Annotated in this window: 57 protein-coding genes (1 of these 57 running past the window's edge); 20 read left to right on the forward strand and 37 right to left on the reverse strand. The window is 41.3% G+C overall.

Annotated features, from left to right (window positions below):
• Positions 1-139 precede the first annotated feature (139 nt).
• Together VM932_RS10645 and VM932_RS10650 are read left to right on the forward strand one after the other, a co-directional pair.
• On the forward strand, positions 140-1,678 hold the full coding sequence (locus tag VM932_RS10645; protein WP_326278793.1) for a glycogen synthase: 1,539 nt from the start codon (positions 140-142) through the stop codon (positions 1,676-1,678).
• 118 nt (positions 1,679-1,796) lie between these two features.
• Complete coding sequence (locus tag VM932_RS10650) at positions 1,797-3,080, forward strand: citrate synthase (protein ID WP_326278794.1); 1,284 nt, start codon at positions 1,797-1,799, stop codon at positions 3,078-3,080.
• Between the two features lie 57 nt (positions 3,081-3,137).
• Here VM932_RS10650 and VM932_RS10655 read toward each other — a convergent pair whose 3' ends face one another.
• Positions 3,138-3,512, reverse strand: a complete 375-nt coding sequence (locus tag VM932_RS10655; RefSeq protein WP_326278795.1) for a hypothetical protein — start codon at positions 3,510-3,512, stop codon at positions 3,138-3,140.
• Positions 3,513-3,871: 359 nt separating this feature from the next.
• Here VM932_RS10655 and VM932_RS10660 point away from each other — a divergent pair, with 359 nt between their 5' ends.
• Together VM932_RS10660 and ctlX are read left to right on the forward strand one after the other, a co-directional pair.
• Positions 3,872-4,786: a dimethylarginine dimethylaminohydrolase family protein gene (locus VM932_RS10660; RefSeq protein ID WP_326278796.1), complete on the forward strand. Its 915-nt coding sequence runs from the start codon at positions 3,872-3,874 to the stop codon at positions 4,784-4,786.
• Between the two features lie 78 nt (positions 4,787-4,864).
• A complete protein-coding gene (gene ctlX, locus VM932_RS10665) occupies positions 4,865-5,770 on the forward strand; it encodes a citrulline utilization hydrolase CtlX (RefSeq protein WP_326278914.1) in 906 nt (301 codons plus the stop codon).
• 220 nt (positions 5,771-5,990) lie between these two features.
• Here ctlX and VM932_RS10670 read toward each other — a convergent pair whose 3' ends face one another.
• Both VM932_RS10670 and VM932_RS10675 read right to left on the reverse strand, forming a co-directional pair.
• Positions 5,991-6,770 (reverse strand): zinc ribbon domain-containing protein, encoded by a 780-nt coding sequence (locus tag VM932_RS10670; RefSeq protein WP_293168727.1) that lies wholly within the window; start codon positions 6,768-6,770, stop codon positions 5,991-5,993.
• Between the two features lie 4 nt (positions 6,771-6,774).
• Entirely contained in the window at positions 6,775-7,869 is a 1,095-nt protein-coding gene (locus tag VM932_RS10675; protein WP_326278797.1) for a Nif3-like dinuclear metal center hexameric protein, read from the reverse strand.
• Between the two features lie 48 nt (positions 7,870-7,917).
• Here VM932_RS10675 and lpxK point away from each other — a divergent pair, with 48 nt between their 5' ends.
• Complete coding sequence (gene lpxK, locus VM932_RS10680) at positions 7,918-8,916, forward strand: tetraacyldisaccharide 4'-kinase (protein ID WP_326278798.1); 999 nt, start codon at positions 7,918-7,920, stop codon at positions 8,914-8,916.
• Here lpxK and VM932_RS10685 read toward each other — a convergent pair.
• From VM932_RS10685 to VM932_RS10725, 9 genes are all read right to left on the reverse strand, one after another.
• Entirely contained in the window at positions 8,913-11,093 is a 2,181-nt protein-coding gene (locus VM932_RS10685) for a response regulator (protein WP_428979741.1), read from the reverse strand. The two genes, lpxK and VM932_RS10685, sit on opposite strands and share 4 nt — an antisense overlap.
• 38 nt (positions 11,094-11,131) lie before the next feature.
• Positions 11,132-12,142 (reverse strand): type I glyceraldehyde-3-phosphate dehydrogenase, encoded by a 1,011-nt coding sequence (gene gap / locus VM932_RS10690; protein WP_326278799.1) that lies wholly within the window; start codon positions 12,140-12,142, stop codon positions 11,132-11,134.
• 17 nt (positions 12,143-12,159) lie between these two features.
• Positions 12,160-13,035: a lipoyl synthase gene (lipA, locus tag VM932_RS10695; protein WP_326278800.1), complete on the reverse strand. Its 876-nt coding sequence runs from the start codon at positions 13,033-13,035 to the stop codon at positions 12,160-12,162.
• A 63-nt stretch (positions 13,036-13,098) separates the two neighbouring features.
• Positions 13,099-13,659: an RNA polymerase sigma factor gene (locus VM932_RS10700; protein WP_293168715.1), complete on the reverse strand. Its 561-nt coding sequence runs from the start codon at positions 13,657-13,659 to the stop codon at positions 13,099-13,101.
• Positions 13,660-13,688: 29 nt separating this feature from the next.
• Positions 13,689-13,898: a membrane or secreted protein gene (locus VM932_RS10705; protein WP_293168713.1), complete on the reverse strand. Its 210-nt coding sequence runs from the start codon at positions 13,896-13,898 to the stop codon at positions 13,689-13,691.
• A gap of 75 nt (positions 13,899-13,973) precedes the next feature.
• A complete protein-coding gene (locus tag VM932_RS10710; RefSeq protein ID WP_293168711.1) occupies positions 13,974-14,732 on the reverse strand; it encodes an anti-sigma factor in 759 nt (252 codons plus the stop codon).
• Positions 14,729-15,295: an RNA polymerase sigma factor gene (locus tag VM932_RS10715; protein WP_326278801.1), complete on the reverse strand. Its 567-nt coding sequence runs from the start codon at positions 15,293-15,295 to the stop codon at positions 14,729-14,731. Before VM932_RS10715 ends, VM932_RS10710 begins: the two co-directional genes overlap by 4 nt.
• A 203-nt stretch (positions 15,296-15,498) precedes the next feature.
• Positions 15,499-16,515: a UDP-N-acetylmuramate dehydrogenase gene (murB, locus tag VM932_RS10720; protein ID WP_326278802.1), complete on the reverse strand. Its 1,017-nt coding sequence runs from the start codon at positions 16,513-16,515 to the stop codon at positions 15,499-15,501.
• Positions 16,512-17,705, reverse strand: a complete 1,194-nt coding sequence (locus VM932_RS10725; RefSeq protein WP_326278803.1) for a pyridoxal phosphate-dependent aminotransferase — start codon at positions 17,703-17,705, stop codon at positions 16,512-16,514. Before VM932_RS10725 ends, murB begins: the two co-directional genes overlap by 4 nt.
• A gap of 147 nt (positions 17,706-17,852) precedes the next feature.
• On the opposite strand from VM932_RS10725, the gene VM932_RS10730 reads away from it, so the two are divergent.
• Positions 17,853-19,196: an aspartyl protease family protein gene (locus tag VM932_RS10730; RefSeq protein WP_326278804.1), complete on the forward strand. Its 1,344-nt coding sequence runs from the start codon at positions 17,853-17,855 to the stop codon at positions 19,194-19,196.
• 65 nt (positions 19,197-19,261) lie between these two features.
• On the opposite strand, the gene VM932_RS10735 is transcribed toward VM932_RS10730, so the two are convergent.
• On the reverse strand, positions 19,262-19,648 hold the full coding sequence (locus VM932_RS10735; protein WP_428979740.1) for a DUF1573 domain-containing protein: 387 nt from the start codon (positions 19,646-19,648) through the stop codon (positions 19,262-19,264).
• Between the two features lie 198 nt (positions 19,649-19,846).
• On the opposite strand from VM932_RS10735, the gene VM932_RS10740 reads away from it, so the two are divergent.
• The 5 genes from VM932_RS10740 to VM932_RS10760 all read left to right on the forward strand — a co-directional run bounded on the left by VM932_RS10740 (position 19,847) and on the right by VM932_RS10760 (position 27,350).
• On the forward strand, positions 19,847-22,471 hold the full coding sequence (locus VM932_RS10740; protein WP_326278805.1) for a valine--tRNA ligase: 2,625 nt from the start codon (positions 19,847-19,849) through the stop codon (positions 22,469-22,471).
• Between the two features lie 264 nt (positions 22,472-22,735).
• Positions 22,736-24,124, forward strand: coding sequence for a Gfo/Idh/MocA family protein (locus VM932_RS10745; RefSeq protein WP_326278806.1), 1,389 nt, complete (start codon positions 22,736-22,738; stop codon positions 24,122-24,124).
• Between the two features lie 13 nt (positions 24,125-24,137).
• A complete protein-coding gene (locus VM932_RS10750; RefSeq protein ID WP_326278807.1) occupies positions 24,138-25,190 on the forward strand; it encodes a GHMP family kinase ATP-binding protein in 1,053 nt (350 codons plus the stop codon).
• A gap of 5 nt (positions 25,191-25,195) precedes the next feature.
• The gene (locus tag VM932_RS10755) at positions 25,196-26,029 is read left to right on the forward strand and encodes a sugar phosphate nucleotidyltransferase (RefSeq protein WP_326278808.1); all 834 of its coding nucleotides are present in this window, start codon (positions 25,196-25,198) and stop codon (positions 26,027-26,029) included.
• A gap of 52 nt (positions 26,030-26,081) precedes the next feature.
• Complete coding sequence (locus VM932_RS10760; protein ID WP_326278809.1) at positions 26,082-27,350, forward strand: sterol desaturase family protein; 1,269 nt, start codon at positions 26,082-26,084, stop codon at positions 27,348-27,350.
• Here VM932_RS10760 and VM932_RS10765 read toward each other — a convergent pair.
• The 6 genes from VM932_RS10765 to rsfS form a co-directional block, all read right to left on the reverse strand.
• Positions 27,347-27,610: an acyl-CoA-binding protein gene (locus VM932_RS10765; RefSeq protein ID WP_326278810.1), complete on the reverse strand. Its 264-nt coding sequence runs from the start codon at positions 27,608-27,610 to the stop codon at positions 27,347-27,349. The two genes, VM932_RS10760 and VM932_RS10765, sit on opposite strands and share 4 nt — an antisense overlap.
• Positions 27,603-28,268, reverse strand: a complete 666-nt coding sequence (locus VM932_RS10770) for a phosphatidylserine decarboxylase family protein (RefSeq protein WP_293168691.1) — start codon at positions 28,266-28,268, stop codon at positions 27,603-27,605. Before VM932_RS10770 ends, VM932_RS10765 begins: the two co-directional genes overlap by 8 nt.
• On the reverse strand, positions 28,258-29,061 hold the full coding sequence (locus tag VM932_RS10775; protein ID WP_326278811.1) for a phosphatidate cytidylyltransferase: 804 nt from the start codon (positions 29,059-29,061) through the stop codon (positions 28,258-28,260). Before VM932_RS10775 ends, VM932_RS10770 begins: the two co-directional genes overlap by 11 nt.
• A 4-nt stretch (positions 29,062-29,065) precedes the next feature.
• The gene (locus VM932_RS10780; RefSeq protein ID WP_326278812.1) at positions 29,066-29,674 is read right to left on the reverse strand and encodes an LUD domain-containing protein; all 609 of its coding nucleotides are present in this window, start codon (positions 29,672-29,674) and stop codon (positions 29,066-29,068) included.
• Between the two features lie 68 nt (positions 29,675-29,742).
• A complete protein-coding gene (ftsH, locus tag VM932_RS10785; protein WP_326278813.1) occupies positions 29,743-31,695 on the reverse strand; it encodes an ATP-dependent zinc metalloprotease FtsH in 1,953 nt (650 codons plus the stop codon).
• Positions 31,696-31,701: 6 nt separating this feature from the next.
• On the reverse strand, positions 31,702-32,079 hold the full coding sequence (gene rsfS / locus VM932_RS10790; protein WP_100817468.1) for a ribosome silencing factor: 378 nt from the start codon (positions 32,077-32,079) through the stop codon (positions 31,702-31,704).
• Positions 32,080-32,162: 83 nt separating this feature from the next.
• On the opposite strand from rsfS, the gene VM932_RS10795 reads away from it, so the two are divergent.
• Positions 32,163-32,906 (forward strand): biotin--[acetyl-CoA-carboxylase] ligase, encoded by a 744-nt coding sequence (locus VM932_RS10795; RefSeq protein ID WP_326278814.1) that lies wholly within the window; start codon positions 32,163-32,165, stop codon positions 32,904-32,906.
• Here the strand turns inward: VM932_RS10795 and VM932_RS10800 are convergent.
• Together VM932_RS10800 and pyrE are read right to left on the reverse strand one after the other, a co-directional pair.
• The gene (locus tag VM932_RS10800; protein ID WP_326278815.1) at positions 32,900-33,298 is read right to left on the reverse strand and encodes an SRPBCC family protein; all 399 of its coding nucleotides are present in this window, start codon (positions 33,296-33,298) and stop codon (positions 32,900-32,902) included. The two genes, VM932_RS10795 and VM932_RS10800, sit on opposite strands and share 7 nt — an antisense overlap.
• Before the next feature lie 9 nt (positions 33,299-33,307).
• Entirely contained in the window at positions 33,308-33,946 is a 639-nt protein-coding gene (pyrE, locus tag VM932_RS10805) for an orotate phosphoribosyltransferase (protein ID WP_326278816.1), read from the reverse strand.
• 7 nt (positions 33,947-33,953) lie between these two features.
• Here pyrE and VM932_RS10810 point away from each other — a divergent pair, with 7 nt between their 5' ends.
• Complete coding sequence (locus VM932_RS10810; protein ID WP_326278817.1) at positions 33,954-34,556, forward strand: NUDIX hydrolase; 603 nt, start codon at positions 33,954-33,956, stop codon at positions 34,554-34,556.
• Here VM932_RS10810 and VM932_RS10815 read toward each other — a convergent pair.
• From VM932_RS10815 to VM932_RS10835, 5 genes are all read right to left on the reverse strand, one after another.
• Positions 34,549-36,321: a M14 family metallopeptidase gene (locus VM932_RS10815; protein ID WP_326278818.1), complete on the reverse strand. Its 1,773-nt coding sequence runs from the start codon at positions 36,319-36,321 to the stop codon at positions 34,549-34,551. The two genes, VM932_RS10810 and VM932_RS10815, sit on opposite strands and share 8 nt — an antisense overlap.
• 70 nt (positions 36,322-36,391) lie before the next feature.
• Positions 36,392-36,805: a response regulator gene (locus VM932_RS10820; RefSeq protein WP_326278819.1), complete on the reverse strand. Its 414-nt coding sequence runs from the start codon at positions 36,803-36,805 to the stop codon at positions 36,392-36,394.
• Complete coding sequence (locus tag VM932_RS10825) at positions 36,792-38,618, reverse strand: PAS domain-containing protein (protein WP_326278820.1); 1,827 nt, start codon at positions 38,616-38,618, stop codon at positions 36,792-36,794. Before VM932_RS10825 ends, VM932_RS10820 begins: the two co-directional genes overlap by 14 nt.
• Positions 38,619-38,810: 192 nt before the next feature.
• Entirely contained in the window at positions 38,811-39,269 is a 459-nt protein-coding gene (gene coaD, locus VM932_RS10830) for a pantetheine-phosphate adenylyltransferase (protein ID WP_326278821.1), read from the reverse strand.
• Positions 39,270-39,302: 33 nt separating this feature from the next.
• Positions 39,303-40,277 carry a D-alanine--D-alanine ligase gene (locus tag VM932_RS10835; protein ID WP_326278822.1) on the reverse strand — a complete coding sequence of 325 codons (975 nt, stop codon included), beginning with the start codon at positions 40,275-40,277 and terminating at the stop codon, positions 39,303-39,305.
• Between the two features lie 79 nt (positions 40,278-40,356).
• Between VM932_RS10835 and VM932_RS10840 the strand changes: the two genes are divergently transcribed.
• From VM932_RS10840 to VM932_RS10860, 5 genes are all read left to right on the forward strand, one after another.
• Positions 40,357-40,944 (forward strand): PASTA domain-containing protein, encoded by a 588-nt coding sequence (locus tag VM932_RS10840; protein ID WP_326278823.1) that lies wholly within the window; start codon positions 40,357-40,359, stop codon positions 40,942-40,944.
• A gap of 2 nt (positions 40,945-40,946) precedes the next feature.
• Positions 40,947-41,978, forward strand: coding sequence for an RluA family pseudouridine synthase (locus tag VM932_RS10845; RefSeq protein ID WP_326278824.1), 1,032 nt, complete (start codon positions 40,947-40,949; stop codon positions 41,976-41,978).
• 89 nt (positions 41,979-42,067) lie between these two features.
• Positions 42,068-42,829 carry a peroxide stress protein YaaA gene (yaaA, locus tag VM932_RS10850; protein WP_326278825.1) on the forward strand — a complete coding sequence of 254 codons (762 nt, stop codon included), beginning with the start codon at positions 42,068-42,070 and terminating at the stop codon, positions 42,827-42,829.
• Positions 42,830-43,004: 175 nt separating this feature from the next.
• Positions 43,005-45,551 (forward strand): phosphoenolpyruvate carboxylase, encoded by a 2,547-nt coding sequence (locus VM932_RS10855; RefSeq protein WP_326278826.1) that lies wholly within the window; start codon positions 43,005-43,007, stop codon positions 45,549-45,551.
• Between the two features lie 105 nt (positions 45,552-45,656).
• Entirely contained in the window at positions 45,657-46,355 is a 699-nt protein-coding gene (locus tag VM932_RS10860) for a uracil-DNA glycosylase family protein (RefSeq protein ID WP_326278827.1), read from the forward strand.
• Here the strand turns inward: VM932_RS10860 and VM932_RS10865 are convergent.
• The 11 genes from VM932_RS10865 to VM932_RS10915 form a co-directional block, all read right to left on the reverse strand.
• Positions 46,352-47,848, reverse strand: a complete 1,497-nt coding sequence (locus VM932_RS10865) for a M20/M25/M40 family metallo-hydrolase (protein ID WP_326278828.1) — start codon at positions 47,846-47,848, stop codon at positions 46,352-46,354. The two genes, VM932_RS10860 and VM932_RS10865, sit on opposite strands and share 4 nt — an antisense overlap.
• Positions 47,849-47,882: 34 nt before the next feature.
• A complete protein-coding gene (gene trpA, locus VM932_RS10870; RefSeq protein WP_326278829.1) occupies positions 47,883-48,644 on the reverse strand; it encodes a tryptophan synthase subunit alpha in 762 nt (253 codons plus the stop codon).
• Positions 48,645-48,690: 46 nt separating this feature from the next.
• Complete coding sequence (trpB, locus tag VM932_RS10875; protein ID WP_326278830.1) at positions 48,691-49,875, reverse strand: tryptophan synthase subunit beta; 1,185 nt, start codon at positions 49,873-49,875, stop codon at positions 48,691-48,693.
• A 12-nt stretch (positions 49,876-49,887) separates the two neighbouring features.
• The gene (locus VM932_RS10880; protein ID WP_326278831.1) at positions 49,888-50,589 is read right to left on the reverse strand and encodes a phosphoribosylanthranilate isomerase; all 702 of its coding nucleotides are present in this window, start codon (positions 50,587-50,589) and stop codon (positions 49,888-49,890) included.
• Positions 50,590-50,643: 54 nt separating this feature from the next.
• Positions 50,644-51,429 carry an indole-3-glycerol phosphate synthase TrpC gene (trpC, locus tag VM932_RS10885; RefSeq protein ID WP_326278832.1) on the reverse strand — a complete coding sequence of 262 codons (786 nt, stop codon included), beginning with the start codon at positions 51,427-51,429 and terminating at the stop codon, positions 50,644-50,646.
• An 83-nt stretch (positions 51,430-51,512) separates the two neighbouring features.
• A complete protein-coding gene (gene trpD, locus VM932_RS10890; protein ID WP_326278833.1) occupies positions 51,513-52,508 on the reverse strand; it encodes an anthranilate phosphoribosyltransferase in 996 nt (331 codons plus the stop codon).
• A gap of 194 nt (positions 52,509-52,702) precedes the next feature.
• A complete protein-coding gene (locus VM932_RS10895; protein ID WP_326278834.1) occupies positions 52,703-53,269 on the reverse strand; it encodes an anthranilate synthase component II in 567 nt (188 codons plus the stop codon).
• 2 nt (positions 53,270-53,271) lie between these two features.
• On the reverse strand, positions 53,272-54,669 hold the full coding sequence (locus VM932_RS10900) for an anthranilate synthase component I family protein (protein ID WP_326278835.1): 1,398 nt from the start codon (positions 54,667-54,669) through the stop codon (positions 53,272-53,274).
• Positions 54,670-54,909: 240 nt separating this feature from the next.
• Positions 54,910-55,482 (reverse strand): YceI family protein, encoded by a 573-nt coding sequence (locus VM932_RS10905; protein WP_326278836.1) that lies wholly within the window; start codon positions 55,480-55,482, stop codon positions 54,910-54,912.
• Between the two features lie 41 nt (positions 55,483-55,523).
• Positions 55,524-56,156: an NAD(P)H-dependent oxidoreductase gene (locus VM932_RS10910; RefSeq protein WP_326278837.1), complete on the reverse strand. Its 633-nt coding sequence runs from the start codon at positions 56,154-56,156 to the stop codon at positions 55,524-55,526.
• Positions 56,157-56,161: 5 nt separating this feature from the next.
• Positions 56,162-56,608 carry a MarR family winged helix-turn-helix transcriptional regulator gene (locus tag VM932_RS10915; RefSeq protein ID WP_326278838.1) on the reverse strand — a complete coding sequence of 149 codons (447 nt, stop codon included), beginning with the start codon at positions 56,606-56,608 and terminating at the stop codon, positions 56,162-56,164.
• 134 nt (positions 56,609-56,742) lie between these two features.
• On the opposite strand from VM932_RS10915, the gene VM932_RS10920 reads away from it, so the two are divergent.
• Positions 56,743-57,297 (forward strand): TlpA disulfide reductase family protein, encoded by a 555-nt coding sequence (locus VM932_RS10920; RefSeq protein ID WP_326278839.1) that lies wholly within the window; start codon positions 56,743-56,745, stop codon positions 57,295-57,297.
• Positions 57,298-57,303: 6 nt separating this feature from the next.
• Positions 57,304-57,671: the 5' portion of a thioredoxin family protein gene (locus tag VM932_RS10925; protein ID WP_326278840.1), read on the forward strand. Its footprint extends 265 nt past the window's final position; the window shows 368 of its 633 coding nt (coding positions 1-368); it begins with the start codon at positions 57,304-57,306; the stop codon falls past the right edge of the window.

Below are 57,671 nucleotides of genomic sequence, written 5' to 3' on the forward strand. Positions count from 1 at the left end.
ATACAGGATGAAAACAAGCAAATGCTCCTGTATATTCAATAAAAAAGCTGTCCCGGTTATGAGACAGCTTCTTTTTTTTGTTTCAATAACAAAGTTTGGTTAACTTAATGGTTCACTAAACTACCTTAAATTCTCCCGCATGAATAACTTTCTTTTTGTTGCTGCCGAAAATGATGCTTTGGAAAATTGTAAAGCGGGCGGTATGGGCGACGTGGTTCGGGATGTGCCCAGACAAATTTCGGATCGGGGAGACAAGGTGCATGTTGTGGTCCCGGCCTATTCAAGACTGCATCATGGAGGATTGCCCAGAACTACCTTAAACTTTACGCTACGGGGCTTAAGCTACACAGCAGAATTATATGAGGTGAAACCTAAAAAGGAGTTCCCAAATATTTTCCATTATGTACTGCATCATCCAGAAATTGAGGCCGGGGATATTGCACACATATACCATAACGATCCAGAGGAACCTTTCTATACCGATGCCATTAAGTATTTTATTTTTTGTACGGCGGTGGCCGAGGCCATTAAGCAAGGCGCTTTTGGAGATGTAGATATGGTACACCTGCACGACTGGCACTCCAGTTTGTTGTTGTTTTTAAGGGAGTATCACTCGGAATACAGCAACCTAAAGGATATACGAATTGTATATAGCATTCATAATTTGGCCATTCAGGGCATACGCCCGTTTGGGGGAAACTACTCATCCTTAAAAAACTGGTTTCCCAACGTGCCCTTGGATTATCAAAAATTGATGGATTACCGCTATCAAGATTGTATTAACCTAATGGCAGTAGGCATCCGTTTTGCCGATGCCGTGCACACTGTTTCACCATCATATAAAGAAGATGTGCTGTTGCCAAGTTCGCCTCCGGAATTTATTGGAGGTGAGGGATTGGAAAAAGATTTACAAAGCGCGGACCAAGAAGGACGCTTGTTCGGTATTTTAAATGGATGTAACTACAAGAACATCAACAAAGAGAAGAAAGGCAATATATACAGGAATACTGTTAAGGCCTTGTTTATGTGGTTGCAGGAAGAATCCAAAAAGTACAAAGCCGATTTTTTGGCGCACACCGGAGAAAAAATCATGGATTTTGTGGAAAAGCGACCAAAATTCATTGCATCCAGCGTTGCTCGATTAACGGAGCAAAAGTTTTATTTTTTTATGCGTTCCCCAGAAGCCTTTGTGGAAATTTTGAAAAAGTTGGAGCGAGTCGATGGTATATTTATGCTATTGGGAACCGGAGCACCGGAGTATGAGGGACTCTTCAGAAAACTGAGCTACGAACACAAGAACTTTGTTTTCACCAATGGCCAGTCGGAAAAGCTCATCGATTCCATGTATCTGGAGTCCGACCTATATTTTATGCCCAGTCTTTTTGAACCCTGCGGCATTAGTCAAATGTTGGCCATGCGAAATGGCAATCCTTGTTTGGTACACCATACAGGGGGGTTGAAGGATACGGTGGAGCATATGAAAACTGGTTTTGCCTTTGATGGGGACAGTTACGATGAAAAAATAAAAAACATGTTGGAAGCTTTGGATGTAGCTCTGGATGTGTTTGAAAATGATAAGCCAACCTGGAAAAAAATACAGGCCGCGGCAAGAAAAAAGCGCTTCACATGGGAGAAATCCGTTGATCAATATTACAAACTACTTTACAAGTTGGATTAAGTAAATTTCTATAATATTTTCGCGTTAATATCAACACAAATAGCAGCTGGAAATTGTTAATGGTTGCGCTTTTTCGTATTTTCCGCTTTCTATTTTTACTAATCTATTAAAAAATAAAATGTCGGATAAAGCTATACTCGAATATGGGGGGAAAAGGTATGAATTCCCCGTTATCAAAGGTACTGAAGATGAATTGGCCATAGATATTAAAACCTTGAGGGCCTCAACAGGAATGGTGACTATAGATCCCGGTTACAAAAATACCGGGTCGTGTGAAAGTGCCATTACCTTCCTAAACGGCGAGCAGGGAATCTTGAGGTATCGAGGATATTCAATTGAAGATTTAGCCGAGAAAGCCGACTTTTTGGAAGTAGCCTACCTTTTGATTTTTGGTGAACTGCCAAACAAGGAACAGCTGGAAAAATTCCATAGCGATATTAAAGAAGAGTCGCAGGTGGATGAAGAAATGAAAAAGATTTTGGACGGGTTTCCAAAATCGGCACACCCAATGGGCGTGTTATCTTCGTTGACCAGTGCATTGGTGGCCTTCAACCCATCTTGTGTAGACGTGTCATCCGAATCGGCCATGTACAACTCCATTGTCCGTATATTGGCAAAGTTCCCGGTATTGGTGGCTTGGACCATGCGCAAGAAAAAAGGACTTCCTTTGGATTATGGTGATGATAGCCTCGGTTATGTCGAGAACATTCATAAAATGATGTTTAAAAGGCCAAACCAAGAGTATAAGAGAGATAGGATTACTATTGATGCCTTGGACAAATTATTGATTTTGCATGCAGATCACGAACAAAACTGTTCTACATCCACTGTACGTATTGTTGGTTCCTCACATGCAGGACTTTTTGCTTCACTTTCCGCGGGTATTTCCGCGCTTTGGGGACCACTGCACGGAGGTGCCAATCAGGCTGTTTTGGAAATGTTGGAGGCGATTGAAGCCGATGGAGGTGATACCAAAAAATATATGGCCAAGGCCAAGGACAAGAATGATTCATTCAGATTAATGGGCTTTGGACACCGTGTTTACAAAAACTTTGATCCAAGAGCCAAGATCATTAAAAAATCAGCTGACGAAGTATTGGGCAACCTAGGTATTGAAGACCCTATTTTGGACATTGCCAAAGGATTGGAAAAAGAAGCTTTGGAAGACAGCTACTTTGTAGATAGAAAACTATACCCCAATGTGGATTTCTACTCAGGAATTATTTACCGCGCTTTGGGTATACCCACAGAAATGTTTACCGTAATGTTCGCTCTTGGCAGATTGCCAGGATGGATTGCGCAATGGAGAGAAATGAGACTTAGAAAAGAGCCCATTGGAAGACCAAGACAAGTTTATATCGGGGAAAACCTCAGAAGCTTTGTTCCGTTGGAAAAAAGATAAGATTTGGGACGAAAAGAATAAAAAGGGGCGATATTCGCCCCTTTTTTTGTGGGGGAACTATAGTACGGTTACGCTATTTTGATTTAAATCCTTGTCTTTGTCATAGCATATTTGCATAATACCTCTAAAGTAATGTTTCTGTATATCAGAAGTATTGTCATTTTCCATGGAACTTTTCGCCTTATGAAATGTTTGATGAATAAAATCATGTGCATCCACAGTACTTAAATTCTTCAAAGTCGACTCTAAAGATTTACGATATTTGTTAATGGATTGGTCTACCTTCATCATATTCCAATCTACATCTTGATCGTTATCCCGATTTATAGGTAGGGAACCTCCAGGAAAATCACTCTCCGTGATACAATCATCATATTTTACAGCGTAAACAGATTCCATCTGTTCTTTGGAATTAAAGTTAAAATCTTCCATTTTTTGAAACGCATTCATCCCGCTCAATGTAATGAACACTGAAGCTAGTAGAACTGATGTAAATAGCAATTTTTTCATATGTAAGAAAAAACTTATTGTAAATGTAATAATTAATGCGAACAAAAACCTGATCAAAGTCAGTTTCTTGAATTTTATTTTCATTTTAATCATTTGATATACAAATCATTGATTTAAAATTATATTCCTTTGTTTCTATAATGTAAAACCTTAATTAAAGTAGGTAATTTTATTATTTAACAAGGAGGAAATTGTAGTAAAACACTAGATTTGCTACCATATTCCAAGGATTATCCTTATCACTTTCTACGGCCGGTTTTTTGGCCATAAATGAATCGTGTATGATAGAATTGAACATTGTTGATGAGACCAGTAAACTAAGAGCCGTTATTTTGGGAACGGCCCAAAGCAGCGGACCTATACCTACTATTGATGAGGCTTACGACCCTAAATCCATAGAGCATATTAAGGCGGGAACTTATCCCAAAGAAGCGGATATGGTTAAAGAAATGGAAGGCTTTGCCCGAGTTTTCCATAAATATGGGGTGGATGTTTATAGACCGGAAGTACTTAAGGATTGTAACCAGATATTCGCAAGAGATATTGCCTTTGTTATAGAGGATAAACTGTTTCATGCCAATATTTTGCCCGATAGGGAGCGTGAATTTGTGGCCATTCGTAATGTAATGGATAAAATAGATCCCAAAAAGATAATTCGTCCACCAGAAGAAGTACATATAGAAGGAGGTGATGTAATGCCCTGGAACGACCATATTTTTATCGGAACCTATTCAGGCGCAGACTACGCAAGTTATATTACAGCACGGACCAATAGGGAAGCAGTAGAATTTATTAGGGATATGTTTCCCCATAAAACCATAAAATCCTTTGAACTCAGAAAATCCAATACCGACCCCAAGGAGAATGCACTGCATTTGGATTGTTGTTTTCAACCCGTGGGCAAGGACAAAGCCATTTTGCATAAAAATGGATTCTTGGTAGAACAGGAATATCAGTATTTGGTAGATTTCTTTGGGCCAGAGAATATCTTTGAGATCGATAAAGAAGAAATGTACCAAATGTTCAGCAATGTTTTTTCCATATCGCCCGAGGTGGTAGTTTCGGAAAAGAGTTTTACCCGACTTAACAATTGGCTTCGAGACCAAGGATTCACCGTTGAAGAGATTCCCTATGCAGAAATCGCCAAGCAAGAAGGCCTTTTGCGTTGTAGCACCATGCCTTTAATAAGAGTATAATTTTTAAACCATCCTGCTGCCACAGGTATAACCAAAACAGTAAAAGCATTGAGAAAGCAGATTACAAACACCATTCTTATGGTGCGTCCCGTAAACTTTAGGATGAACGAGCAAACCGCTGTCAACAATTATTTTCAGGAAGATCCACATCTTAAAAATGTTGAAATCAATAAAAAAGCGCAACAAGAGTTCGACCAGTTTGTAAAGATTCTTCGGGAACATGGTGTTAACGTGATTACCATAAACGATGATATGGAGCGCGACACACCGGATTCCATTTTTCCGAACAACTGGGTTTCTTTTCACGAGAACGGGATTGTTTGTGTGTACCCCATGTTTGCCGAAAACCGTAAAAAAGAACGCAGAGAAGATGTTTTTGAGTTGTTGGAGGAAAACGGTTTTGCCATCAGCAATATTATGGATTATACGGCTGCTGAGGATGAGGGGGTATTTTTGGAAGGAACAGGCAGTGTTTTATTGGATAGGGTCAACCAAAAAGCGTATTGTGCCCTTTCCGAACGCGCCCATGAAGATCTTTTTATTGAATTTTGCGAAGATTTTGATTGCTTCCCTGTTATTTTCCATGCTAACCAAACCGTTGAAGGTGAACGATTGCCTATTTATCATACCAACGTAATGATGGCCATGGCGGAGACATTTGTGGTTATCTGTCTCGATTCCATAGACGATAAAAAAGAAAGGAAAAATGTGGTCAACCATATTAAAATGGACGGCAAAGAAGTCATTAACATTTCCGAGGAACAAATGTGTCACTTTGCAGGTAACATGCTTCAGGTAATCGGGGCTAACGATCAGCGTTATATGGTGATGAGCACTCAGGCTTACAACAGTCTGACCAATGAACAGATTAAAGCTATTGAAAAGCATTGCCCAATCATTCATAGTCCTTTGGATACTGTTGAAACTTGCGGAGGCGGTAGTGCCCGTTGTATGATGGCGGAAGTATTCTTGCCAAAGATTTGAACTATTTCCTTGAGTTGACTTTAGGGAGTTGTCAGATTATATATTTGCACGAATTTTCCGGAAGTGGTCTTTTTGTCATTTCGAACCGACATAAAGGAGTATGATAAATCTAGAAACAGTGGAGATTTCTCAATCGTTTCACTCATTTAAAATGACACATAAGAGCAACAAAAAAGCCACCCAAAAGTGGCTTTTTTAATTTCTTAACCAATGGTGAAGATTAGATTTTGGCAAAAAGTTTTTCCATTCTATCCTGTTCTTCTTCCGCCAATAAAGGATCTACCAAAATTCTGCCACTGTGCTCATCGGTGATGATTTTTTTGCGGCTTGCAATCTCTACTTGAACCTGTGGTGGAATAGTAAAGAAGGAACCACCGGAAGCTCCACGTTCTACGGGAACCACAGCTAAACCATTTTTTACGTTTTGGCGTATTCTTTTGTAGGCCTTTATCAAACGCTCTTCAATTTTGTCTTGGTACTCTTCAGATTTTTTCAGAAGAGCCTTTTCTTCTTTCTCAGTTTCTGCAAGAATAGCGTCCAATTCACCTTTCTTGTGCTTTAGGTGACCCTCGCGCTCGGATAATTTTTCCTTGGTTGTGGAAATCACCTCTTTTTTTTGCTCAATTTGAGCTTTGAACTCTTTAATGTTCTTTTCGGCCAATTGAATCTCCAGCTCTTGAAATTCCACTTCCTTGCTCAACGAATTGAACTCGCGGCTATTCCTTACATTTTTCTGTTGTTCGCTGTATTTTTTAATAAGCGCTTTTGACTCATCGATGAGATTCTTTTTAGCAGCAATCTCAAAGTTGATGGTCTCAACATCCGTTTTCAATTTGTCCATTCGGGTTTTAAGACCAAGAACTTCGTCTTCCAAGTCCTCTACTTCCAAAGGCAGTTCGCCTCTAACATTGCGGATTTCATCCACTCTGGAATCAATAAGCTGTAGGTCGTACAGTGCTCTCAACTTTTCTTCCACAGTGCTTTCTTTCTTGTTCGCCATATATTTATAAATACTTGATGGGATTCGTTATACTCTCCGATAAAGAGACTGCAAAATTAGGAATTTTTTTCGTAAGATAATCAACCAATAAATCTTTTGTAAACTGCTCAGTTTCAAAGTGCCCAATATCGGCAATTACCAGTTGGTCTTCGGCTTGATAAAATTCGTGGTATTTAATGTCGGCGGTCACAAAAATATTGGCCCCGGATTTCTTGGCGGCACCTATTGCAAATGCCCCGCTACCTCCTAGAACAGCAACCTTGTTTACCTTGTTTCCCAGTAATTTGGAATGCCTTACCACAGAAGCATTCATTCTATCTTTTACTAAAAGTAAAAACTCTTTTTCATCCATTTCAGCGTCGAGGGTGCCTATCATCCCAATTCCCAAATCTTGATTGCTATTTTCCAGGGTAAGCACTTCGTAGGCCACTTCTTCGTAGGGATGGACATTAAAAAGTGCGTTTAGAATGCTTTTTTCCTTTTCAAAAGAGTAAATGACGTTGATCATGGTTTCTTTTTCAAAATGTACTTCGCCAACTTTTCCAACAGCGGGGTTGGCGCCGTTTCCTGCCTTAAAACTTCCAGTGCCTTCCAAACTATAGCTGCAATTGCTGTACTTCCCAATTTCCCCTGCACCAGCAGCAAATAGAGCCAATTTTATAGTATCAGCATCTGCCGAGGGAGCGTAAGTGGTCAATTTTTTGATGCTTTTGGCTCTTGGAATCAGTATTTCCGGATTTTTTAGTCCCAAAACTTCGCATATTTTGGCATTGACGCCCATTTTGCTGTTGTCCAATGCTGTATGCATGCTGTATATCGCAATATTGTGGGCAATGGCTTTGATTACAACACGTTCCACGTAGTTACTTCCAGTTAGCCGTTTTAGCCCTTTGAAAATTATAGGGTGAAAGCTCACAATGAGATTACATTTTTTCTCAATGGCCTCGTTCACCACGTTTTCCAGCGTGTCGAGGGTCACAAGAACACCTTTGACTTCCATGTTTGGGTTTCCAACCAATAAACCTACGTTGTCAAACTCCTCGGCATGGGCCAATGGAGCCAATTCTTCAAGCACTTTTGCTATGTCGTTAACAGTCATTTTAAAAATGTTAAGTGGGCTAAAGATAAAATATTATATTTTCGTTCAATGCTTCAGTTGCTTCGGAAAATAGCGTTCCCGATTTCTTTGGTCTACGCCTTGGTGGTTTATGTGCGAAACTTTTTGTTTGATGCGGGTATTTTTTCATCCAAATCGTACAAAACACCCACCATTTGTGTGGGCAACCTGAGTGTTGGGGGAACCGGGAAAACCCCAATGACAGAATATTTGCTCAGGATATTGACTAACCGAAAGACTGCTGTTTTGAGCCGTGGATACAAGCGAAGATCAAAAGGATTCTATTTGGCAGGCACTGAAAGCACCGTTTTGGAATTGGGGGATGAGCCCTATCAGATTCATCGAAAATTTCCCCAAGTTGCTGTTGCTGTTGATGCCGATAGGCGTAACGGTATTGAAAAACTGGAAAGTGGGTTTGATCCAGAAGTTATTGTTTTGGATGATGCTTTTCAACATAGAAGGGTGAAACCCACTTTTTCGATTTTGCTTACCACGTATCATAATTTATATGTGGATGACTGGTATTTGCCCATGGGAAGCCTTCGCGATGCCAAAAAAGAGGCCAAACGTGCGGATTTGATCATTGTTACCAAATGCCCTGATACACTGCAGGATGTGGAATGGAAAAAGGTAATAGATAAGCTCAAGCCAAAACCCGACCAAAATGTATTGTTCGCAAAGTTAAAGTACAATGATTTTGTAACTGATGGGGGAAAGCAAAAAATCCAATTGTCAGAATTAAAGGGCAAACCATTGGCTTTGGTAACCGGTATTGCATCGCCGGAACCATTGGTGCGATTTTTAAAGTCTGTTGGAATTGTGTTTGAACATTTTGAATTTGGGGATCATCACCACTTTACGGACAGGGAGGTTGAACAATTTAAAGGGTACCAGATGGTGCTGACCACCGAAAAAGACTTTGTGCGTTTGGAAGGAAGGTTGCAAAATCTGTACTTTTTGGAAATAACCCACAATTTTTCCCGCGAAGATGAAGCGGTTTTGAAGGGCTCGCTACAGGCATTGTTTTAAACCAAACCTTCCATTTTGCTCCTAAAGATGTTTTCTCCAATTTTTTGATAGAAAACCTCTGGCTTAAATGGTTTGGTGATTACATCGTTACAGCCTGCTTCGTAAAAACTCTCCAGGCTGTCATCCAAAGAAATGGCGGTCAATGCAATAATCGGGATGTTTTTGTCAAACTTTCGTATTTGCCGCGTGGCTTCCTCACCGCTTATGCCGGGCATGTGGATATCCATTAAAATGGCGTCGTAGGTATTTTTCTTGGCCAGGTCAATGGCTTCGTTGCCATTATTGGCAATATCGCAACTGATCTCTTTTTTGGTGAGCATTTTTTTTGTAATCACCTGGTTGATCTTATTGTCTTCCACAACCAATACGTGTAACCCTTTGAACTGGAATTCTTCGGGATTGAGCTCAAAAGAGATTTCTTCCCCTTCTTTGGATTCGTAATCTAGATCCATTTCAAAATAGAAGGAGCTTCCATGGCCTAACTCACTTTCAAGGTGAATGGTGCTTCCAAACAATCCCAAAAGGCTTTTAACAATGGTGAGCCCAAGTCCTGTGCCACCATATTCCCTGTTGATTTGTATGGAACCTTGTTGAAAGCTTTCAAAAATATTTTTTTGTTGCTCTTCCGAAATACCGATTCCATTGTCCCTTACTTCAAAATATAGCTTTACCTGGTCTTCATCTTTTTTCAACATTTTGGCCAAGACCTCTACTTTGCCATTTTTGGTAAACTTAAGAGCGTTGCCAACAAGGTTCATAAAAATTTGGGATAGCTTTATGGGGTCTCCCAACAATTTTTTGGGGATGGTGGGGTCGTAATCCAGGATCAGTTTTGTTTTTTTCTCGTGTGCATTTTGTTGGAGCGAATCCACAACATCATCCAGCACTTTGTGCAACTTGAATTCTATATTGAGGGGTTCCAGTTTTTCTGCATCAATTTTATTGATCTGAAGAATATCGTTGATAAAATTTAGCAGGTATTCCCCCGAGAATTTTAATGACTTTAAATGTTCTTTTTGATGCTCAGAGGGGTTCTCTTCCAATAATAGATGGGTGAGTCCCGTAACGGCATACAAGGGTGTCCTTAGCTCGTGGGTTACTGTTGATAGGAAATTTGTTTTGGCCCGCATAGCAGATACCGCTGCATCCCTTGCCAACTCCAGTTCCTTGTTTTTGGTGTAAAGGAGATCATTTGTTTTAAGCTTGATTTGATTGTTCCTGAACAATGAAACTGCCAAAAGGGAGATAATTGTTAAAAAGGCAGATGTTAATATGGCGGTTATTTCCGAACGGTTTTTGGATTCACTGAGCTCCTCATTTTTAGCTTGGAGCTTGTTGAGTTCGTTCATTTGGTGGTCGAACCGAATCTTGTCCGCGGCATCGGCATCCAACTTGGCCTTTTCCACATTGAATATGGAATCTTTTATTTGGGCCAAACCTTTGGCATATACGAGGGATTCATCGTAATTGCCGCTGGCTTCGTAAATGCCGGACAATTGTTCGTAGGCAATTTTTATCTCTTTAGAAAATCCATGCTTTTCCGCTAGTTCCAGGGCAGCTTTGGAGTGGATGATCCCGTCTTCAAGATCATCGAGGGTCACGCTTATTCTTGCTAATTGTAAGTTGGCCCTTGTGGCCAAATAGGCACGCTCTTTATCATCGGAGTTAACGATTAGGGCATGCAGGTTTTTTACAGCGTCATCGTACCTTTCAATATTGGTGTAGATACTGGCCTCAAGTAAAAGTATATTGTTGGTAAGATTCCTGTTATTGCTGAGTTTTCTGGATTCCTCCAGTTGTTTCAATGCTTGAAAGTTATTGCCTTCATCAAACCGCAGTGCGGCATCTAAATACAAGTGGAATGCTTCGCCGTAGGAGTATGAGGTATCCCTTAAAAGAATACTGGCCCTGTCCCAGTAAAAAACAGCTGTTTCTCTGTCTCCTTCCTCTAAGAACAGTCGTGCATATTGGTGATAAGTGTCCAGTAAAAGCTTGGAATCCTCATTCCTCTCAGCAATATTGGCAGCCTCGTTCAAAGTTTCTAAAGCTTTGTCCACTTTGTTTTCGTGGCGATATTGCATAAACTCATTAAAAATGGTCTTAACATCGGAGGTGGAATTGCCATCACTTTGGGCAAAAGTAAACTGGATGCATAACACTATGCACAATAGAAGCAGCGATTTTTCGCCTATCTTTTTGTTTACAAGGTTGAAGATCAAACGTAATTTTTCTTTATGAGCAAATCTATTAAATCAATAATTCTGGAGCAATATCCAGTTTCGTTGTCATACCATCCAATGATTTTTATCATTTTACCAATCACAGAGGTCATCAAAGAATCAAACGTACAAGAGTAACAACTATTGTTTATGTCGATGGAAACAATAGGGTCTTCGGTATAATTGAGTATGCCTTTGAGACTATTTTCCGCTTGCTCCCTAAAGGTAGCATTTATTTCCTCAATAGAAGTTTCTTGGAGCACATTGAATGTAATGTCCGTAAGTGAGCCATTGGGAACGGGAACGCGTATACCACATCCGCCTATCACATCGGATAATTCAGGAAAAATACTTGTTAATGCTTTTGCGGCCCCTGTTGTTGTGGGAATTATGGATTGTCCTGCCGCTCTAGACCTGCGAAGGTCGCGGTGGGGGGCATCGTGCAAGCTCTGGTCCGATGTATAGGAGTGGACAGTTGTGATGTATGCCTGTTCTATACCGCACAATTCATTGATCACCTTGATCATTGGAGCGGCATTGTTGGTGGTGCAGGAGGCATTGGAAATTATTTGATCATCGTTGTTGATGATATTCTCGTTAACCCCTAAAACCACCATTTTAATGGATTCATCCAACGGGGGAACGGAAAGAATGGCTTTTTTGGCCCCATTTTTTATATGGAATTCCAATTCTTCCTTTGTTTTAAACTTTCCAGTGGATTCTACGACAATATCAACCTTATGCGATTTCCAGTCTATTTCCTTGGGATGATTGTGATTGAGAACGGGTATTTCCCTGCCATCAATAAGAATCAGATTGTCTTTGTGCGATACTTTGGTATTCAACACCCCGTGAATACTGTCATATTTTAATAGATGGGCCAAGGTTTCTGCATTGGCCAAATCGTTTATGGCCACTACTTTGATGTTCGGATGGTTAAGTAAAAGCCTAAAAAGGGTTCTACCGATACGGCCAAAACCATTAATACCAATGGAGATGTTTTTCATGATGATGGGGAAGGGAGCTAGTGTATGTGTTTGTGTGCTTTATACGAGGAGCGAACCAAGGCTCCGCTTTCCACATGTCTAAAGCCCATTTCCAACCCTATTTCCTCATACTTTTTAAACTGTTCGGGCAAAATAAATTGCTTTACGGGCAAGTGCTTTTTGGAGGGTTGAAGGTACTGGCCAATGGTAACCACATCAACGTCTGCCTTTCTAAGGTCTTTCATAGTGGCGATAACTTCGCTTTCCTTTTCGCCAAGACCGAGCATAATACCGGATTTGGTTCTTTTTGCTCCGTTTTTCTTTAAATAGTCCAGTACTTCGAGGCTTCTATCATATTTAGCCTGAATCCTGACTTCTCTTGTCAGCCTTTTCACGGTTTCCATGTTGTGGGAAATCACTTCCGGGGCCACCTCGATTATCCTGTCCAAATGGTTGGATATTCCTTGGAAATCAGGGATAAGGGTTTCCATGGTGGTTTCTGGATTCATCCGTCTAACGGCTTTAACGGTCTCTGCCCAAATAATGGATCCCATGTCCTTAAGGTCATCGCGGTCCACAGAAGTGAGCACAGCATGTTTAATGTTCATTATTTTTATGGAACGGGCCACTTTTTCGGGTTCTGCCCAGTCCACTGTTTCCGGTCGGCCGGTTTTTACGCCGCAAAATCCACAGGAGCGGGTACAAATGTTGCCCAAGATCATAAATGTTGCGGTGCCCTCTCCCCAGCACTCACCCATGTTCGGGCAGCTTCCGGAGGTACATATTGTATGTAGGTCGTATTTATCTACAAGTCCTCTGAGCTGGGTGTATTTTTTGCCCGTAGGGAGCTTAACCCTTAGCCATTTAGGTTTTCCTTTGGGTGGAAGAACGTTTTCTGCAACGCTTGTGCTCATACATAATAAATTTGATGTACAAAGATACGAAACTGGGAAGGAAACTTTGTGCCTTGAAGCAGGTCACTTTTTTTTGATGATCTCTGCCAAAAGTTTTTTGGCCCGGAGCAATTTCACCTTCACATTGTTCACGGGTTCGTTGAGTTCTTTGGCAATATCGGCATAGCTCATTTCCTGAAAATAGCGTAGGTTGATGACCTTTTGGTAATGTGGTTTTAATTTTTTGATGTCCTGTAAGAGATGGGCGAGGTTTTGCTCCGTGATCAAACGGTCCTCGACCGTGGGGGTTTCGTCCAATACTTTTTTTACCTCGTCCCCCCGGGAATCCATTTCGTTCATGAGGCTCCGCTTGCGTTTTCGGAGGAGGTCCACATGAAGGTTTTTGGAAATGGTGATGAGCCACGTCTTAAACTCATACGTTTTATCGTAGGTGTCGATTTTATCAAAGGCCCTGGAAAATGTCCTTATGGTTATGTCCTCTGCGTCATTTTCATTTTTGGTACGAAGTATCTGAAAACCGTAAACATCGTTCCAAAAAGTGTCCAAGAGTGTGCTAAAGGCAATCTGGTTTCCTTCTTTTGCCTTTTGTATAATCTCCTCGATGGAATCGTCGGTTTTTTCCAAAAAAATGAGCCTTACCTAAAAATTAAGAATTATTGGGTGTCGGTAACAGTATCTCTTTTACAATCTTGCTCCTCTGGGAGTTTGCCACAAAACCCGCATGCTTCCCCGTCCTTGTTCAAAAAAGGGCTTTGGCTGGCGCAAGTTCCGGCGAACTCACCGTTCTTTTTCCCCCAGATTTTAATTGCAATACCTGCAAAGGCAAGGGCCAATAACCCGATGGTAACTAATGCTAACTTCATGTTTTGACTTTTGCACAAAGGTACAAAATACCTTACTAAAGGGCGGAAGGTTTAAGGTTTCTTTAAAGTTGAGCCTTAATATTTGATGTTGGCCACGATATTGTCGACCGATGGGGTGTTGTTACCACCTTTTGGTTCAATGGTAATGTAACTTACCGCATTATCGGCATAAGGAAGCGCAAGAAGTTTATCTTTTTCATCAAAATTCTTGATTACGCCCAAGTTTACCAATTCGCCGTTGACTTCGGCCCACATTTGGAAGCATTTGTCCTCTGGGAGCTCCGGGACATTGCTTACATTGATGTAGGAAAGTTTTTTGACTGGGTTGATGTAAGCGATTGCCTTAAGTTCTTTAGCTTCACGTTCCCCTTTTACTTGGTATTTTTTTGTAGCAGGGTTATTTAGCACAATAAATTGGTTTCTCATATCTGCCAATTGGTCTTTCATATTGTTTTCCAAATACTTGATTTGGTTGGTGACCATGGTATTTTTTTCTTGAAGCGTTTTGTTTTCGTTCCAAAAGAATAGGGAGGAACCGGCAAAAATCATTATGGCGATACTGGCCGCTACGGCATAGCGCATGTACCTTTTGCTTACCATTGTCTCCTTTTTTGCGCTGGCCAATATGGTTTCTTTAAGACCTTCTGGAGTCTTTTTGGCGTACAAATTGGCAAAGGTCTCCAGATTTTTTTGGAGCATATCGTAGGTTTCCCTTACTTCGGGATACATGGCGATATATCTTTCGGCCTTTTGGGATTCTTCTTTAGTGGTATCTCCCAAAAGGTATTTTTCCAAGATATCGGATTCTAAAAATATTTTAACTTTCTCTTTCATGGTAATAGATTTAATAAAAGAAGCAAAGCCATGGTTGTACCGTAAATTTTTCCAAGTTCCCTTAGCCCGATTTTTAATCGGGACTTTATGGTTCCCAAGGGAATGTCCAATTCATCACTTGCCTCTTGCTGCGTCATTCCTTCAAAAAACAGGGCTTCAAGAACAACCCTGTACTTATCTTCGATTTTGTCCAAGTTTTCTTGGATGTCCAGATGTTCTGGGTTAATAGCCTTCACTCCAACATTATATACGTCTGAAACGTCGATTTGGATTTCCTTGTCCGATTTATTATTTACGCTCCGTAACTTATCTATGGCCGTATTTCGCACAATTCGAAATAGCCAGGTAAAAAGCTTGGCTTTTGAGGCATCGTAACTATCAGCTTTTTTCCAGATTTTGATAAAACTTTCCTGGAGCACATCTTGGGCCAAATCCTCATCTTTTACCACTTTAAAAGCAACACCGAAAAGTGTATCACCATAATTTTCGTAGAGTAGGGAAATAGCCTTATCGTCTTTTTCCGCAAGGAGTGAAACAATATGTCTCTCAATCAATGTGCTCATTAATGATGCTTTTGGTAAAATTTTTTAAGGGACCAAAATCTAAAATAGGATTTATCTCGTATATAAAACAAAGCTAAGACAGAAAAAGCATTTTGTCTTTGTTGATTTTGAATTGAAATAAGGGGTGTCACAACCCTGACAACATTCATAAATTTGGTTAGTTTGGTTTGGTATAACCCTCGTTATTGACTTCAATGCGAGGGTTATTTTATTATGTTCACCTCTGGCTGAATTTTTATTTTGAAGGTTTTCTGTACTTCATCTTGAATTTTTTTGGCCAATTGAAGTATTTCCTTGCCTGTTGCTTTGCCGTGATTCACCAAGACCAAGGCTTGTTTATCGTGTACTGCCGCATCGCCAAACTGTTTTCCCTTAAACCCGCATTGCTCAATGAGCCAACCGGCTGGAATTTTATATTGATTCTCGTCCATTTCATAAAAAGGTGCATTGGGGTTCTTTTTAATGAATTTATCAAATGCTTTTTTAGAAATAATAGGGTTTTTAAAAAAACTACCGCTGTTTCCAATTTCCTTGGGGTCGGGAAGTTTGCTCTTTCGAATGGCGATTACGGCATCGGAAATATCTTGTATGGTCGGATGCACAATTCCTTTGTTCTTCAGTTCGTTCTCAATGGAGCCATACCCCGTATGCAGCACATGATCTTTCTTGGTAAGTCTTAAAACTACCGAAGTAATAATGAATTTATCTTTTGCTTTGTTTTTAAAGATGGAATCTCGGTAACCAAACTTACATGCTTCCTTGTCAAAACCTTCCAGTTCCCCAGTTTTGACATCCATGGCGGCACAGCTCACAAAAACATCTTTGACTTCCACACCATAGGCACCAATGTTTTGGATGGGCGCAGTACCCACGTTCCCTGGGATCAACGAAAGGTTTTCGAGTCCGCCATAATCCTGTTTCAGGCTCCACATTACCAATTCATGCCAATTTTCACCGGCCATTACCTTCACCTCCACGCTGTTTTCGTCTTCCTCGACAACGGTAATGCCCTTGAGGTTAATGTGCATCACAAGGGCATCAATATCCTTGGTGAGCAACATATTGCTTCCGCCACTTATAATAAACTTTTTTGGGTACGCTTTGAGCTCCAATGTTTTCTGGAGTTGAACCAGTCCGGTAATTTCAACAAAAAACCGTGCTTTTACATCAATACCAAAGGTGTTGTAGTTTTTTAAGGATATGTTTTCCTGTATGTTCACTGGTTGTTGTACTCTGTTAAGGCTTTGCCCAAAATTTGGACAGCCCTTACAAGTTGCTCTTTTTCCAGCACATAGGCAATTCTAATCTGATTTTTTCCCAAACCTGGCGTGGCATAAAAGCCTGCTGCGGGAGCTACCATTACGGTTTTTCCACCAACCTCAAAACTTTCCAGCAACCATTGGGCAAAGTGGTCAGCATCTTCGATAGGGAGCTCTGCCACGCAGTAAAAAGCACCTTGCGGAGTGGCCACTTTTACACCTTCCAACTTGTTGAGTTCGGTAATCAATAGATTTCTTCTGGAAACATATTCCTCGATCACATCATCAAAATATTCTTGTGGGGTTTCCAATGCTGCTTCACTTGCAATTTGGGCAAAAGTTGGTGGGGAAAGTCTTGCTTGGGCAAATTTCATTGCAGTTGCTATTACCTCGGTGTTTTTGGATATCAAACAACCGATCCGTGCCCCGCACATACTGTATCGCTTGGAAACGGAGTCTACCACAATGGCGTGTTCTTCCAGCCCATCAACCTGAAGAATAGAGTAATGTTCCCTTCCGTCGTAGGTGAATTCGCGGTACACTTCATCTGCCACTAAAAAAAGATTGTGTTTTTTGACCAAATCGGCCAATTGTTCTATTTCTTCTTTGCTATAAAGATATCCAGTAGGATTCCCAGGGTTACAAATAAGGATGGCCTTTGTTTTTGGGGAGATGAGCTCTTCAAACTTGGAAATGGGGGGAAGGGCAAAGTTGTTTTCGATGGATGAAGCAATAGGTTTTACTTTAACCCCTGCGGCAGTGGCAAAACCGTTATAGTTGGCATAAAATGGCTCGGGTATAATGATTTCGTCATCGTTATCCATAATGGACCCCATAGTAAACGATAATGCTTCCGACCCTCCTGTGGTTACAATAATATCTTCGGCATCAATAAAAATGTCCCGATTGTCATAATAAGCGGCAATTTTTTGACGGTATTCTTCGGAACCCTGTGTCATGCTGTATTCAAGTACCTCAATAGTATGGTTTCGTACGGCATCCAAAGCCACCTTTGGTGTTTTGATGTCGGGCTGTCCAATATTAAGGTGTATTACCTGGGTTCCCCGTTTTTTGGCAGCCTCTGCGTAGGGTACCAATTTACGGATGGGCGATGCGGGCATTTGTGTCCCTTTCTTCGAGATACTAGGCATGTGCTAAAGTTTTCGCAAAAATGAGAAAACCAACTTTCGAAAACAACAACTTTAAGGAATAATTACTTGCCTATTGAAATGTTAAATTAAGATGAGGTTTGAAGGCAAATACTTATATTTAATAAGTATGACTAGTTGAAATTAAGCATGTTGAGGAAGAACATCATCTTTTTTACACTTCTTTTATTTGTGCCCTTCTTTATTTGGGCGCAAGGATATCGATTGCCCGAAGGTGAAAAGTCTCAAAAGATAAAGTTTGAGCTCATCAACAACCTTATTATAATTCCAGTAGAGGTAAACGGTACAGAGCTCACCTTTATTTTGGATTCTGGGGTAAGTAAGCCCATACTTTTTAATCTTTCCGAGTCAGATTCCATACCGATAAATAATGTTTCCGAAGTCACCATTCGTGGTCTTGGCGGAGGAAAACCGATGAAGGCCCTAAGTTCCAAAAACAATGCTTTTAAACTTGGTGAGGCTAGAAATTACTCCCAAGACCTTTATGTGGTTCTGGACAGGGGAATCAATTTTTCTACCACCCTTGGTATTCCCGTGCACGGAATTATGGGGTACGATCTATTCAGGGACTTTATTGTTGAAGTAAAATATAATTCCAAAAAGATAAAATTGCACAATCCAGAATTGTACCAATATAAGGATAAAAGAAAAACACAGACCCTACCGCTTACCGTAGAGAAAAGAAAGGCCTATGTGGAAGGCACGGTGCTAATGAAGGATACTGCAAATGTACAGGTTAAATTGCTGGTGGATACCGGTAGTAGTGATGCCTTGTGGCTGTTTCCGGCACCCGAAAAAGGGCTGGAGATTCCGGAAAAGAACTACGAAGACCACCTCGGAAGAGGACTGAGCGGTGATATTTTCGGAAAGCGAAGTAAGGTCAATGGGGTTCGGATAGGCGATTTTGAACTTGAAGAAGCCAAAGTAGCATTTCCTTACCTTGAATCTTTTCAGGGGTTGGAAGGCATGGGTGATCGTAATGGCAGTTTGGGAGGTGAAGTCCTCAAGCGTTTCAATATCGTTTTCGATTATGCCCGAGGGCTGGTTACTTTAAGGAAAAATGGAAACTTCAAAGACCCCTTCCAATATAATTTAGCAGGAATAGACTTGCAGCACAACGGTTTGCGTTATATCGCAGAAAGTATTGCCGATGTCAATGGAATTGTGAAAGAGGATGATGCGGATACTTTTGGGAATGTCCAAATTTTATTGGAAAATAAGACCCGTTTAAGTCTTGTTCCCGAAATTGTTGTATCCGGTATTCGTTCGGGAAGCCCCGCTGCGGAGGCAGGATTACGTGAGGGTGACGTGATTTTAGCGGTAAACGGAAAAAGAGTCCATAAGTACAAGCTTCAGGAAATCCTTAAAATGATCAACGAAAGAGAAGGGAAGCGGATAAAAGTATTGATCGAACGGTACAACAGGGATTTGCTGTTCACCTTTGTCCTTAAAAAAATGTTTGACGACGACTAATTAAGAAACAAAAAGCCCCAAAACCAATTGGTTTTGGGGCTTTTAAAATATATTTTTCCTTTTCCTTATTTCGCTCCTGGATTTTTGACGGTACCCTTAATTTTCAAAACTTTTGTGGGCGTATCCGCATTGGAGGTCACGGTAATGGCCTTTCTAATGGGGCCAATTCTGTTGGTGTCATATTTCACTTCTATTTTACCAGTTTTTCCAGGCATAATAGGCTCTTCTGGCTTTTTAGGGATAGTACATCCGCAGCTAGACCTAACGTTGCTGATTACCAAGGGGGCATCACCAGTGTTGGTAAATTCAAAAACACGAACACCATCGCTACCTCTCTCGATTTCTCCGTAATCAATGGTCTCGCTTTTAAATTCGATTTTAGCAGTCTCCTGAGCGTAAACCCCTAAGGATAAAAGCCCTACAAACAGCATGAGTACAGTTTTTTTCATCATTTTTGGTTTTTGGGTGAACTTCAAATGTAGATGTTTTGATACCTGCATCCAAAATTCTTTTGTTATAGAATAACGTTACTTATTTTTGTTTCGTATTTCTGGATTGGCTCTCACCCGAAGAATAGCGTAAAAATTAACATTTAGCTTTCCCTTCAAAAATCCAATCTCAGTCCAATTTAACAAAAACTGTACCGAAAAATGGAGATTCCATCAAAATATGACCCAAAAAGGGTTGAAGAGCACTGGTATGCCTACTGGTCTGAGCATAAATATTTCAGCTCCAAACCGGATGAAAGGGAGCCGTATACCATAGTAATTCCGCCACCAAACGTTACTGGTGTGCTTCACATGGGGCACATGCTCAACAATACCATACAAGATGTTCTTATCCGAAGAGCCAGACTCTTGGGGAAAAATGCCTGTTGGGTGCCGGGAATGGACCATGCCTCTATCGCCACCGAGGCCAAAGTGGTCGCCAAGCTCAAAGCCGATGGCATCGACAAATCAAAATTGTCCCGCGATGAGTTTTTAAAGCATGCTTGGGATTGGACCAACGAATATGGAGGTGTGATTCTCCAACAATTGAAAAAGCTGGGCTGCTCCTGTGATTGGGACCGCACCAAATTTACTATGGATGACGATATGTCCGCCTCAGTGATCAAAGTTTTTGTTGATTTATATAACAAAGGGCTGATTTACAGAGGGTATCGAATGGTGAATTGGGATCCAGAGGCCAAGACTACACTTTCCGACGAAGAGGTGATTTATGAAGAAAGGCAAGGCAGTCTATATTATTTATCTTACGCCATAGAGGGATCCGATGAAAAAGTGACCATTGCCACCACCCGTCCAGAGACTATTTTGGGCGATACCGCTATTTGTATCAATCCAAACGATGACAGATACCGTCATCTTAAAGGTAAAAAGGCCATTGTTCCTATTTGTGATAGGGTAATTCCTATCATTGAAGACGAATATGTGGACGTTGAATTTGGTACAGGTTGCTTAAAAGTAACCCCTGCACACGACGAGAACGATAAAAATCTGGGAGATAAGTACAATCTAGACGTAGTTGATATCTTTAATGAGGACGCAACCCTGAACTCATTTGGACTTCATTACGAAGGGAAAGACCGTTTTGTGGTGCGTAAAGAAATCGTCAAAGAACTGGATGAAAAGGGATATCTGGTAAAGACTGAGCAGCACACCAACAAAGTGGGTACATCTGAAAGGACTAAGGCCGTAATCGAGCCACGACTTTCGGATCAATGGTTCCTAAAAATGGAAAACATGGCCAAACCTGCCATCGAAGGCGTTTTGGAAACCAAAGATGTAAAATTGTACCCATCCAAATTTGAGAATACCTACCGCCACTGGATGGAAAACATACGCGATTGGAACATATCCCGTCAATTGTGGTGGGGACAGCAAATTCCCGCTTATTATTATGGGGATGGCAAGGAGGATTTCGTGGTGGCCGAAACTCCGGGCGAAGCATTGGAATTGGCAAAAACCAAGAATCCAAAGATTAAAATGTCCGACTTACGCCAAGATCCCGATGTTTTGGATACCTGGTTCTCATCGTGGTTGTGGCCCATAAGTGTTTTCGGTGGCATTTTGGAGCCGGACAATGAAGAGGTGAATTATTATTATCCAACTAGTGACTTGGTTACGGGACCCGATATTTTGTTCTTCTGGGTAGCCCGTATGATCATGGCCGGATACGAATACCGAGGAAAACGGCCTTTTGAAAATGTATACCTGACCGGATTGGTTCGTGACAAGCAACGCAGAAAAATGTCCAAATCATTGGGCAATTCACCCGATGCCCTGCAATTGATATCCGATTTTGGTGCCGATGGTGTTCGTGTTGGACTTTTATTGAGTTCGGCTGCCGGTAACGATTTGTTGTTTGATGAGGCACTTTGCCAGCAAGGAGCCAACTTTGCCAATAAAATTTGGAACGCTTTCCGATTGGTAAAAGGTTGGGAAGTGGCGGATATTCCACAGCCCGAAGCTGCACAAAAGGGAATTGAATGGTACAAGGCAAAGTTCAATCAGACCCTGATGGAAATTGAAGACCATTTCTCCAAGTACCGTATTTCCGATGCCTTGATGGCTACCTATAAATTAGTGTGGGACGATTTCTGCTCTTGGTTGCTGGAAATTGTAAAGCCAGAGTATCAAAAACCGATCGATAAAGCAACCTACAACGAAGTGCTTCGTCTTTTCGAGGAAAACTTAAAATTGTTGCACCCATTTATGCCTTTCTTAACGGAAGAAGTTTGGCAACATATCGCCGAGCGTACCCCCGAAGATGCGTTAATTGTAACGCAATGGCCAAAAGCTAAAGGAGTGGATTCAGCCCTAATTGCCGAGTTTGAATTTGCTTCCGAGGTAATTTCTGGGATACGGACCATCAGAAAAGAGAAAAATATTCCTCAAAAGGATGCTTTGGAGCTCTTTATGTTTAATGGTGAGAAAGTAGGCGATCAAATGGACGCCATCATTCTAAAACTAGGAAATCTGTCAAAAATGGAGGCAGTGGATACTGGTTTGGAGGGTGCATTGACCTTTAGGGTAAAGAGCAACGAATATTTTATTCCAATCAGCGGAACCATCGATGTGGATGCCGAAATTGCCAAGATCACCGAAGAGCTGAATTACACCAAAGGATTTTTAAAATCTGTGGAAAAGAAGTTGAGCAATGAGCGTTTTGTGAACAATGCCCCTGAAAAGGTGGTGGCCATGGAACGCAAAAAAGCAGCCGATGCCGAGGCCAAGATTGAAACCTTGGAAAAGAGTTTGGCCAGTTTAAAATGACCTTTGGTTATAAATAGGAATGATTTTGAAAAGAGGGTGTATAAAAAGCAACAAAAGTTTAAATTTGTCAGGTTGAGGCCTTCGGCTACGCTCAGGATAAACTAAAGTCGAAACCCGTTGATTATCAACTTACTTTTGGTTGTCGACTGCCTGCCCGTCCGGCAGTTGGGCACTCGAACTGACAGATAACAAGCTTCTAGAGCTCCTCTTTTATCATTATTTTTCATACTTTGGAAAATATTAGAACCAACAATACAATTACCAATGAAAAACCTCAATAGAAGAAGTTTTATCCAAAAAACCTCATTGACTGCGGCAGCAATCTCTATAGCTCCAACGTATTTAAAAGCCAATTCAGAAAGACCGCTTTCATCAACTTACATGGGTGGATTTGCCGCACCTAAACTAGAAAAGGTGCGTGCTGCATTTATAGGGGTAGGAGCCAGAGGAGGAACCCATGCCAAGTTTTTTGCTGCTTTGGAAGGAACTGAAGTCGTCGCCATCTGTGATTTATACCAGGATTTGGTAAAAGAAAAGACCCAATGGGTAAAAGAGGCCAGCGGACCAGACCGACATACAAATATTGCCCAATACTGGGGCGATGAGGATAAGTGGCGTACCATGCTCAAAGAGGTAAAGCCCGATGTGGTGTTTATTGCCACGAACTGGGTAAATCACGCACCTATGGCCATTGGGGCCATGGAAAACGGGGCACACGCCTTTGTTGAGGTGCCAATCGCTACCACCATCGAAGACATGTGGGATATTGTGGATGCCAGCGAGCGCACCCAAAAACATTGCATGATGCTTGAAAACGTTAATTACAGCCGTGATGAACTGATGTTCCTCAATATGTGCAGGCAAGGATTGGTCGGTGAAATTTTGCACGGCGAAGCAGCTTACATTCACGAACTACGCTGGCAAATGGAAGAGCAGGAACGGGGCACGGGTTCTTGGAGGACGCCCCACTATGCCAAACGGAACGGAAACTTGTACCCCACCCACGGTTTGGGCCCTGTTGCCCAATATATGAGCTTGGCGAGACAAGAAGATACCTTTGGCAGTTTGGTATCTTTCTCTACACCCGCAAGAGGACGCGAGCTGTATGCAGAAAAAAATTATCCAGCCAATCATAAATGGAACCAACTCGATTTTAAAGGAGGGGATTTGAACACTTCCATCATTAAAACAGCCATGGGTAAAACCATCATGGTACAGTGGGACGAAACCAGCCCAAGACCCTATTCCCGATTAAATTTGGTGCAGGGAACCAAAGGTGCGTTGGCAGGATTTCCGACCCGGGTGGCTATTGAAGGCGGAGTGGAAGGACTCACGGAAGACCACCATTCTTGGGTTCAAGGGGAACAACTCGAAAAAATATATGAAAAATATGACCATCCGCTCTACAAACGATTAAACGAAGCTGCCAAGGGCAGTGGACATGGAGGGATGGATGGTATTATGGTGTATCGAATCGTGGAATGCCTGCAAAAAGGACTTCCGTTGGACCAAAATGTATACGAAGGATGTTTGTGGAGCGCAGTTGCGCCATTAAGTGAACGCTCCGTAGCAAGTGGTGGTGCACCACAGCCTTTTCCAGACTTTACAAGGGGCAATTGGAAAGAAACAGCACCACTGGAAATAATAAGTTAAGCAGTAAAGATTAATGATCGAAATAAAAGTCCCGGCCCGAATCTGTTTTTACGGGGACCATCAAGATTATTTGGGATTACCCGTAATTGCAGGAACCATTGACCGCTTCATCAATTTAAAGGCGATTCCGAATTCTGATAGAAAATACCTTTTGAAGCTGTTGGATTTAAAGGACGAATTGTCCATTTCTTTGGATGATGATTTGAAACAAGTGCAAGCCGATGATTACTTCAAGTCGGTAATGGCAATTTTAAAAGAGCAAGGTTTCCAACTTGACCAAGGTTACGACATCGAAATTTCAGGAAACATTCCCGTGAATGCAGGGCTTTCCAGTTCTTCGGCCTTGGTAGTGGCCTGGATTCGTTTTTTGGTGGCAACACAGGGAAAATCGGAAGAAATCAGCGATTATCAAATAGGAAGATGGGCGTATGAGGCCGAAGTGCTGTTCTTTGACCAACCCGGAGGTTTAATGGATCAGTACACCATCGCTCAAAAAGGACTTATTTATATCGACACCCAAAGTGGGGAAAGCACACGTTTGAATGCTGATTTGGGCAAACTGTTGGTTGCTGAATCGGGCGTGCCCAAAAAGACCCTGGAAGTGCTCAAAAATGCACGGGTGTACGCACAAAATGCGGTGGGCGCCGTTAAAAAGGTACATCCTGAATTTGTTTTGGAAGAATCATGTTTGGGTGATTATGAAAAATACATCGACTTGGTGCCAGAGGAGCTTCAGGGGTATTGGTACTCTACCATATACAACTATCACATCACATTACAAGCAAAGGAAGAGCTTTTGAAAGCTGCTCCCAATCCACAAACTTTGGGAGATTTAATGAACCGGCACCAAACCATTCTTCAAAATCAAATCAAGAATACACCATCGGAAATGATTGAGATGATGGATGCTGCTCGTGATGCAGGGGCACTGGGAACAAAAATAATCGGTTCTGGAGGTGGAGGATGTATGGCGGCCATGGTAACTGATGCTGTCGAGGAACAGGTAAAACAGGCGTTTTTGGACAAAGGTGCCAAAGCGGTGTATGCTGTAGAACTAACAAGTTGATTACAATGGAGAATACGAGTTTGATCATTATGGTGGGAGGGGCGTCTTCCCGAATGAAGCGGAGTTTAAAAAATAAGGAGGATCAAAAAGGGATCATGGACAAAATCCCCCATAAAAGTTTGATTCCCGTAGGGAAAAATGGCAGGCCCTTCTTGTATTACTTGGTACAGAATGCCGTGGAGGCAGGATACGCCAAACTGTATTTGATCACTAGTCCCGGGAACCAAGCATTTCAAAGTTTGATTGATAATAAGGATCTTCCTGCAGGGTTGGAAGTTTTTTTGGCAGTCCAAAGCGTGCCCGAGGGAAGAAAAAAACCTTTGGGAACCGCAGATGCGCTCCAGCAATGTTTAGATCAATACCCAGAGTTGAAACAGACCACCTTCACCGTTTGCAATGGGGATAATCTTTATTCTGTTGGCGCTTTGATGAATTTGAGGGTGGAGCGGACAGCACCGCACGCCTTGATCAGTTACGGTAGCTCGGGTTTTGATTATACCGAAGAGCGTATTGCCAAATTTGCCGTAATGGACATTTCTTCTGATGGATTTTTGAAGGAAATCATCGAGAAACCAAATATAGCGGATGTACCCAAATATAAAGATGCTTCAGGCGAACTTCGGGTAAGCATGAACATTTTTAGTTTTTCTGGAGCGGAAATATATCCCTATTTAAAAAAATGTCCCATTGATTCTGTTCGGGATGAAAAGGAATTGCCCAAAGCGGTGGCCGTTTTGGTAAGTGAAGAACCGCAGAGCGTACTTTGTATACCACGCTCCGAACACATTCCAGATTTAACGGATGCCAACGATATTCAATTATTTAAAAATTTAGAGTAACTTAAAGGCATATAATCCCATTCTTGCATCGAGCAAAGTTTAATTTTTGGAAATGGAATCGTATGCAATGGCATTGTTATATGCCACACCGTTTTTTATAGGCCTGGTGCTTATTGAAATACTTTATGGTCGATTTGTAAAGGACCAGAAACATAATCTAATGGATACCGTGAGCAGCCTTAGCTCGGGTTTGACCAATGTGGTTAAAGATTCTTTGGGGCTTGTAATCATTCTGGTGAGTTATCCCTTTTTATTGGAACATTTGGCTTTGGTGGAAATCAAAGCGACCTGGTTGGTTTGGGTGGTGGCTTTTATTGCGTTGGATTTTGCAGGCTATTGGAATCATAGGTTGAGCCATCACATTAACTTTTTTTGGAACCAGCATGTAATTCATCATAGCAGTGAGGAGTTTAATTTGGCCTGTGCGCTTCGTCAACCTATTTCCAATTTGTTGGGCTATTATGCACTTTTATTGATTCCTGCAGCCCTCTTGGGTGTTCCGGACCAAGTGATTGCCATTTTGGCTCCCATCCATCTTTTTGCCCAATTTTGGTACCACACTCAGTATATTGGGAAGTTGGGTTTTTTGGAATATGTAATCGTTACTCCCTCACAACATCGGGTGCACCATGCCATCAATAAAGAGTATATTGATAAAAACCTCGGACAGATTTTTTGTGTTTGGGACAGAATTTTTGGAACGTTTCAAGAGGAATTGGATGAAGTGCCCCCACAATACGGGGTATTGAAACCGGCAAACACTTGGAATCCCATTATTATCAACTTTCAGCATGTATGGAGGTTGATGCAGGATGCATGGCGCACAAAAAGCTATTGGGACAAATTGCGCATTTGGTTTATGCCAACGGGTTGGCGTCCACAGGATGTAAAAGTGAAATACCCTGTCGCCATCATTGAGAATGTATATAATTTTAGGAAGTATAAACCCCAAGCGTCCTCTTCCCTTAAAGGTTATTCTCTTTTTCAACTGGCCATTACCACTATTTTAATGCTTTTTATGTTCTACAACTATTCGGATATTGGTTTTGATGGTCTCTTGTTGTTCGGTGCTTTTATTTTTGTGGGTATTTATGGCTACACCACCTTAATGGACGGTAAAAATTATGCCGTTTGGATTGAAGTGATCAGAGGGGTAGGGGGATTGGTGTTGATTTATTTTACTGAGGACTGGTTCGGAATCAATGCGTACTTTTCCATGGGAAGTTATCTTGTAGCTTTTTATTTTTTGATCACCATTTTTGGAGGTATTTACTTTACCTACTTTGAGAAGTCGTTTATTGCTACGGATTTGGCTTCTTAGAGTGTTTTTAGCTCTTTCTCCACCAATTCCACATATTTCTCCATGGCCTCTTCCTCACTAATTCTTTTGGCTTGGAACAATGCGTTTGCCTTAAAAGCGTTGATCAATGGTGTTCTACTGCCAGGATTGTCAAAGTTTTTGTTTGCTATCTTGAAATAGGCATAGAGTTTTAGCAGAAGATCCGCGGGCAACGGGTCGGTGTAGCCGTTGACAAAGTCAACGGCATCGTTAAATCTTTTGTGTAGGTCTTCGTTAATCATCCAACGGTCTTATAGAGGCAATACAGGTGCGCGCCCCAACTACTTTTTGGTTCAATTTAACGGTAATGTCACAATCAAGCGGCAATAAGAGGTCTACACGGGAGCCAAATTTGATAAAGCCGGCATCATCGCCTTGTGTTACTTGTTCGCCTTCTTCGGCATAGTTTACAATTCTACGGGCCATGGCACCGGCAATCTGCCTGTACCCTATTTCACCAAATTTAGGGGTGTGCAGTATTATGGTGGTGCGTTCGTTTTCGGTACTGGACTTTGGGTGCCAGGCCACTAAATATTTTCCAGGATGGTATTTGGAATAGGTTACCGTGCCACTGGCGGGGTATCGGGTTACATGTACATTGGTGGGCGACATAAATATGGATACCTGTTTTCTTTTTTCTTTAAAGTATTCGGGCTCATCAACTTCTTCGATAACAACGACCTTACCATCAACGGGGGCCAGAATTTCATCAAAATTGGGCGTGACCAGTCTCTTTGGGTTTCTAAAAAACTGCAGAATTGCAATCAAAAAAAACAATGCGGCTATTTGAACGGCAAAACGAATCCATTCCACATCGATATAATACTGTGCGACCAATACGGCAGCTACCACTAGAAAAAAAGTGGCGATAATAATTTTTTGCCCCTCTTTATGAAACATAGGAGAATATAGTTAAAATGAAATAAGCAAAAGGCGCAGCGAACACCAAGCTATCCAGTCGGTCCCAAATTCCGCCATGCCCGGGTAAAATAGCTCCGCTATCCTTTACCCCGGCCATTCGCTTGAATTTTGACTCCAATAAATCGCCCAAACTCCCTGCGACCACTATTAAACAGGCCATTGCCATCCACTCTGTTACAGAAAGCCTTGTTTCGTACCAGGATAAAAAGTAAGCGGCCACCAGTGCAAAAATAAGACCTCCTACAGAACCTTCAATAGTTTTTTTGGGTGAAACTGCAGGAAATAATTTTGAACGGCCCAAAGTTCTTCCGACCAAATAGGCAAATGTGTCGTTTACCCATATTAAAATAAAGATGCCCATGATCAAAAATTGGGCAAACTCATCATGTTTATACGGTATCATGGTCAAAAAAATACATCCGCCACCAATGTAAAAAAGGCCGATGATGAATTTTTGAAGGTTATTGAATTTTTTCGGTTTTTTCGAAAACAGGAACATTAACAGTGCTAGGTCCACTGTTATGGTGCAAAGCATCAACAAATTTACTGCTGTGCTATCGTTGTTCAGGTAGATGAAAACCCACCAAAGTGCCAAATAGGCTGCAAACATATAATACCCCTTAAGGCGGACTATACGCTTGTATTCATAAAGGCAGGCCAATCCAAATGCCATAAAAAGAAAGTCGAAAGCGTCCGAACTTAAAAATACCGCGCCTAGCAGAAGTACCACATAAATCACCCCTGTTATGGAGCGTCTTAAAATTTCTTTCATGTATTTAGAAATCTTCTAGGAGTAAAAGATATACATTTTTTGAGGCACTTCCGTAGGAAAGGAAGTCATCTTTGTTTTCCTCGGTAGCTTGAAAGTGCTTTAATGTGGTAATGTTATTGGGAATATTATTTTGATAACGTTCTTTAATTGTTTTGAGAGCTTCGCTTATGGAATCCACCAATTGACTGGTAGTGGCGAACACCACCAAATTGGAAGGGAGTTCATTTAATTTTTTTTCCTTGATTTGATTGGAGCATACCAAAATGGAACCATTGTGTGCAACAAGGTGTTCACAAGTGGTGAAGAAAATCTCACTTTTGTTACGGTTGTCCGTGAAATCTATATTTTCTGAAGCAAAACGGGTTTCCAATCTTGGATCCATGGAATAGAAAAGATGGTTTTGCCAATCGTTTTCGGAAACAATGTTTTTGAGAGCTTCGGATATTTCGGCAAAGTCTTCACAGTAAATAAACTTTCCGCCATTTTTTTTAAAGTAGATGGTGAATTTCTCATCTACGGGAATTTTTAAATCGGGCATGTGGTCGCCACGGGTCTCCGCAGTTTCCTTGGAAACCTTTTTTCCTCCTCCGAAAAGTTTTTTAAAAACTCCCATTTATGGCATTGTGTTCTTTGCTACTGAATCAATATAATTCTTTTGATTAAACTTTATATATCAACGGTTTATTCTGCGGGTTCAAGTTTTTCTTCCTCTTTTTCAAAAGGCCTTTTACCAAATATTTTTTCCAGATCGTCTTTAAAAATAACTTCTTTGTCCAAAAGTCTTTCGGCAAGTTCGGTAAGCTTGTCCTTGTTGTCTGCCAACAATTTAATAGCTCTTTGATATTGCTCTTCAATCATTTTGGAAATTTCCTGATCAATTTTTTGAGCAGTCTGCTCACTATATGGTTTGGTAAACCCATATTCGTTCTGTCCAGATGAGTCATAATAGGTAATATTCCCCAATTGATCATTTAGCCCATAAATAGTGACCATAGCGCGGGCTTGTTTGGTTACTTTTTCCAAATCGCTCAACGCACCTGTGGATATTTTATCGAACATCACCTTTTCCGCTGCCCTACCACCCATAGTGGCGCACATTTCGTCCAACATTTGCTCTGGACGTACAATTAAACGTTCTTCGGGTAAATACCATGCAGCTCCCAAGGATTGTCCGCGGGGAACAATGGTAACTTTCACCAAAGGTGCAGCGTGTTCCAACATCCAGCTTACCGTTGCGTGTCCAGCTTCGTGATATGCAATGGTTTTCTTTTCCTCAGGTGTGATGATTTTGTTTTTCTTTTCCAGACCTCCAACAATTCTATCCACGGCATCCAAGAAATCTTGTTTGGTCACTGCTTTTTTCTCTTTACGGGCTGCGATAAGGGCAGCTTCGTTGCAAACGTTGGCAATATCGGCTCCGGAGAAACCAGGGGTTTGTTTGGCCAAAAAGTCCAAGTCCAAGGTTTCAGCGGTCTTAATGGGGCGAAGGTGTACCTCAAAAATTTCTTTTCTTTCGTTCAGGTCGGGCAGGTCAACATAAATTTGACGGTCAAAACGTCCTGCACGCATCAATGCCTTATCCAGTACATCGGCACGGTTGGTAGCGGCAAGCACAATAACGTTGGTATTGGTGCCAAAACCATCCATTTCGGTCAATAACTGGTTTAGGGTGTTTTCGCGCTCATCGTTGGAACCTGTAAAGTTGTTTTTTCCCCTTGCACGTCCAATGGCATCAATCTCATCAATAAAAATAATGGCTGGAGATTTGTCCTTTGCTTGTTTGAACAAATCGCGCACTCTTGATGCCCCAACGCCTACGAACATTTCAACAAAATCGGAACCTGATAGCGAGAAGAAAGGTACTTTGGCTTCACCTGCCACGGCTTTTGCCAATAATGTTTTACCGGTTCCGGGTGGACCTACCAATAAGGCCCCCTTTGGTATTTTACCACCTAATGAAGTGTATTTGTCAGGATTTTTAAGGAATTCTACAATTTCCTGTACTTCTTCTTTGGCTCCTTCGAGACCTGCCACATCTTTAAAAGAGGTGCGGGTGTCTGTTTTTTCATCGAACAATTTGGCCTTGGATTTTCCAATGTTGAAAATTTGTCCGCCTGCGCCTCCACCTGCACCACCAGACATTCTGCGCATCAGGTAGATCCAAATACCGATAATAAGGGCAAATGGAAGCAGGGTCAAGAATATTTCGCCAATTACGTTGGATTCCGTATCAAACTCAACAATGGTATCGAGATTGTTCTCTTTTTTGATTTCCGTGATTTCGTTTTGGAAAATCTGCAGATCACCATAATCCAACACATATTGGGGTACCAATCCTGTTGAAGGGAACAAGGGCTTTTCGGCCACGCCTTTATGTACATCTTTGTTAAGTGCTTCCTCGGTAAGGAATACCTTGGCTTGACGTGTATTTGTAATGATGACGATTTTGGAAATATCACCATTGCGCAAAAATTCCTGTAATTCAGAGGTTGTGGTTTTTTCTGTACTTGATAAACTGCTTCCACCAAAAAATTGGAAGCCAATGATCAAGGCGATTACCACACCATATATCCACCACGAGCTAAAACGTGGTTTTTTCGGAGTGTTATTGTTCGGGTTGTTTTCTTTTGCCATTTTTTCTTAAGAATTGTAACTGCTTTCCACCATAGTGACCTTGGCATCGCCCCAAAGTCCCTCAATGTCATAAAATTCCCTAATGTGTTTTTGAAATACATGTACCACAACGTTAACATAGTCCATCAGCACCCATTCCGCGTTTTCAGAGCCTTCAACATGCCATGGCTTGTCGTGTATGGCCTTGCTAACCTTTTTTTGGATGGATGAAACAATTGCGTTTACATGTGTGTTGGAAGTACCGTTACAGATGATAAAGTAGTCGCAAACTGTATTTTCGATTTCCCTAAGGTCCAGTAGATTTATGTCAACTCCTTTAACGTCTTCTATTCCTTCTAGGATTAAGGCAATCAATTCATCTGCGCTAGCTTTCGTTTTCTGCATTCAAAAAGTTTAGTTTTTTACAAAGTTATGTTTTTTTTGTTTTCTTAGCCCTAGTTTTTAACAAATCATAAAGGCTTATTACATTGGGAAAACAATTTCAAATACTCAAACTTAATGCCACGGACTCCACGAATTCATATTTAAAGGATTTGTTACGTTCGGAAAATCCCATGGATTATACTGTGGTTGTTGCGGAAAAGCAGCTTAAGGGAAGGGGGCAAATGGGAACTTTTTGGCAATCCGATGAAGGTAAAAACCTCACTTTTAGCGTGTTGAAATTTTTTTATACGTTTAACGCACAACACCAATTTGTTTTGAACATTGCAATTTCCTTGGCCGTTTGCGATACCCTGAACGAACTTTTTGTACCCAATGTTAAAGTAAAGTGGCCCAACGACATTATGTCAGGTTCCATAAAAATCTGCGGTATTTTGATTGAAAATGTCCTAAAAGGTGATAAGGTAGCCCATTCCATTATCGGAATTGGCCTGAATGTGAACCAAACGGATTTTTTGGGGTTGGAGAAAGCATCATCTTTAAAATCAATAATGGGACAAACTTTTGACCTAGATGAGCTGCTTCATAAAATTTTGCAACGTATCAGGTCTTATCTTCAGGGGATAGAAACAAAAACGGTCAATCAACTTTTACCAGCCTACGAGAAATTACTTTTCAAAAAAGATAAACCATCAACTTTTACCAATGTAGATAATGAAATGTTTATGGGGTATATCCGCAGGGTGTCCCCTTCGGGCAAATTGGTGCTCGAATTGGAGGATAGGGTATTTAAAGAATTTGATTTGAAAGAGGTAAGCCTGCTTTACTGACCTATTTTGTCCAGATTATTGGACAAAGTTCCCATAAAATTAGTAATCGGCGCCTTGATCATCATGGCCATCATGGCATTGAACTCTCCTTCAAAATTTAATGCCACCTCGCTTTCATTTTCTCCTAAAGACTCAATGTCCGCAGTTAATGTAAAAGGTAGTTTGTCGCTTGCCGCGCCCAGCACAACTTTGTGGTGCGGGTTTTGTTCCTTTAGCCTTAGTACGATCTCTGGCATGCCTTTTAACGCGAATTTGAATGTGTTTTCGTCCAACACTTCAAATTTGTCAATATTGTCGGGCATTAGCGTTTCAAAGTTTTTGATGTCCGTCAAGAACTCAAATACTTCTTTGTCGCTTTTCGCTACTTTCTTCTTTGAGGCTTCAATATGCATGGTAAAATATTATTTCCATTCTTGTGGATTGGATTTCCACTCCAATAATGTTTGTAGTTGTGTTTCTTGAATATAATTGGTGTCGGAGGCTTGCTCTATGAGGTTTTCGTAATCCGATAGGGTATGGAGTTCCACGCCTTCTTTTTCAAAATTCTCAGTGGATACCGGGAAACCGTAGGTGAAAATGGCGATCATTCCCTTAATATCCGCCTTTTGTTCCTTGAGCGCCTTTACGGCATTAAGGCTACTGTTTCCGGTACTGATCAAATCTTCGATGACCACAACGCTTTGGCCGGGTTCAAAATATCCTTCGATTTGATTTTGCCTACCGTGCTCTTTGGGTTTTGGCCTTACATAAACAAAAGGAAGTCCCAAAGCTTCTGCGACCAAAATACCGATCCCGATGGCTCCTGTGGCCACACCGGCTATAACATCGGGCTTGCCGTAGAGGGTCTCGACCTGTTTTGCTATTTCTTCCCTTACAAAATTCCGCACCTGGGGGTAAGAGAGCATGATCCTATTATCGCAATAAATAGGCGATTTCCAACCAGAAGCCCATGTAAAAGGATTTTCAGGTTCCAACTTAATTGCATTAATTTGTAATAGCAGCTCAGCTGTTTTTTTTGCGATTTGTTTATCTAAAACCATTGCGCAAATGTATGAAGTTTTTGTTAATGAGGCCCCACTGATTTTAACAAACGAGCGCCCTCAGGATTCCAACGGTAATTTGTTCTCGTTGGATGGTGATTCTATTGTTGAGGCGATTCGACTTTTGTCCAAAAAGAAGTTGAAAAAGGCGTATCTGTACCACCCTGATGACAAAAAAATCCTGAAGCTTTTTATGCACAAGATTCCAGTAGTGGTTGCTGGTGGTGGATTTGTGATCAATAAAAAGGGCAAGGTTCTCTTTATTTACAGGAACGGAAAGTGGGATTTGCCCAAGGGAAAAGTGGACAAGGGAGAATCCATAGAAAATGCCGCAATCAGAGAGGTTGAGGAGGAGACCGGTGTTAAAAATCTAGTGATTGAAAGATTTCTTCATACAACGTTCCATATATTTAAAAGGAACGGGGAATACCGATTGAAGCAGACGCATTGGTTTATTATGTCGACCGATTATACCGGAAAATTGGTGGCGGAAAAATCCGAAGGCATCAAAAAGGTGAAGTGGAAAGGCCCTAAAAAAACCAAAAAAGCATTAAAGAACTCTTATCATAACATAAAGGTATTGTTCGATGATTGGCCTTTTTTTAATTAGATAACAAGCCTGCAGCTTCGCTGTTTTTCGCTATCCTGAATATAGGGTAGGTGAGGTAGGCTTCTTCAAAATGTACGGAGCGTTCAAAAATCCAATTCAATTGTGCATACCAATTGTTGGAAAAATTAAGGTCTTTTTCTTTTTTCATTTCAAACTCCCGAAGCAGCAAAGAGTCTTTTTGCAACATTTTCAGGGCTACGTCTTCAAAAACATAAGGGGAGAACCCTTCTTTGCGTTGCAAAACGCTATCAAAGAAGTTCCAGTTAAAGAATGAGTCGGCCCCTTGTGGTTCCAGTGTCTCCAAAAGATACCTGATTCCTGATTGATGGATGGGTATCAATAAATCTCCTTCCCTAAAATGAACTTTTTTAACGATTTTTTCCACTTGGGTGTCGTAATGCAAATAATGACCTTCGTAAGGTGCGTTTCTGGTGTTGAAATCCACTATTTTGTATACTTCTACAGAAAGAGTGGTATCTTGTGCTATGGATGAATATTGAATTTTGTTGGCATCCAACCGCTCTATGACCCTTTTCCAACTCTTTTTTATGATATAGGCTTCTGGAACTTTAACTGTGTCCATTGGATAAAAGTAATCTTGGTACACCGTTTTTTTGGTGAACGGCTTATCTCGGTTGTACTTTAATCTTGGAAGTCCTGTTACTTCGCTAGTGATTTGTTCAGCTTCAAACCCTTTAAAATTGAGGATGCTGGACTTTGTGGTGTCCACCTGCCAGTTGAAGTAATATTCGGAAAGGTCCATGTTGCTTTCCAAGGTCTCCTTTCGAAGCGATTTTATGTTCTCGTGTTCTGCCTCGACCACTTCAATCAAGCTTTGCATAAGAGCATATGTTCCCTCGACCCGTTGTTTGTATGGTTTTAGCATATGGGTCTCCACCATTAGGCCCAAGGTACTCCAAAGTGTGGTGTATCCCGTGGAATATCTGGGGTGGTCCATAAATTGGCTGAACCCCATTTCTGGCGGAACATTAAAAACATTGACATAAGGCGTGATGTCCCATTCTTTTTCGGTCAAGGAATTTTCAAGATTAGGCATCAGGCTATCGTGCAGGTATTCTCCCATTTTACCGCCCAATTTATTGTGTTGGGTAAAAAGATGGGTCAGGGTATATTGGTAATCCGCTCCATTGCTCACATGGTTATCGATAAAAACATCAGGTTTTACCCTATGGAATATTTGGGCAAAGGTCTTGGCGTTTTGGGTGTCCATTTTGATGAAATCCCGATTAAGGTCGTAATTACGGGCATTTCCCCGAAACCCATATTCCAATGGCCCATTTTGATTAGCCCTGGTGGTGGAGTTACGGTTGAGCGAGCCACCTACATTATAGATGGGAATGGTGACCAATACCGTATTTTTGGGTGTGGGCAGTTTGCCAGTGGCCAAGTCCCTGTAAAGCATCATGGTGGCATCTATGCCATCGCTTTCACCCGGGTGTATTCCATTGTTGATTAAGATGATGGATTTTTCCTTGCGGATATTTTCATAATTAAAATCCCCTTCTGGATTAAATGTTACTGTGTGCAGTGGGTAACCGCTGTCCGTTTTGCCTATGGTGTGAATGTTTATCTCGGGAAATTCACGGGCAAGGGCAATGTAATAGTCAATGGTTTGTTCATAAGTGGCCGTTTCTTTTCCATCAGATAATTCAAAATGGGTCGGGTACGAGGATTTCTCATCCTGCGTTTCAGATTCGCAGGAGACCAAAAGGAAAAGGGCCGTTAAAAAAATTATATGCTTCAAAATATTACGGGAACTTTGGTTCGCACAAAAACCTGTGTTTGGCAGCTCCAAAAATACATAATATTATAATTTAAGAAGCCACATTGATACAGCCAAGGTCTTCTGGCTCTATTTTAAAAATGGGTTTGTTCTTAAAGTTTAGGATATGTGGACACCTGTCTTTGAAACTGTTCCATTTTTTGTGATCTGCTGGATCTATGGAAGATGTGATCATGTTGATTACGACATGCTCATCGATATTTAGATCGATCAATTCATCAAGAAACCCCCAGCCATCCATAATGGGCATATTGATGTCGAGAAAAATGACATCTGGAATATTTTCTCCTTTCTCTTGTCTTTCCTTTATGGCCTCATAGGCTTCGTGCCCGTTTTGAAATATTTGAACGTCATCACAATGAGTAACCGTCCGCAACATTTTTTTAATACCAAATACGGTAATGGGATCATCGTCCACAATAAAAATACAACTAACTTTCTTCATTAAAATAAACATTGAACGTAGTGCCCTTGTCAACTTCACTTTGCACTGTTATACTTCCGCCCATGGCCTCAATTTGGTTCCTTACAAGGTATAGGCCAAAGCCTTTGGCATCTTTTCTATTGTGGAATGTTTTGTACATTCCAAAAATTTTGTCGCCGTATTTGTCTAAATTTATTCCCAATCCGTTGTCGGAAATACTCAAGATTATCCCTTCGTTGGACTTTACGGCATTTATGGTAATCAATGGTTCTCTATTGGGGCTTTTATATTTGATTGCGTTGGATACAAGGTTCAATATGATGCTGTCCAAATAGGCAGGAACACAATTCACCTCAATATTCTCCGATATATTGTTTATGACTTGGGACTTGTTTTCCTCCAAAAGGGCTGAAAGGTTTTCCAGTACCTTTAGAACATTGTTTTTTAGATTGAGCGGTGTTTTTGTTTCCGATGTTTTGGTATTGATGTCCACCACTTGGTTCAAGTTTTCCAAGGTTTCCAACAAGTTGTCCGATGCCTGTGAGAGCATTTTTAAAATACGTTTACGTTCTTCAGCATCCTTTTCCGAGTTTAAAAAGCCCAGAAGCATGGAGAAATTAGCGGAGTGCGACCTCAAATTATGGGAAACAATATGTGCAAAACTGATAAGCTTTTGGTTTTGCATAGAGGTGATATTTATTAAATTCCGCAACTGTTCCTCTTTCTTTTTTATGTTGGTAATGTCCAAACTCATTCCAATGAGTCCGCAAACCTTCCCCTCTAGGTCAAAATATGGAATTTTGGATGTAAGAAAATAAATGGTTTTTCCATGTACCGTGCTAGCGGTCTCTTTACCTATTATTGGAGTTAAGTGCTTCATCACCTGAAGATCTTCTTCCCTAAAAATTTTGGCCGTTTCTTCGCTGTATAGGTCAAAATCGGTTTTACCAATAACTTGTTCTGGTTTTTTATTGAGAAACTTGCATTCCCCTTTGTTTACCAAAACTTTTCTGGATTCCAAATCTTTTACATATACATTCAATGGAAGGCTATCTACCAATGTGGAGAGCAATTGTTGGTGTTCCTTTACTGTGGTTTCGGCCGTTACCTGATCATGTATATCCTTTATGGTGCCAAAAACCTTAACTGTTTTTCCGTTTTCTATGATTGGTTTTCCTGTTATACGGACCCATCTTTCTTCACCATGGAGCGTAACGATCATTAACTTGGCATCATACGGTTGATGGCTTAGGGCAATTTTATGGAAAAGCATGGATGCTTTATTTCGGCTATACCCTGGTTTATAGAAATTTAAGGCCTCTATTACGGTTGGCTCGAAGCACTCAGGAACTTGGTGGATTCGTTTTGTTTCCTTGCACCAAGTAAGTTTCTCTTCTTCAATTTCATACTCCCACCAACCGGTTTTGGATACTTCTACCTTTGTTTCCAGAATATTGTTCAACCAATCTATCTGTTGTTCTTTTTCAACTTCGGAGGTAATATCGTCAGTTTGGACAATGGTCCCGATCACATTCTCCTTTTCATCGAACCATGGGGCAAAATAGCTTTTCAAATGGCGTGTGCCCTTGCTGCTTTTTATTTTATGTTTAATGGAAAAGGGGGTGTGCTCCATGAGCTTTTTCTCAAGGTCTAAAAACTCTGGATATAATGGAAAAATTTTCGTTTGGTGGTTCTTGTCTTGTAAGGATTGGCTGAAAATTTCGAGCCACGAACAGGAGGCATCTTGTACGATGCCTTTCTTGCAAAGTAGAGCGGTTGCCTTTGGCAACTGTTTTAGTAAATAAAATTGGTCAACTCTTTCAACTGCTTTCAAAACTCGGGGGATGTTTAAAGACGTTCTACCGCTAAGAAATTTCTGACCAAATGTATAATTATTGAATTGTCAGATAGATTTATTGTTGTGAAAGCATGGATAAATGTTGTATTCGATGGGTTAGTTATGGTTTGAAAATTTCACAAAAGAAAGATTTTACCTACAGTCAATTATTGAAAAAGGAAATGATTTCTATTTTTTGACCACAACTGTGTCAGGTACTAAGCCAGTATGGTCGCCGCCATTCCTAATGACATCGCGAACTATGGAAGAACTGATATAGGATTTGCCGGAAGATGTCAATAAAAAAACCGTTTCGATTTCCGACAGTTTGCGGTTGGTGTGGGCAATGGCTTTTTCAAACTCAAAATCTGCTGGATTGCGCAATCCTCTCAATATAAAATTGGCCTCTATTTTTTTGCAAAAATCCACGGTCATTCCCTTGTAGGTGGTCACTTTGATTTTTGGTTCGTCTTTAAATGCCTCTTCTATAAATTTAACACGTTCTTCCAGAGAAAACATATATGTTTTATCCGCATTGATCCCAATGGCAATCACCAATTCATCGAACAGGGTGACCCCCCTTTTTATAATGTCGTAATGTCCTAAAGTAAGTGGGTCAAAGGAACCGGGAAACAATGCGCGTCTCATGTTGTGGAATAAAGTTTTTTAAAAATACGGTTTCTATCGCAAAGCTTCAACAATAGCGCTATCAAAAAGTGCCTCCAGGGAAATTCCCGCGGTTTTGGCCTGCTGTGGCAGAAGGCTTTCCTCGGTAAGTCCCGGGGTTGTGTTTATTTCAAGCAGATGTGGTACATCACCAATAAAAATAAACTCACTACGGGTGTAGCCTTTCAATCCTAGGGTTTTGTATATAAACTCTGCCATGTGCCTTACCTTGGATTCTTGCTTTTCGGATATTCTTGCCGGTGTAATCTCCTGTGATTTCCCCATGTATTTGGCTTCAAAGTCAAAAAAATCGTTCTCCGAGATGATTTCGGTCGCAGGGAGCACAGTTACTTTATTCTGATAGGTAATCACACCAACCGATACTTCGGTGCCGTCCAAAAAAGATTCGATAATGATTTGGGTGTCCTCCTTAAAAGCATCATCAATGGCATTGGCCAAATCCTCTTTTTTGTGCACTTTGGATACGCCGTAGCTGCTGCCCGCTCTGTTGGCCTTTACAAAACAGGGAAGTCCAACTTTGTCCACAATGGCATCTTCGTCCACCGATTGCCCTTTGTTCAAATAATAAGAAGTGGCACAAGGCACGCCATAAGGTTTAAGGGTGCTCAACAAATCCCGTTTGTTAAAAGTGAGCGCAGCTTCGTAATGGTTACAGGCGGTTTGTGGAATGCCCAAAAGTTCAAAGTAAGCTTGCATTAGGCCATCTTCACCAGGGCTTCCATGGATGGCGTTGAAAACACAATCAAAATTAATCTTGTCCCTGTTGACCATGATACTAAAATCAGATTTATCGACCGGCGTCTCATTATCGGATGCATCCAAATAAAACCATTTCTCTTTGGTAATCACGATTCGGTACGCATTGTATTTTTTTTTATCCAGATATTTGTGCACCACATTTCCGCTTTTAATGGAAATATGGTACTCACTGGAATAGCCGCCCATAATTATGGCAATGTTCTTTTTCATTGACTTGTAAAATATCGCAAAGCCAAAATAAAGAAAAAAGGGTTGGCTTTCCTATATTTGTTCCGTTAAGGTGAACTACATGAAGAATTTTTTCAACTTTTTAAAAAGCAAGACTTTTTTGATTCAACTTGGATTGGCTGCAGGGGCCGTTCTGGTTTTGGTGTTTGTTGCTTTGCAATGGCTCAAAAGTACCACCAATCATGGTGAATTTGTAGAAGTGCCGGATTTTTCCAAAATGTCGGTTATGGAGATGCGAAAAGCGGTCGAGGAAGCAGGACTTAGATATCAGGTATTGGATTCTTCCAACTTTAACCCGGAGTATCCCAGGTTTTCCATTTTGGATCAAAATCCGCCCGCGGGGAACAAGGTGAAGTCAAACCGAAAAATATATTTTACGGTAAACCCTTCTGGATATAAAAAGGTGACCGTACCGGATATTATCCAAGTTACCCAACGCAATGCCGCTTCCATGCTCAGGGCCGTAGGTTTGGATGTGGAGCGCGTTACCTATATTGATGAGTTGGGCAAGGACATGGTGTACAACATGAAATACAAAGGGAAATACATAAAACCGGGAGATAAGCTGCCCAAAACCTCCAAAGTGGAGCTGATTTGCGGAAATGGTACCATACCCGGTAGTGCTAGGGTACAGGCAGATTCCCAATAAACATGAACACTCCGGACAATCAAGATGAACTGTCTCAAGATGAGCTCTATGAGCATCATGGCTTTGTAGCATCCAAAGGTCAGGAGCCTTTGCGTGTGGATAAATTCTTAATGAACTTTATTGAGAACGCTACGCGGAACAAGATTCAGCAAGCTGCCAAAAAGGGTCATATTTGGGTGAACGGTTCTATTGTAAAGCAGAATTATAAGGTTAAGGCAGGCGATGAAGTTAAAGTGATGTTCGAGCATCCACCTTATGAATTTTTACTTACCCCCGAGGATATTCCCCTAGACATTGTTTATGAGGATGACGTGCTTTTGGTGGTGAACAAACCCGCAGGCATGGTAGTACATCCAGGCCATGGCAATTACTCGGGCACCTTGATCAATGCGCTGGTCTATCATTTTGAAAACTTGCCGAACAATAGCTCCGATAGGCCTGGATTGGTACACCGCATCGATAAGGATACCTCAGGTTTGTTAGTGATTGCCAAAACAGAATCCGCAATGACCCATTTGGCCCAGCAGTTTTTTGATAAGACCAGTGAGCGGGAATATGTGGCCTTGGTTTGGGGCAATGTGGAAGAAGACGAAGGTACTGTGGAAGGTCACATTGCCCGAAACCCTAAAAACCGCCTGCAAATGATGGTTTTTCCAGAAGGCGACGAGGGCAAAGAAGCAGTAACCCATTACAAAGTATTGGAACGTTTTGGCTACGTTACTCTGATTTCCTGCAAGCTGGAGACAGGTAGAACGCATCAAATTAGGGTGCACATGAAATATATTGGGCATACCCTGTTCAACGACGAACGCTACGGGGGTGACAAAATTTTAAAGGGGACTACCTTTACCAAGTACAAGCAATTTGTGGATAATACCTTTAAGGTGTTGCCCAGACAGGCCCTACATGCCAAAACACTTGGCTTTGAACATCCTGTGACGGGCGAATTTATGCGCTTTGATTCCGAATTGCCCGAGGACATGGTGAACGGTATTGAAAAGTGGCGTGGCTACTCCAAGCACCACGAATCATAGCTTTCTTCAATCTTAAGATTGAAAACACCATTGGAATACCCTTCCTAAAAAGTAAAATCCTCGCTACTTTTACAAAAAATTAGAACAAGATGAAAATTGTGATATCCCCGGCCAAGTCGCTCGATTACGATACGGCTTTGCCCTCATCAAAATATAGTCAACCCCAATTTTTGGAGCAAGCGGAAAAACTGAATTCCGTCTTAAAAAAGAAAAAACCAAAGGCTTTGTCGAAACTGATGTCCATTTCCGATAAGCTAGCGGATTTAAACTGGGAGCGCAACCAAAAATTTAAACGTCCTTTTACCGCTGACAATGCGAGACCTGCTGTGTATGCATTCAATGGCGATGTCTATCAAGGCTTGGATGCTTATACTATCCCAGAAGATAAACTGGACCGCTTGCAGGATACGTTGCGAATTTTGTCCGGTTTGTATGGTGTTTTAAAGCCATTGGATTTGATGCAGCCCTACCGATTGGAAATGGGAACGCAACTGAAAGTGGGTCGTAAAAAGAACCTGTACGAGTTTTGGAAAGATCAGATTACGGAATCCTTGAACAACGAACTAGAGGAGGACGAATTGTTCGTGAATTTAGCGAGCAACGAATACTTCAGCGCTGTGGACGATAAGAACCTCAAGGTTCCCGTGATTGCACCGGTCTTTAAAGATTGGAAAAACGATAAACTGAAAGTCATAAGTTTTTTCGCCAAAAAAGCGCGTGGTTCCATGGTTCGTTATATCTTGGACACAGAAGCCGAAACGCTGGACGATATCAAGAATTTTGACTACGATGGCTATCTTTATAGCGAGGAACATACGGTAAAGAAAAACGAACCCGTGTTCATCCGATAAAAAACTTTGGTAAAATCCGAAGTAATCTTTAAGTTAAGGTCGATTAAAGGCGTGTTGTTACGATAGAAGTGCACATGCCTTAAATTGTGATACACTTAAATTTAACCCAGAGGTTACACTTTATTCACGACCTTTGGGTGTTTGTCTATTTTTAACACTAACATAAACCAAATTCATGCAGCAGACTAAACGGTTAGAAGAGTTTAAAAAATCGGTAACCAATAAGTTCAATATCTATAACAGCCTTTTCCTAAGCTTGCCCTATAAGAATGTGGAAAATGTGGGGATTCTTATCCCGCTTTTGCTCGATCAGTGCGAGAAAGGTCTAAAGGCAGGAAAAGAACCCCAAGAGATTCTGGAGGTCTTTTTCTCCAATTTTGTGGATATTCAGGACGAACGGGAACGATTGGATTTTATGTTCAGAATTGTACAATATGTAGAGCGTCAAGTGGTGTTGTACGATAGTGTGGAAGATTCCGCATTTCCCAAACTTCAGGAGTACAGTAGTTCGTTGACCATCAAGGATTATTTTGAGTTGGTAAACCGTACCAAAAACTGGGACAAGGTCTCCAAAAAATTATCGACCTTTAGTGCGCGTATTGTTTTAACGGCGCACCCCACACAGTTTTACACCCCAGCTGTTTTGGATATCATCGCAGAGCTACGCTCGTTGATTGATGAAGATAGAATCCATGATATTGATGTGACCCTTCAACAATTGGGTTTGACCTCTTTGATCAATGCAAAAAAACCTACGCCCTTGGATGAGGCAAAAAATATCATCTACATTCTTCGTAATACCTATTATGATGCAGTTGGAGAACTTTATCAATATGTAAAAAGCAACATTAAGGATGAAAAGTTTGAGAACTACAACCTTATGAAGCTTGGTTTTTGGCCAGGGGGTGACCGAGATGGAAACCCATTTGTAACGGCCGATATTACCAAACAAGTGGCAGACGAACTCAGGCTCACCCTAATGAAGTGCTACTACAACGAGTTGAAGGATCTTCGCAAAAAGTTGACATTTAAAGGCATGCAGGGTCACCTTAATGCGTTGAGCGGTAAAATGTACCAGGCCATGTTTGATCCCAATGCACCAATTTCCTACGAAGGCATTATTGAGCATTTAGGTGCGGTGAGAGAAGAGTTGATCGAACATTATCATGGCTTATATTTGGATGAGTTGGATCAGTTTATAGATAAGGTCCACATTTTTAAAACACATTTTGCAACCTTGGATATCCGTCAAGATCACAGCAAACATAAATTGGTGGTGGAAACCGTGCTTAAAAAGCAAGGAGCCATCAAGGAAAGTTTGGATGAACTCAAGGAAAAGGAGTTGGTGGATTTATTGCTCCAAGGCGATTACAAACTTGATCCGAAGGATTTTGATGATGACATTGTAAAAGATACCATTCTCAACATTCAAAATTTAAAAGCAATTCAAGACAAAAACGGTGAAGACGGATGTAACCGCTACATCATCAGTAATTCGGAAGATATTTTTTCCGTGTTGTTCGTATTTGGGTTGTTCAGATGGTGCGGTTGGGACGAGAAGGAAATCACTTTTGATATTGTTCCATTGTTCGAGACCATGAACGGTATGGATGCTTCCGAAGAAGTGATGCAAACCCTGTTCGATATACCACAATACAGACAGCACTTGGAGCGAAGAAGAGATATTCATACCATAATGCTCGGCTTTTCCGATGGCACCAAAGATGGAGGGTATTTAAAAGCCAACTGGTCCATTTTGAAGACCAAAGAAACCCTGAGCAAGGTCTGCAAGAAAAATGGGATCAGTGCCATTTTCTTTGATGGTAGGGGAGGACCACCGGCAAGGGGTGGAGGTAAGACCCATAGGTTCTACGCGGCCCAGACCAAGGATGTGGCCAATCACGAGATTCAGCTTACCATTCAAGGGCAGACCATTACCAGTACCTACGGAACCAAGGAGCAGTTTATTCACAATTCCGAACAGTTGCTTACCGCGGGGCTCAGCAATAACCTTTTTGGCAAGGAACACACGATTTCTGCAGCGCAACGTAAACTTATTGAAGAACTTTCCGAACTAAGTTTTACAAAGTATGATGCGTTAAAGCAGCACGATAAATTTATTCCGTATTTGGAAAACAGGAGTACGCTAAAATATTACACCAAGGCCAATATTGGCAGTAGACCGGGGAAACGGGGCAACAAAAAGCAACTGACTTTGTCCGATCTTAGAGCCATTTCATTTGTAGGTTCTTGGAGCCAGTTAAAACAGAATGTCCCTGGTTATTTTGGTTTGGGTTCCGCCATAATGCAGTTAAAAGAGGAAGGACGATTGAACGAGGTGAAAAAGCTCTACAAAGAAGTACCTTTTTTTAAAGCGTTAATGCTAAACAGTATGATGTCCTTGGCCAAAACCAACTTTGATTTGACCAGTTATATGAAAGATGACCCCGAGTTTGGCGATTTCTGGAATATCCTTTACGATGAATTTCAATTGTCCAAAAAAATGTTGTTACAGATTTCTGGTCTAAAAATTCTGATGGAAGATGAAGCCGTTTCGAGGGAATCGGTAAAAATCAGGGAAAAAATTGTATTACCATTGTTGGTGATTCAGCAAAATGCCCTGTACCATATCACCCAAAATTCAGAATACAAAGAACTGTATGAGAAAATCGTGACCCGTTCCCTCTACGGAAACATCAATGCAAGTAGGAACTCGGCTTAGTCCCTGATTTCTTCTCGAATCTAATAATGGCAACCAGTATGGTGCAAAATTTAAAAGCATCATACTGATTGTTTATTATTACCCAAACACGGAATATTTTCAATTTTGAGTTCGCAACTTTTTAAACACATCCATCCCTACGAACCCTTTTTGTTGTCCGAAGCCACTAAATTGATTGTGGGCACTTTGCCGCCACCCCGTTTTACAACAAGAGCGCTGAAGCCACAAGATGTTGATTTCTGTTATGGCAGTTGCAATGGACAACTTTGGCCCATTTTAGATAGAATCTTCGATTTGGGGCTGAAATATGAAACCACAAATGAAGCGGTTGTGCAACGCAAGCATTTTTTGATCAAGAACAAAATTGGAGTCTGCGATATTGTGGAAAGTGCAGAACGCGAAAAAATTGATGCCTCCGATTTGGGGATGCAAAATGTGGAACTTCGTGATTTGGTCGGTTATTTGCAAGCACATCCCAACATCCAAACCGTTTTATTCATGGGCGGTAACAGCAAAAATGGCCCGGAATATTTCTTTCGCAGACAGTTAAAGGAATATGGTCTAAAATTAAAAGTTGTCTCCAATGAAGTACCCCGAATCCATCATTTGGAATTGCCCTTTGATTTAAGTCCAATGTCAGTTCGAGCGCAGTCGAGGACGGTCAAAACCGTTTCATTGACGGCGCCTTCGGGAGCTGCCAATCGTGCTGTTGGAAGTTTACAGGCCTACAAAGAGTTAAAAAACAAAAACCCTGATTTCAATACCCTTGATTTTAGGGTGATGCAGTATCGGGAGTTTTTTTAATTCATTTCAGAAGAAAGAATCCCATAAAACGCCTTAATGCCATAGGCCAACTGCCCAATTTTGATGTTCTCGTTGGGGCTGTGCTGGTTGTTATCGGGGTTTACAACGGGAACTATAAACGCGGGAATCTTCAATTCATTGATAAATGGTGAAATCGGTACTGTACCGCCCATAGTGCGTATCTGAATCACTTCTTTACCAAAACTTTGATTCAAGGTGTTCACAATAAATTTACCATAAGGATTGTCCAAATCGGTTCGGAAGGCATCTGTAACGCTACCTTCTTCCACGGTTACAATTTTATCAAACTGCATACGCTCTTCTTTGGAAGGAATATGATTCAATACTATGTATCCCTGCTTGGTGATATGGTCCTTTACCAAGTTTTTAAGATGGTTTCCATCACTCTCTACTACCAATCTCAAATCTAGTTCAGCGATAGCACTTTCGGGAACAATGGTCCGTGCTTTGTCACCGACCCAGCCCGAGCCCAATCCACGAATGTTCAGGGATGGGTATTGTAAAGCCTCTTGATAATAACCGCCCACTTTTTCGGCAGTTTTAAACTGAAGTTTTTCAGCAATCGCCTCGTCACTATCAGGAACACTTTTTAGTATGGAATCGGTTTTTCCGTCAATGGAAATACCATCGTAATAGCCGGGAATGGTCACCCTACCTTCGGTATCTTTCATGGTGGCCAGCAACTGTGCCAACTGAAACCCGGGGTTTGGTGCATAATTGCCGTAATGTCCACTGTGTTGAGGTTTAATGGGGCCATAGGTGGTGAGTGTCAAGGTGGTGATGCCTCGACATCCATAAACCACCGTTGGGTTTTCCGAAGCATGAACAGGTCCGTCCACGATCATCAAAAAATCGGATTCCAATAGTTCGCGGTACTGCTTAACGGCAGCTGGTAAGGGTTTGCTGCTCTTTTCCTCTTCACTGTCCAAAATCACTTTTATGTTAAAAGGAATTTCTTTGCCATCTTTCTTTAACAAATCCATGGCGTTCAAGAGCATCACAATAGGCGATTTATCATCAGAAGTTGACCGTCCGAACAAGCGCCAGTTGTAATTAATGTCATCCCCCAGTTCATCAAAAGAAACCGTTTCAAAAGTATCATCGCTGGGCTTTTTTAAAACCACTTGATAGGGATTGGGTTGGTCCCATTTGGATGGGTCTACGGATTGCCCATCAAAATGCATGTAAATGAGTATGGTGGGTTTTTCACCGCTCACTGGCGTGGCCGCAAAAAACAGGGGAAGCCCTTCTGTGTCCAAAACGGCAGTATTGAAGCCTCTATCACCAAATTTACGCTTCAACCACATGATGTTGCGATCTATATCAGCAGCATCCAAAGCGTCGTTGGGAATGGCGATAAATTCCCGAATTTCGTTAATGGCATCGGCCACTTGCGATTTTACGGCTACATCATCCTGCGCGAAAAGGGAAAAAGTAAGGGATAGGCAAACTAGGGATAGTGTTTTTTTCATGAGACAGATCAGCGTTGATTTTAAAAGCTGAAATTTAACGAATTTGCTTCACAAAGTCACTAATACCATCCACTCCATTTGCTGTTATATGTTTGATGAAAGCCGAACCAATGATAGCTCCTTTGGTTTTTTTAGTCGCTTGCTCAAAAGTTTCGGCATTGCTAATGCCAAACCCAACAATTTGAGGGTTTTTCAACTGCATATTGGCAATACGCTCAAAATAGGCTGATTGTTCCGCTCCAAAACCTTGTTTGGCACCGGTGGTGCTCGCAGAACTTACCATATAAATAAAACCTTCGGAGGCATCATCAATAGCTTTGATACGCTCGTCGCTCGTTTGCGGGGTGATTAAAAAGACGTTGATCAGTCCATGTTTTTTGAAAATGGCTTCGTATTCCTCTTGATATTCATCCAAGGGCAGATCGGGCAGAATGAGTCCATCAATACCAATTTCTTCACATTTAGCGCAGAATTCCTCCACGCCATATTGAAGCACGGGGTTGAAATAACCCATTAGGATCAAAGGAATGTTGACCGATTTGCGGATATCTTCCAGTTGTTCAAAGAGTAATACCGTGTTCATTCCATTTTTAAGGGCAGCTGTGGAACTTTCTTGTATGGTCGGTCCATCGGCCAAAGGGTCACTGAACGGCAGTCCTATTTCGATGAGGTCGACCCCGCTTTTTTCTAAATCTTCGATGATTTTTACGGTATCGTTCAAATTGGGATAACCTGCCGAAAAGTATATGGAGAGAATTTTTTTGTCCTCTTGTAGTTTTTGTTTGATCCTGTTCATTTTAATTTTTCATTGGATTCCTGCTTTCGCAGGAATGGACATTAAATTATAACTTAAAATAATCAATATAGTTCTGCAAATCTTTGTCGCCACGCCCGGATAGGTTGACCACCACCACATCATCTGGATTAAACTTCCTTTCTTCAAAAATGGCGAGGGCATGGGAAGTTTCTATTGCTGGTATGATACCCTCTAGTTTACAAAGCTCCAAACCGGCCTTCATAGCATCATCATCGGTAATGGAAATAAATTCACCCCTGCCAGACGCGTACAAATGTGCATGCATGGGCCCAACACCCGGGTAATCCAATCCTGCCGAAATGGAGTAGGGTTCTGTAATCTGCCCATCTTGGGTCTGCATCAACAAGGTTTTACTACCATGGATAATGCCTACTTTGCCCAAAGCGGAAGTGGCAGCACTTTCACCAGAATCAATGCCTTTTCCTGCAGCTTCCACGGCAATAATACCTACGTCCGGAGTATCCAGATAATGGTAGAACGCACCCGCAGCATTACTTCCACCACCTACACAGGCTACCACATAATCAGGTTTTTCGCGACCTTCTTTTTCCCGAAGTTGATTTTTGATTTCTTCGGAAATCACGGATTGAAAGCGGGACACCATGTCAGGATAGGGGTGAGGCCCTACTACGGAACCAATAATGTAATGCGTGTCCACGGGATTGTTAATCCAGTCGCGAATCGCTTCGTTGGTGGCATCTTTCAAGGTTTTACTGCCCGATGTGGCCGGTCTAACCTCGGCCCCCAACATTTTCATTCGTGCTACGTTCGGGGCTTGGCGGGCAATATCAATCTCACCCATGTATACAATGCACTCAATCCCCATAAGGGCACAAACGGTAGCTGTTGCCACACCATGTTGTCCAGCACCTGTTTCAGCAATAATTCGGTTTTTGCCTAATTTTTTGGCCATCAGAATCTGGCCAATGGTGTTGTTGACTTTATGGGCTCCGGTATGGCACAAATCTTCCCGTTTCAGATAGATTTTCGTGTTATATTTTTCGGATAGACGGTTGGCGAAATAAAGTGGTGTAGGCCTGCCCACATAATCTTTTAGCAATTGGTGAAACTCTTCCTTGAACGAAGGTTCTTCCATGATGCTAAGGTAGTTTTGTCTTAGCTCCTCGCAATTGGGATATAACATTTCGGGGATAAATGCTCCCCCAAACTCTCCGTAATATCCCCGTTCATCAGCATGATAACTCTTCATAGATTTATTTTTTTAGTTGCGACCGCTCTCTAGCGATTCAATGAATATTTTTAAGTCTTCTATATTTTTTAATCCGGGTGCTCGTTCAAATTTACTGTTCACATCAATGGCGAAACAGTTTTTGGAAGCGGGACTGTTTAAAAACTCTTGTAATTTTTCTTTGGAATCCAATCCAATGCCACCACTTAAAAAGTAGGGTTTGTTGGATGGGTAGTTTTCCAAAACCGACCAGTCAAACGCATAGCCATTGCCGCCCGGAAGCTTTCCTTTGGTGTCAAAAAGAAAATAATCGCAATCCTCTTCATAATCTTTCAATAGATCAAAATCAAAATCATCCTTGATGGAGAATACTTTAATGATCTTCAGCTTTGTCAGGTCTAGCGCAGTCGAGACCACATTTTCGTTTGATTCCTTTTGATTTCTCGACTGCGCTCGAAATGACAGAAAGCTGTCTTTTAATGCTTTGCAATACTCGGCATTTTCCTTCCCGTGGAGTTGTACAGCATTCAATTCATACTTCTTTACTCTTTCCAAAACCTCTTCCAAAGGCGCATCCACAAAAACGCCCACTTTTTTAATGGAACTGGGCAATACTGGCATTTCTCCCGAAAAATATCGAGAGGATGGCTCCCAGAAAATAAACCCCAAATAATCGGGCAGCAATTTTGCCGCCTCGGTTGGATTGTGGTTCATGCCGCAGATTTTTATTTTCATAGTGCTGTTCTTTTCTCTTTCGAACTGTCAGATTGGGCGTCGTCGAAATATCGTTTATACGATTATCTTATCAATAAATTTTTTTGCATTTTCACCCGGATTGTCCGTCTTCATAAAATTTTCCCCGATCAAAAAGCCTTTATAGCCAAACGCTTTTAAATCCCGAATGGCCTCAACCGAACTAATGCCGCTCTCGGAGACTTTCACAAAATCATCAGGTATTTTAATCGACAATGATTTGCTGATGTCCAAATCAACTTCAAAAGTTTTGAGGTTGCGGTTGTTTACTCCCAAGATGTCCAAACTCGGCATTAGGGACTTTTCGAGTTCTTCTTCGTTGTGTACTTCAAGCAATACATCCAGTCCTAGATCTTTGGCCAATTTGGACAAGGTTTTTATTTCTTCTTTGGATAAAATAGCAGCAATCAACAAAATTACGTCTGCACCGTAAGCTTTGGCTTCCACGATTTGATATTCATCTATGATGAACTCTTTTCGCAAAATGGGAATGTTGGTGGATGCCCTTGCCAGAACCAGATCATCCAACGAGCCTCCAAAGTATTTGCCATCGGTAAGTACGGACATGCCACAGGCCCCTGCATCGGTATACCCTTTGGCTACGTCCTGTACGCTCAAATTTTGGTTGATAACGGATTTGGAAGGGGAACGGCGTTTGTGTTCGGCTATAATGCCCGAGTTGCTCTTACGCAATACTTCTGCCAAGGAGACGGAGGTGCGCTCCATCATTACCGAGGCCTCCAATTGGGTCAGGGTGATCAGCGATTTTTTTAAATCGACTTCTTGGCGTTTATCGGCTACTATTTTGTCTAGTATGTTCATGTTGTTTTTGTTATCCCACACCTGATACGGGATCTATTTTTTTATTGACTCCTCCTTTCACAGGAACGACAATTAGCTTGTTTTTACTTTTTACTCAATTCCTGTAATTTTTTTAAAGCTTGTAAACCTTTGCCACTAAGCAACGATTCCTTTGCTTTTTCAAAACCTTCTTTTGGGGTAATGCCCTTCACGGTGGCAATGGCTACCCCTGCATTGGCGCAAACCACGTTATTTTGGGCATCGGTGCCTTTTCCTTGCAAAATATTCATGAATATCTGAGCTGAATCTGCCACATCTTCACCACCGACAATATCTTGTTGTGAAACTTTATCCACCCCAAAATCAGTAGGCTTCAATATGGCTTCGGTATTGTTGGAAATGGTCTTGGTGTCACCCGTCAACGAGATTTCATCATACCCATCCAACGCATTTAAGATGGTGAACTTTTTATCTGTGTTTTGATAGAGGTATCCATACATTCTGGCCAATTCCAGATTAAATACTCCTACCATTTGATTTTTTGGAAATGCAGGGTTTACCATAGGTCCCAACATATTGAAAAATGTTTTCACCGCCAACTCCCTTCGGATGGGAGCCACATTTTTCATGGCGGGGTGGAAGAGTGGGGCGTGCAATACACAAATACCAGCTTCCTCGATGGTTTTCTTTAGAAAATCAGCCTTATTACTGAATTTGATGCCCAAGAATTCCATTACATTGCTACTACCACATTTGGAGGAAACCCCGTAATTTCCGTGTTTGGTCACATGAATTCCAGCTCCGGCTGTCACAAAAGAGGCCAAAGTAGAAATGTTGAAAGTATCCTTGCCGTCACCGCCCGTTCCGCACAGGTCGATTGGGTCGTATTCAGCAAGGTCAACGGCCAAGCAAAGTTCCAAAAGGGCATCGCGAAAGCCTTCCAGTTCTTCAATGGTCACGCTCCGCATCATGTACACGGTGAGGAAAGCCGCAATTTGTGAGGTGTTGTATTCTCCTTTGGCAATGTTTACCAAAACCTGCTTGGCTTCTTCCTTGGGGAGAATTTCGTGATTGATGAGTTTATTTAATGTCTCTTTCATTGTTCTTCTTTGTCAATCCTGCACTTTGGCCTTGCTCGGCACAAACTCCAGCAGGAATCTATTTGTTATTATTTTGGATTCCCACTTTCGTGGGAAAGACACTCGTTTTTGCTCGGTCTGTCATTCCGCATTTAATTTGGGAACCAGTTTCATTTTTGTTTTGGATTCCTGTTTTTTGCAGGAATGACTTATCCCTAGCTTTCCAACCAATTTTTTAGCATTTGTTTTCCTTCGGGTGTTAAAACCGATTCTGGATGAAACTGTACAGCGGTCACCTTGTATTCTTTATGTCGAAGGGACATAATTTGTCCGTTCTCGTCCACCGCAGTGGTCTCCAATACCTCCGGCAAATCAGTATCAACTACCCAAGAATGATACCTTCCCACTTGAAGCGTTTTTGGCATGTCCTTGTAAATAGGGTCGTCTTTAGTGACGGTTATGGTGGTATCCACTCCGTGATAAACTTGGTCCAAGTTCACCAATGTGCCTCCGAACACTTCGCCTATGGCTTGCAGCCCCAAGCAAACCCCAAAAATACGTTTGGTGGGGGCGTAGGTTTTTATAATTTCCTTCAAAAGTCCTGCTTCATCGGGAATTCCTGGTCCAGGAGACAAAACCACATAGTCAAAGGGTTCTACTTCGTCCAAAGTAAGTTGGTCGTTCCGTTTTACGGTAACCTCGCAATCCAAATCCTCCAGATAGTGCACCAAGTTGTAGGTGAAGCTATCGTAATTGTCTATCATTAAAATCTTTCTTTCCATGCTTAGATTGTTTCGGCAATTTCCAGCGCTTTGGTCAATGCGCCCAATTTATTGTAGGTTTCTTGGAGTTCATCGTCCGGGTTGGAGGCAGCTACCAAACCTGCTCCAGCTTGGTAATACAGTTCGTGATCCTTGCTCAAAAAGGTTCGGATCATAATGGCGTGGTTAAAATTGCCTTCAAAATCCATAAACCCGATGGCCCCACCATAATAAGAACGACCCGTTTTTTCGTATTTTTCAATGAGCTGTATGGCCATATGTTTTGGCGCTCCACTCAATGTTCCTGCCGGGAAGGTGTCGGCGACTACCTTCATGGTGGTGCTGTTCTTTTTCTTTTGCCCGGTTACTTTGGACACCAAATGGATGACGTGGGAGAAATACTGTACTTCTCGATAAGTTTCCACTTTTACGGTATTTCCGTTGCGGCTGAGGTCGTTTCGAGCCAAATCCACCAACATTACGTGCTCGCTGTTTTCTTTTTCGTCCTGTGCCAATTTTTTTGCCAGTTCAGCATCTTTTTCATCGTTGCCGGTACGTTTATAGGTCCCGGCAATGGGGTGTATCTCGGCTTTACCTTCTTTTACGATAAGCTGCGCTTCCGGAGAACTACCGAATATTTTAAAGTCACCGTAATCAAAATAGAATAGGTATGGGGATGGATTTATGGAACGCAGTGCTCTATAAACATTGAATTCATCTCCCTTGAATTTTTGTTTGAATCTTCTGGAAAGTACCAACTGGAAAACATCACCTCGCTGACAATGCTTTTTGGCCAACTCCACTTGTTCCTTGTAATCTTCATCTTTAAGGTTGGATTCTGGTGCTCCTTCCTTGTTGAAATTGTATGATGAAAAGGTGCGTACATTAAAAAGCTGCTCCATTTCATCCACATTGCTTTCTGAGTTGTAACAATGCGCGAACAAATAGGCTTCATTCTTAAAATGATTGATGGCAATGATGTTCTGGTACACCGCATAGTAAATATCGGGAATATTGGCAGAATCATCCTTTTTGGATATTGCTACATCCTCAAAATAGCGGACGGCATCGTAGGCCATATACCCGAACAGTCCGTTGTAAATAAATTTAAAACCGTTTTGCGACGTTTTAAATTGCTTGCTAAAGTTGTGGATTACTTCTGTTACATCGGTGTCAGGTGTAATTTTGGCAACTTCTTTTGTGCCATCGGGAAATTCTTGAGAAATAATTTCGTTAGCTACTTTAATGGAGGCAATGGGATTGCAGCAGATGTACGAAAAACTGTTGTCGTTGGCATGGTAGTCGCTACTTTCCAAAAGGATGCTGTTGGGGAATTTGTCCCTGATTTTTAGGTAAACGCTTACGGGCGTAATGGTGTCCGCGAGAATTTTTTTGTAATGTGTTTTTAATTCGTATTTCATATTAGCTCTATAAAATGAAAAAGGCTTGTCGCGATGACAAGCCTCTTATATGATAATAATGGGGACTTAGCTCACGACATTCGACGTAAGTTTGTCCACCACCAGATATTTACTGTTCCGTTAATCATTGGTTCAAATATAGGGAGGAATTTTTAACGGGACAACAATGTTTTGTTTAAAATAGAAAATCCCGTCCAAGAATTTCTAGGACGGGATTTTCACACACTAAACTGGTGTTGATTACATCTGTAGGTCAACTACCAAATCAAATTCATCATATATCAATTTGTCCTTGGCGGTACCAATAATCCCAGATCCGTATTTTACATCGTACTTGGTTCTGTCCACTTTCAACGTAGCAGTTGCTTTGTCCCCATAAACGGAAACATCGAAAGTTATGGGCTCGGTAGTACCTTTAATGGTAAGGTCTCCTTTTACCTCGTATGAATTTTTCCCTGTTGATTTCACTTTAGTGAAAACCAATGAGGCGGTCGGGTGGTCGGCAGTACCGAAAAAGTCGTCGGACTTAAGGTGCCCATCCAATTTGTCTTTGTACTCACCTTCCAAATCTTGGGTGTTGATACTTGACATATCCACTACAAAGTTACCACCAACCAATTTTTCGCCGTCAAATTCCAGAGTACCAGATTCAAGGCTGATGGTTCCATTGTGGGAACCACCTACTTTATAACCTTTCCAGATTACGGTGCTTTCAGAAGTTTTTACTTCTTTGGTTTCTTTTTCGATTGGGTTGGCAATGGCAGAGGCACTAAATAGGGTGACCAATGTTAAACTTAAAATTGTCTTTTTCATGATTGTGTTAAATTTCTGTTTTAATTGTTAAGGGTTAAAATTTATATAAGCGTAAATAATTCTTCTTTGGATTTTCTCACTTTGGGCAAATGTTGTGTTTCATCTTCTGCGGAACGATAACCCACGGCCAAAACAACTGCTGCGTTGAGGTTTTTATCCTCTAGTCCTAAAATCTCATTGTATTTGTCAGATTCAAAACCTTCCATGGGGCAGGTGTCGATCTTTAATTCCGCCGCGGCCTGCATCAAATTGCCGAAAGCAATATATGCCTGTCTAGCGGTCCAATTGCTTTTAGTCTCTGTTGGAAGATCTATCAATTTGGATTTCATAAAGTCGGAATATCCTTTTAATCCTTCCTCGGGGATATTTCTGGTTTCACTCACATTGGTCAAATAGTCGTCGACCAATTCCTCCCCGAACTCAGTGGCATTAGCAAATACGATAATGTGAGATGCATCTGTAATCTGTGATTGATTCCACGAAGCAGGTTTCAATTGTTCCTTGACTTTTTGGTCAGATACCACAATAACATGGTAGGGTTGCAATCCATAGGAGGAAGCACTCAATCGTGTAGCTTCCAAAAGGGTTTCCAGATTTTCGTCCGATACCTTTTTTGTGGTATCGAATTTTTTGGTGGCATAACGCCATGTTCTATGTTCTAAAATGTTGCTCATTATGTCTAAAATTTATCTAATAGTTGATTTAATTGTTCCAAATCTTCTTTGTTGAGGTTTTTTACAATATCATTTTCTGCTTCCGAGACGGCCTTGTCCATTTTAGATAGTGCCTCCAACCCCGATGCTGTTATGGTAATTTCAACTTTTCGTCTGTTTGAAGGGCACACCGATCGGTTTACAAATCCCTTGGTGATCAATTTGTCTACCAAACGAGTGGTATTGCTCATTTTGGTTACCATACGCTCGTTTAAAGTGGACAGGTTGGCTGGTTTGTCCTTCTGTCCTCTCAATATTCTAAGAACATTAAATTGTTGCATGGAAATCTCGAAGGGCTTCAGTGCAGAGGCAAAGGCTTCATTACTCTTGTTATGAACCAATGTCATGTGGATAATGGTCTTGGTTTCCAAGGACAATTTTTGGGTTGTCTTAATAATTTCTTCCACATTCATGTATAAACAATATTTGTATATACAAATGTATATCGATTTTTGGTGATGAACCAAATATTATACCGATAAATTTTTGTTAAAGAATAAAAAAATGCATTTACAGGGTGTATTTTTAAATAAGTAAAATTCACATAATGAATAGGTTATTTGCTTTAGGGTTGATGGTTTTTATTTTTTTTGGATGTACCGAAAAGAAAAAGAAAGATACAGAAGTGGCAGAAAAGGCTGATACACTAACTGTTGCGCAAGAAGATATTGCTACCGCAGCCGTTAAGTTCCCTGTTTATGACTTTAAAGAGCTTGAGCCTTTGTTGCACAAGAAAGATGATAAAACCTACATAATTAATTTTTGGGCCACATGGTGTAAGCCTTGTATTAAAGAAATGCCCTATTTTGAAAGGGTGCATGCTGAGCAAAAGGACAATAATGTAAAAGTGATATTGGTAAATTTGGATATACCCAGTATGTGGAAGAGTCGCTTGGAACCTTATGTGGAAAATAAAGGAATCCAATCGGAAGTGGTAATACTTGATGACCCAAAACAAAATGATTGGATTCCAAAAGTTTCCGAAGAGTGGGGCGGAGGTATTCCTGCTACCTTAATATATAATAAGGACAAGCGAACTTTTTACGAACGTGGTTTCACGTACGAAGAGCTGAACGAAGAGTTGAATACATTCATAAACTAATCGACTATGAAAAAAACAAAGATTTTAGGATGGTCGGCATTGGCGTTGATTTTTGTAGCGGCCTTTGCCATGGGATTCAAGGCCGCGACCGAGCATAATTTGGACAATGGTTATGAAGTTGGGGATATGGCTGCCGATTTCTCCTTGAAAAACGTGGACGGAACCATGGTGTCCTTGTCAGATTTTGATAAGGCCAAAGGCTTTTTGGTGATCTTTACCTGTAATACCTGCCCGTATGCGCAAGCTTACGAGGACAGGATAATAGCATTGGATACCAAATATAAACCCCAAGGGGTACCCGTAATTGCCATTAACCCGAACAACCCAAGTGCCAAACCCGGCGACAGTTTTGCTAAAATGAAAGAGCGCGCAGG

It is taken from the genome of Flagellimonas halotolerans (assembly GCF_035818535.1).
Lineage (GTDB): Bacteria > Bacteroidota > Bacteroidia > Flavobacteriales > Flavobacteriaceae > Flagellimonas > Flagellimonas halotolerans.

Bases quoted from the DNA above. Each gene is read 5' to 3' on its own strand.
- VM932_RS10705 (WP_293168713.1), bottom strand. From the start codon at position 13,898: ATGAAGTTAGCATTAGTTACCATCGGGTTATTGGCCCTTGCCTTTGCA.
- VM932_RS10725 (WP_326278803.1), bottom strand. From the start codon at position 17,705: ATGCCTAGTATCTCGAAGAAAGGGACACAAATGCCCGCATCGCCCATC.
- trpD (WP_326278833.1), bottom strand. From the start codon at position 52,508: ATGAAAGAGACATTAAATAAACTCATCAATCACGAAATTCTCCCCAAG.
- VM932_RS10765 (WP_326278810.1), bottom strand. From the start codon at position 27,610: ATGATTAACGAAGACCTACACAAAAGATTTAACGATGCCGTTGACTTT.
- yaaA (WP_326278825.1), top strand. From the start codon at position 42,068: ATGAAAATTGTGATATCCCCGGCCAAGTCGCTCGATTACGATACGGCT.
- rsfS (WP_100817468.1), bottom strand. From the start codon at position 32,079: ATGCAGAAAACGAAAGCTAGCGCAGATGAATTGATTGCCTTAATCCTA.
- VM932_RS10650 (WP_326278794.1), top strand. From the start codon at position 1,797: ATGTCGGATAAAGCTATACTCGAATATGGGGGGAAAAGGTATGAATTC.
- ftsH (WP_326278813.1), bottom strand. From the start codon at position 31,695: ATGGCAAAAGAAAACAACCCGAACAATAACACTCCGAAAAAACCACGT.
- VM932_RS10920 (WP_326278839.1), top strand. From the start codon at position 56,743: ATGAATAGGTTATTTGCTTTAGGGTTGATGGTTTTTATTTTTTTTGGA.
- VM932_RS10820 (WP_326278819.1), bottom strand. From the start codon at position 36,805: ATGAAGAAAGTTAGTTGTATTTTTATTGTGGACGATGATCCCATTACC.
- VM932_RS10865 (WP_326278828.1), bottom strand. From the start codon at position 47,848: ATGAAAAAAACACTATCCCTAGTTTGCCTATCCCTTACTTTTTCCCTT.
- VM932_RS10760 (WP_326278809.1), top strand. From the start codon at position 26,082: ATGGAATCGTATGCAATGGCATTGTTATATGCCACACCGTTTTTTATA.
- VM932_RS10755 (WP_326278808.1), top strand. From the start codon at position 25,196: ATGGAGAATACGAGTTTGATCATTATGGTGGGAGGGGCGTCTTCCCGA.
- VM932_RS10645 (WP_326278793.1), top strand. From the start codon at position 140: ATGAATAACTTTCTTTTTGTTGCTGCCGAAAATGATGCTTTGGAAAAT.
- gap (WP_326278799.1), bottom strand. From the start codon at position 12,142: ATGAAAAACATCTCCATTGGTATTAATGGTTTTGGCCGTATCGGTAGA.
- VM932_RS10675 (WP_326278797.1), bottom strand. From the start codon at position 7,869: ATGACTGTTAACGACATAGCAAAAGTGCTTGAAGAATTGGCTCCATTG.
- trpC (WP_326278832.1), bottom strand. From the start codon at position 51,429: ATGAACATACTAGACAAAATAGTAGCCGATAAACGCCAAGAAGTCGAT.
- VM932_RS10655 (WP_326278795.1), bottom strand. From the start codon at position 3,512: ATGGAAGATTTTAACTTTAATTCCAAAGAACAGATGGAATCTGTTTAC.
- VM932_RS10770 (WP_293168691.1), bottom strand. From the start codon at position 28,268: ATGTTTCATAAAGAGGGGCAAAAAATTATTATCGCCACTTTTTTTCTA.
- lpxK (WP_326278798.1), top strand. From the start codon at position 7,918: ATGCTTCAGTTGCTTCGGAAAATAGCGTTCCCGATTTCTTTGGTCTAC.
- VM932_RS10845 (WP_326278824.1), top strand. From the start codon at position 40,947: ATGAACACTCCGGACAATCAAGATGAACTGTCTCAAGATGAGCTCTAT.
- ctlX (WP_326278914.1), top strand. From the start codon at position 4,865: ATGGTGCGTCCCGTAAACTTTAGGATGAACGAGCAAACCGCTGTCAAC.
- VM932_RS10740 (WP_326278805.1), top strand. From the start codon at position 19,847: ATGGAGATTCCATCAAAATATGACCCAAAAAGGGTTGAAGAGCACTGG.
- VM932_RS10730 (WP_326278804.1), top strand. From the start codon at position 17,853: ATGTTGAGGAAGAACATCATCTTTTTTACACTTCTTTTATTTGTGCCC.
- VM932_RS10910 (WP_326278837.1), bottom strand. From the start codon at position 56,156: ATGAGCAACATTTTAGAACATAGAACATGGCGTTATGCCACCAAAAAA.
- VM932_RS10800 (WP_326278815.1), bottom strand. From the start codon at position 33,298: ATGCATATTGAAGCCTCAAAGAAGAAAGTAGCGAAAAGCGACAAAGAA.
- VM932_RS10880 (WP_326278831.1), bottom strand. From the start codon at position 50,589: ATGAAAATAAAAATCTGCGGCATGAACCACAATCCAACCGAGGCGGCA.
- VM932_RS10835 (WP_326278822.1), bottom strand. From the start codon at position 40,277: ATGAAAAAGAACATTGCCATAATTATGGGCGGCTATTCCAGTGAGTAC.
- VM932_RS10710 (WP_293168711.1), bottom strand. From the start codon at position 14,732: ATGAAAGAGAAAGTTAAAATATTTTTAGAATCCGATATCTTGGAAAAA.
- VM932_RS10715 (WP_326278801.1), bottom strand. From the start codon at position 15,295: ATGAGCACATTGATTGAGAGACATATTGTTTCACTCCTTGCGGAAAAA.
- VM932_RS10810 (WP_326278817.1), top strand. From the start codon at position 33,954: ATGTATGAAGTTTTTGTTAATGAGGCCCCACTGATTTTAACAAACGAG.
- VM932_RS10905 (WP_326278836.1), bottom strand. From the start codon at position 55,482: ATGAAAAAGACAATTTTAAGTTTAACATTGGTCACCCTATTTAGTGCC.
- VM932_RS10895 (WP_326278834.1), bottom strand. From the start codon at position 53,269: ATGGAAAGAAAGATTTTAATGATAGACAATTACGATAGCTTCACCTAC.
- VM932_RS10780 (WP_326278812.1), bottom strand. From the start codon at position 29,674: ATGGGAGTTTTTAAAAAACTTTTCGGAGGAGGAAAAAAGGTTTCCAAG.
- VM932_RS10900 (WP_326278835.1), bottom strand. From the start codon at position 54,669: ATGAAATACGAATTAAAAACACATTACAAAAAAATTCTCGCGGACACC.
- VM932_RS10735 (WP_428979740.1), bottom strand. From the start codon at position 19,648: ATGATGAAAAAAACTGTACTCATGCTGTTTGTAGGGCTTTTATCCTTA.
- VM932_RS10745 (WP_326278806.1), top strand. From the start codon at position 22,736: ATGAAAAACCTCAATAGAAGAAGTTTTATCCAAAAAACCTCATTGACT.
- VM932_RS10775 (WP_326278811.1), bottom strand. From the start codon at position 29,061: ATGAAAGAAATTTTAAGACGCTCCATAACAGGGGTGATTTATGTGGTA.
- pyrE (WP_326278816.1), bottom strand. From the start codon at position 33,946: ATGGTTTTAGATAAACAAATCGCAAAAAAAACAGCTGAGCTGCTATTA.
- VM932_RS10660 (WP_326278796.1), top strand. From the start codon at position 3,872: ATGATAGAATTGAACATTGTTGATGAGACCAGTAAACTAAGAGCCGTT.
- VM932_RS10670 (WP_293168727.1), bottom strand. From the start codon at position 6,770: ATGGCGAACAAGAAAGAAAGCACTGTGGAAGAAAAGTTGAGAGCACTG.
- VM932_RS10750 (WP_326278807.1), top strand. From the start codon at position 24,138: ATGATCGAAATAAAAGTCCCGGCCCGAATCTGTTTTTACGGGGACCAT.
- VM932_RS10840 (WP_326278823.1), top strand. From the start codon at position 40,357: ATGAAGAATTTTTTCAACTTTTTAAAAAGCAAGACTTTTTTGATTCAA.
- VM932_RS10915 (WP_326278838.1), bottom strand. From the start codon at position 56,608: ATGAATGTGGAAGAAATTATTAAGACAACCCAAAAATTGTCCTTGGAA.
- coaD (WP_326278821.1), bottom strand. From the start codon at position 39,269: ATGAGACGCGCATTGTTTCCCGGTTCCTTTGACCCACTTACTTTAGGA.
- trpA (WP_326278829.1), bottom strand. From the start codon at position 48,644: ATGAACAGGATCAAACAAAAACTACAAGAGGACAAAAAAATTCTCTCC.
- VM932_RS10855 (WP_326278826.1), top strand. From the start codon at position 43,005: ATGCAGCAGACTAAACGGTTAGAAGAGTTTAAAAAATCGGTAACCAAT.
- lipA (WP_326278800.1), bottom strand. From the start codon at position 13,035: ATGAGCACAAGCGTTGCAGAAAACGTTCTTCCACCCAAAGGAAAACCT.
- trpB (WP_326278830.1), bottom strand. From the start codon at position 49,875: ATGAAGAGTTATCATGCTGATGAACGGGGATATTACGGAGAGTTTGGG.